This window comes from Xanthomonas sp. WHRI 7945 (assembly GCF_035026585.1).
Genome location: NZ_JAYIQP010000015.1, coordinates 1 through 57239 on the forward strand (window position 1 = coordinate 1; position 57239 = coordinate 57239).

Annotated in this window: 50 protein-coding genes (1 of these 50 running past the window's edge); 24 read left to right on the plus strand and 26 right to left on the minus strand. The window is 65.4% G+C overall.

Translation table 11 applies throughout. The annotated features are described in order from the left end of the window. Window positions 1-196: hypothetical protein (locus tag VDQ83_RS13290; protein WP_455435300.1), on the plus strand; the 196-nt coding region annotated here is incomplete at its 5' end. 42 nt (window positions 197-238) lie between these two features. Here the strand turns inward: VDQ83_RS13290 and VDQ83_RS13295 are convergent. From VDQ83_RS13295 to lptF, 3 genes are read right to left on the minus strand one after another with little or no spacing between them, the layout of a single operon-like run. After that, complete coding sequence (locus VDQ83_RS13295) at window positions 239-817, minus strand: GNAT family N-acetyltransferase (RefSeq protein ID WP_455435301.1); 579 nt, start codon at window positions 815-817, stop codon at window positions 239-241. Beyond that, the gene (lptG, locus tag VDQ83_RS13300) at window positions 787-1893 is read right to left on the minus strand and encodes an LPS export ABC transporter permease LptG (RefSeq protein WP_263397193.1); all 1107 of its coding nucleotides are present in this window, start codon (window positions 1891-1893) and stop codon (window positions 787-789) included. The genes VDQ83_RS13295 and lptG overlap by 31 nt, the downstream gene beginning before the upstream one ends. After that, on the minus strand, window positions 1890-2975 hold the full coding sequence (gene lptF, locus VDQ83_RS13305; protein ID WP_309916653.1) for an LPS export ABC transporter permease LptF: 1086 nt from the start codon (window positions 2973-2975) through the stop codon (window positions 1890-1892). Before lptF ends, lptG begins: the two co-directional genes overlap by 4 nt. 108 nt (window positions 2976-3083) lie before the next feature. Between lptF and VDQ83_RS13310 the strand changes: the two genes are divergently transcribed. The 3 genes from VDQ83_RS13310 to VDQ83_RS13320 all read left to right on the plus strand — a co-directional run bounded on the left by VDQ83_RS13310 (window position 3084) and on the right by VDQ83_RS13320 (window position 8104). Then, entirely contained in the window at window positions 3084-4589 is a 1506-nt protein-coding gene (locus tag VDQ83_RS13310; RefSeq protein WP_455435302.1) for a leucyl aminopeptidase, read from the plus strand. Between the two features lie 134 nt (window positions 4590-4723). Then, window positions 4724-5149: a DNA polymerase III subunit chi gene (locus tag VDQ83_RS13315; protein WP_455435366.1), complete on the plus strand. Its 426-nt coding sequence runs from the start codon at window positions 4724-4726 to the stop codon at window positions 5147-5149. A 108-nt stretch (window positions 5150-5257) separates the two neighbouring features. After that, complete coding sequence (locus VDQ83_RS13320) at window positions 5258-8104, plus strand: valine--tRNA ligase (RefSeq protein WP_455435303.1); 2847 nt, start codon at window positions 5258-5260, stop codon at window positions 8102-8104. A 228-nt stretch (window positions 8105-8332) separates the two neighbouring features. On the opposite strand, the gene VDQ83_RS13325 is transcribed toward VDQ83_RS13320, so the two are convergent. From VDQ83_RS13325 to pssA, 4 genes are all read right to left on the minus strand, one after another. Further along, the gene (locus tag VDQ83_RS13325) at window positions 8333-9487 is read right to left on the minus strand and encodes a pectate lyase family protein (protein WP_455435304.1); all 1155 of its coding nucleotides are present in this window, start codon (window positions 9485-9487) and stop codon (window positions 8333-8335) included. Window positions 9488-10061: 574 nt separating this feature from the next. Further along, window positions 10062-10556, minus strand: coding sequence for a ribosomal protein S18-alanine N-acetyltransferase (gene rimI, locus VDQ83_RS13330; RefSeq protein WP_263397187.1), 495 nt, complete (start codon window positions 10554-10556; stop codon window positions 10062-10064). Continuing rightward, on the minus strand, window positions 10553-11050 hold the full coding sequence (locus tag VDQ83_RS13335; RefSeq protein WP_455435367.1) for a hypothetical protein: 498 nt from the start codon (window positions 11048-11050) through the stop codon (window positions 10553-10555). Before VDQ83_RS13335 ends, rimI begins: the two co-directional genes overlap by 4 nt. An 8-nt stretch (window positions 11051-11058) precedes the next feature. Further along, entirely contained in the window at window positions 11059-11835 is a 777-nt protein-coding gene (gene pssA / locus VDQ83_RS13340; RefSeq protein ID WP_263397186.1) for a CDP-diacylglycerol--serine O-phosphatidyltransferase, read from the minus strand. Between the two features lie 75 nt (window positions 11836-11910). On the opposite strand from pssA, the gene VDQ83_RS13345 reads away from it, so the two are divergent. From VDQ83_RS13345 to VDQ83_RS13355, 3 genes are all read left to right on the plus strand, one after another. Continuing rightward, window positions 11911-12306 (plus strand): DUF4124 domain-containing protein, encoded by a 396-nt coding sequence (locus tag VDQ83_RS13345; protein ID WP_263397185.1) that lies wholly within the window; start codon window positions 11911-11913, stop codon window positions 12304-12306. Between the two features lie 100 nt (window positions 12307-12406). Then, entirely contained in the window at window positions 12407-14101 is a 1695-nt protein-coding gene (locus VDQ83_RS13350) for a proline--tRNA ligase (RefSeq protein ID WP_455435305.1), read from the plus strand. Between the two features lie 281 nt (window positions 14102-14382). Beyond that, the gene (locus tag VDQ83_RS13355; protein ID WP_455435306.1) at window positions 14383-14847 is read left to right on the plus strand and encodes an H-NS histone family protein; all 465 of its coding nucleotides are present in this window, start codon (window positions 14383-14385) and stop codon (window positions 14845-14847) included. A 74-nt stretch (window positions 14848-14921) separates the two neighbouring features. On the opposite strand, the gene VDQ83_RS13360 is transcribed toward VDQ83_RS13355, so the two are convergent. After that, window positions 14922-16181, minus strand: coding sequence for a threonine/serine exporter family protein (locus tag VDQ83_RS13360; protein WP_263397182.1), 1260 nt, complete (start codon window positions 16179-16181; stop codon window positions 14922-14924). Window positions 16182-16287: 106 nt separating this feature from the next. On the opposite strand from VDQ83_RS13360, the gene VDQ83_RS13365 reads away from it, so the two are divergent. The 5 genes from VDQ83_RS13365 (at window position 16288) to VDQ83_RS13385 (ending at window position 20658) form a co-directional block, all read left to right on the plus strand. Then, window positions 16288-17400: an MlaE family lipid ABC transporter permease subunit gene (locus VDQ83_RS13365; RefSeq protein ID WP_455435307.1), complete on the plus strand. Its 1113-nt coding sequence runs from the start codon at window positions 16288-16290 to the stop codon at window positions 17398-17400. An 81-nt stretch (window positions 17401-17481) separates the two neighbouring features. Then, window positions 17482-18303, plus strand: coding sequence for an ABC transporter ATP-binding protein (locus tag VDQ83_RS13370; protein ID WP_455435308.1), 822 nt, complete (start codon window positions 17482-17484; stop codon window positions 18301-18303). A 3-nt stretch (window positions 18304-18306) separates the two neighbouring features. Beyond that, window positions 18307-19233: an MlaD family protein gene (locus VDQ83_RS13375; protein ID WP_263397179.1), complete on the plus strand. Its 927-nt coding sequence runs from the start codon at window positions 18307-18309 to the stop codon at window positions 19231-19233. Beyond that, entirely contained in the window at window positions 19230-19901 is a 672-nt protein-coding gene (locus VDQ83_RS13380; RefSeq protein ID WP_455435309.1) for an ABC-type transport auxiliary lipoprotein family protein, read from the plus strand. The genes VDQ83_RS13375 and VDQ83_RS13380 overlap by 4 nt, the downstream gene beginning before the upstream one ends. A gap of 193 nt (window positions 19902-20094) precedes the next feature. After that, window positions 20095-20658, plus strand: a complete 564-nt coding sequence (locus VDQ83_RS13385; RefSeq protein ID WP_455435310.1) for a hypothetical protein — start codon at window positions 20095-20097, stop codon at window positions 20656-20658. Between the two features lie 85 nt (window positions 20659-20743). On the opposite strand, the gene VDQ83_RS13390 is transcribed toward VDQ83_RS13385, so the two are convergent. Beyond that, window positions 20744-21325 carry an alpha-ketoglutarate-dependent dioxygenase AlkB family protein gene (locus VDQ83_RS13390; RefSeq protein ID WP_455435311.1) on the minus strand — a complete coding sequence of 194 codons (582 nt, stop codon included), beginning with the start codon at window positions 21323-21325 and terminating at the stop codon, window positions 20744-20746. A 113-nt stretch (window positions 21326-21438) separates the two neighbouring features. Here VDQ83_RS13390 and VDQ83_RS13395 point away from each other — a divergent pair, with 113 nt between their 5' ends. Together VDQ83_RS13395 and VDQ83_RS13400 are read left to right on the plus strand one after the other, a co-directional pair. Then, the gene (locus VDQ83_RS13395) at window positions 21439-23082 is read left to right on the plus strand and encodes a 4Fe-4S dicluster domain-containing protein (RefSeq protein WP_455435312.1); all 1644 of its coding nucleotides are present in this window, start codon (window positions 21439-21441) and stop codon (window positions 23080-23082) included. A gap of 66 nt (window positions 23083-23148) precedes the next feature. Beyond that, window positions 23149-25980 (plus strand): rhamnan synthesis F family protein, encoded by a 2832-nt coding sequence (locus VDQ83_RS13400; RefSeq protein WP_455435313.1) that lies wholly within the window; start codon window positions 23149-23151, stop codon window positions 25978-25980. Between the two features lie 24 nt (window positions 25981-26004). Here VDQ83_RS13400 and VDQ83_RS13405 read toward each other — a convergent pair whose 3' ends face one another. Both VDQ83_RS13405 and VDQ83_RS13410 read right to left on the minus strand, forming a co-directional pair. Beyond that, entirely contained in the window at window positions 26005-26637 is a 633-nt protein-coding gene (locus VDQ83_RS13405) for a CoA transferase subunit B (RefSeq protein ID WP_455435314.1), read from the minus strand. Between the two features lies 1 nt (window position 26638). After that, window positions 26639-27376, minus strand: coding sequence for a CoA transferase subunit A (locus tag VDQ83_RS13410; RefSeq protein ID WP_263397172.1), 738 nt, complete (start codon window positions 27374-27376; stop codon window positions 26639-26641). 135 nt (window positions 27377-27511) lie between these two features. On the opposite strand from VDQ83_RS13410, the gene VDQ83_RS13415 reads away from it, so the two are divergent. Together VDQ83_RS13415 and VDQ83_RS13420 are read left to right on the plus strand one after the other, a co-directional pair. Next, complete coding sequence (locus tag VDQ83_RS13415; RefSeq protein WP_455435315.1) at window positions 27512-28858, plus strand: phosphomannomutase; 1347 nt, start codon at window positions 27512-27514, stop codon at window positions 28856-28858. A gap of 55 nt (window positions 28859-28913) precedes the next feature. Beyond that, window positions 28914-30317: a mannose-1-phosphate guanylyltransferase/mannose-6-phosphate isomerase gene (locus tag VDQ83_RS13420; protein ID WP_263397170.1), complete on the plus strand. Its 1404-nt coding sequence runs from the start codon at window positions 28914-28916 to the stop codon at window positions 30315-30317. Window positions 30318-30394: 77 nt separating this feature from the next. Here the strand turns inward: VDQ83_RS13420 and rfbD are convergent, their stop codons facing one another. From rfbD to rfbB, 4 genes are read right to left on the minus strand one after another with little or no spacing between them, the layout of a single operon-like run. Continuing rightward, window positions 30395-31306 (minus strand): dTDP-4-dehydrorhamnose reductase, encoded by a 912-nt coding sequence (gene rfbD / locus VDQ83_RS13425; protein WP_455435316.1) that lies wholly within the window; start codon window positions 31304-31306, stop codon window positions 30395-30397. Beyond that, window positions 31303-31860, minus strand: coding sequence for a dTDP-4-dehydrorhamnose 3,5-epimerase (gene rfbC / locus VDQ83_RS13430; protein ID WP_455435317.1), 558 nt, complete (start codon window positions 31858-31860; stop codon window positions 31303-31305). The genes rfbD and rfbC overlap by 4 nt, the downstream gene beginning before the upstream one ends. Then, complete coding sequence (rfbA, locus tag VDQ83_RS13435) at window positions 31857-32744, minus strand: glucose-1-phosphate thymidylyltransferase RfbA (protein WP_455435318.1); 888 nt, start codon at window positions 32742-32744, stop codon at window positions 31857-31859. The genes rfbC and rfbA overlap by 4 nt, the downstream gene beginning before the upstream one ends. Before the next feature lie 58 nt (window positions 32745-32802). Beyond that, entirely contained in the window at window positions 32803-33858 is a 1056-nt protein-coding gene (gene rfbB / locus VDQ83_RS13440) for a dTDP-glucose 4,6-dehydratase (RefSeq protein ID WP_263397166.1), read from the minus strand. A gap of 238 nt (window positions 33859-34096) precedes the next feature. Here rfbB and VDQ83_RS13445 point away from each other — a divergent pair, with 238 nt between their 5' ends. The 8 genes from VDQ83_RS13445 (at window position 34097) to VDQ83_RS13480 (ending at window position 42567) form a co-directional block, all read left to right on the plus strand. Continuing rightward, window positions 34097-34843, plus strand: a complete 747-nt coding sequence (locus VDQ83_RS13445) for an electron transfer flavoprotein subunit beta/FixA family protein (RefSeq protein WP_455435319.1) — start codon at window positions 34097-34099, stop codon at window positions 34841-34843. Continuing rightward, window positions 34843-35784, plus strand: a complete 942-nt coding sequence (locus tag VDQ83_RS13450) for an electron transfer flavoprotein subunit alpha/FixB family protein (protein ID WP_455435320.1) — start codon at window positions 34843-34845, stop codon at window positions 35782-35784. Before VDQ83_RS13445 ends, VDQ83_RS13450 begins: the two co-directional genes overlap by 1 nt. A 195-nt stretch (window positions 35785-35979) precedes the next feature. Beyond that, on the plus strand, window positions 35980-36678 hold the full coding sequence (locus tag VDQ83_RS13455; RefSeq protein WP_455435321.1) for an NAD-dependent epimerase/dehydratase family protein: 699 nt from the start codon (window positions 35980-35982) through the stop codon (window positions 36676-36678). Then, window positions 36656-37633 carry a glycosyltransferase family 2 protein gene (locus tag VDQ83_RS13460; protein ID WP_263397162.1) on the plus strand — a complete coding sequence of 326 codons (978 nt, stop codon included), beginning with the start codon at window positions 36656-36658 and terminating at the stop codon, window positions 37631-37633. Before VDQ83_RS13455 ends, VDQ83_RS13460 begins: the two co-directional genes overlap by 23 nt. Beyond that, a complete protein-coding gene (locus VDQ83_RS13465) occupies window positions 37630-38052 on the plus strand; it encodes a GtrA family protein (RefSeq protein ID WP_455435322.1) in 423 nt (140 codons plus the stop codon). The genes VDQ83_RS13460 and VDQ83_RS13465 overlap by 4 nt, the downstream gene beginning before the upstream one ends. Further along, a complete protein-coding gene (locus tag VDQ83_RS13470; protein ID WP_455435323.1) occupies window positions 38049-39374 on the plus strand; it encodes an NAD(P)/FAD-dependent oxidoreductase in 1326 nt (441 codons plus the stop codon). The genes VDQ83_RS13465 and VDQ83_RS13470 overlap by 4 nt, the downstream gene beginning before the upstream one ends. Then, window positions 39371-41395: a hypothetical protein gene (locus VDQ83_RS13475; protein WP_455435324.1), complete on the plus strand. Its 2025-nt coding sequence runs from the start codon at window positions 39371-39373 to the stop codon at window positions 41393-41395. Before VDQ83_RS13470 ends, VDQ83_RS13475 begins: the two co-directional genes overlap by 4 nt. Before the next feature lie 86 nt (window positions 41396-41481). Then, a complete protein-coding gene (locus tag VDQ83_RS13480) occupies window positions 41482-42567 on the plus strand; it encodes an FkbM family methyltransferase (protein WP_455435325.1) in 1086 nt (361 codons plus the stop codon). 80 nt (window positions 42568-42647) lie between these two features. Here the strand turns inward: VDQ83_RS13480 and VDQ83_RS13485 are convergent, their stop codons facing one another. The 11 genes from VDQ83_RS13485 to VDQ83_RS13535 all read right to left on the minus strand — a co-directional run. Beyond that, entirely contained in the window at window positions 42648-43589 is a 942-nt protein-coding gene (locus VDQ83_RS13485) for a GDP-mannose 4,6-dehydratase (protein WP_263397157.1), read from the minus strand. Continuing rightward, window positions 43573-44613 carry a GDP-mannose 4,6-dehydratase gene (gene gmd, locus VDQ83_RS13490; RefSeq protein ID WP_263397156.1) on the minus strand — a complete coding sequence of 347 codons (1041 nt, stop codon included), beginning with the start codon at window positions 44611-44613 and terminating at the stop codon, window positions 43573-43575. The genes VDQ83_RS13485 and gmd overlap by 17 nt, the downstream gene beginning before the upstream one ends. Before the next feature lie 80 nt (window positions 44614-44693). Further along, a complete protein-coding gene (locus VDQ83_RS13495) occupies window positions 44694-47240 on the minus strand; it encodes a glycosyltransferase family 4 protein (protein WP_455435326.1) in 2547 nt (848 codons plus the stop codon). Further along, a complete protein-coding gene (locus VDQ83_RS13500) occupies window positions 47240-49516 on the minus strand; it encodes a methyltransferase domain-containing protein (RefSeq protein WP_455435327.1) in 2277 nt (758 codons plus the stop codon). Before VDQ83_RS13500 ends, VDQ83_RS13495 begins: the two co-directional genes overlap by 1 nt. Before the next feature lie 40 nt (window positions 49517-49556). Further along, window positions 49557-50849 (minus strand): ABC transporter ATP-binding protein, encoded by a 1293-nt coding sequence (locus VDQ83_RS13505; RefSeq protein WP_455435328.1) that lies wholly within the window; start codon window positions 50847-50849, stop codon window positions 49557-49559. After that, window positions 50846-51631: an ABC transporter permease gene (locus tag VDQ83_RS13510; RefSeq protein WP_455435329.1), complete on the minus strand. Its 786-nt coding sequence runs from the start codon at window positions 51629-51631 to the stop codon at window positions 50846-50848. The genes VDQ83_RS13505 and VDQ83_RS13510 overlap by 4 nt, the downstream gene beginning before the upstream one ends. 107 nt (window positions 51632-51738) lie before the next feature. After that, window positions 51739-53112, minus strand: a complete 1374-nt coding sequence (locus VDQ83_RS13515) for a glycosyltransferase family 4 protein (RefSeq protein WP_455435330.1) — start codon at window positions 53110-53112, stop codon at window positions 51739-51741. 2 nt (window positions 53113-53114) lie between these two features. Continuing rightward, window positions 53115-54308, minus strand: coding sequence for a cystathionine gamma-synthase (locus VDQ83_RS13520; RefSeq protein WP_455435331.1), 1194 nt, complete (start codon window positions 54306-54308; stop codon window positions 53115-53117). Between the two features lie 82 nt (window positions 54309-54390). Next, window positions 54391-55761 carry a pyridoxal-phosphate dependent enzyme gene (locus VDQ83_RS13525; protein WP_455435332.1) on the minus strand — a complete coding sequence of 457 codons (1371 nt, stop codon included), beginning with the start codon at window positions 55759-55761 and terminating at the stop codon, window positions 54391-54393. A 201-nt stretch (window positions 55762-55962) separates the two neighbouring features. Beyond that, window positions 55963-56187, minus strand: coding sequence for a YdcH family protein (locus VDQ83_RS13530; protein WP_263110973.1), 225 nt, complete (start codon window positions 56185-56187; stop codon window positions 55963-55965). Window positions 56188-56526: 339 nt separating this feature from the next. Then, window positions 56527-57239, minus strand: the 3' portion of a protein-coding gene (locus VDQ83_RS13535; protein ID WP_455435333.1) for an OmpA family protein. It continues 184 nt past the right edge of the window; the window shows 713 of its 897 coding nt (coding positions 185-897); its start codon lies beyond the right edge, outside the window — the gene reads right to left on this strand; it ends in the stop codon at window positions 56527-56529.

The window sequence follows — 57239 nt, forward strand, 5'->3', positions numbered from 1 at the left end:
TGACCGCAACGCGTGGGCGCGCGGCGGCGCGGCGAACGCCACTGACGCTTCAAGGCCACTGCGGCGCGGCACGACCGTGCCAGCAGCACGCGGCTGGATCGGCTTCCGAAGCAAAAAAGCCCTGAGCGCAACGCATGGGCGCGCGGCGGCGCGGCGAGCTACATTGCTGAGCCATTGCTGCTGCGATGACGCCTAAGCCGGCTCGGCTGGCGCGCCGCAGCAGTTGGAACTTCCGGCGCTAAAGCCACTTCGTCAAAAGCACTGCCTGCTCCGCTGTGCGCTCCACCCCGACGTAGCCCAATGCGGCGAACAAGGCCAGCGATGCCGCATTGTCGGCATCGATGTCGGCTTCGAGCCGGACCATGCCAAGCCGCTCCTTCGCGAACGCCTGCACCGCGCCAACCGCTTCGCGCATGACACCCTGCCGCCAGTGCGCCGCTGCCAGCAGGCAGCCCACTTCCGCCACGGTGTCGCGGAAGTTGTGCAGTCCCACGGTACCGATCAACGCATCGTCGGAGCTGCGGGCGATGCCCCACTCGATCGCCTGGTCCGCGCTGAATCCCCGGGCCATGCCATCGATCGTCTGCACGTAGTGCGCGTCACGCGTGAACACGGGGTCGGAGGCATGGCGCATCACCTGCGGATCGCCATAGATCGTGCGAAGCCTGTCCAGATCGGCGATGCGCACCTGCCGCAGCGACAGCCGGCCGGTCTGCAGCGAAGGAAACCCGACCGGCAGCCGACGCGACAGGCGTGAGTACGGCTCGGGTTCGCAGGCGCCGCGACTCAATTGCTGCGTTTGCGGAACAGCAGCCACGATACGGTCAGCATCACCAGCGGCGGCAACGCGTAGGCGATGCGGTAGTCGAACTTCAATGCGCCGGCCATGCGCCCGAAGAACAGCTGCAGCAGCCAGAACACCAACGCGAACAGGATGCCCAGGAACAGGCGCTTGCCCATGCCGCCGCTGCGCAATGCGCCGAACGCGAACGGGATCGCGGCGAAGCACAACGCCAGCACGTTGAGCGGATAGAACCAGCGGCTCCAGTACTGGTCCTCGTAGTCGCGCGCGTCCAGGCCGTTGCGGCGCCGGTACTCGATGCTGGTGTGCAGCTCGTGCGCCGACAGGTTGCGCGGCTTGGCCAGGCCCGAGGCCAGCGCGGCGGCGTCCAGCTGCGACGCCCACGGCAGGCTGTCGAACTTCTCGCGCTGCACCGAACGCTCGGCGAAGGTGTCGCGGTAGACCTGCTTCAGGGTCCAGCCGCTGTCGCGATGCTCGGCGGTGGTGGCATGGGTCAGCGAGGCCAGCCGCCCGGCCTGGTCCAGCGTGTACAGGCGCACGTCGCGCAGCTCCAGCCAGGTGCCGCCGGTGCCTTCCAGATGCTCTTCGCCGCTCTGCGCATTGAGGAAGGTGTCGCCTTCGCGCGCCCACAGCCCGGAGTAGCGGGCCATGCTCATGTTGCCGTTGTACTTGGCGTTGGCCTTGATCGCATCGGCCTGGTTCTGCGCCCACGGCGCCAGGGTCTCGCCGCTGAACACCATCGCCACGGTCAGCACCGCCATGGTCGCCGCGGCGGCCACGCTCAGCCGCCGCCGCGACAGGCCCAGCGCGCGCAGCGCGGTCAGTTCGGAGGTCGCCGCCAACTGCCCCAGGCCCATCAGCACGCCGATCACCGCACCGGTCGGGAACAGCGTGTAGGCGCGCCGCGGCACGGTGTAGGCGACATACGCCACGGCGTGGCCGAGGCTGTAGCTGCCCTTGCCGATGTCCTTGAATTCGTTGGACAAGGCCATGATCACGTCGAGGCCGAGCAGCACCGCCCAGGTCAGCAGGACGGTGCCGAGCACGGCGCGGCCGACGTAGAGGTCGTGCAGGTGCGGGCGCAGCTTCATGCGGCCTGCCTCCGCGGCCGCGACAGGCGGCCGTCGCGCAGGTAGGTCCACACCGCCAGCGCCAGCAGCGGCAGGGTCAGCCACCACAGGCCCAGCGCGCGCGGCAGCTTGTCGGTGTTCAGCCACTGGGTGCCGATGAACATCAGGTTGGTGCCGACCAGGTAGGCAAGGAACGCCAGCATGATCCGGCCGTAGCGCTGCTGCCGCGGCGAGCTGCGCGACAGCGGCAGGGTCAGCAGCGCGAACGCCAGCGCCAGCAGCGGCGGGGCGATGCGCGCGTGCAGCTGCGCGTTGGCCTGCGGCCGCGGGTCGCCGATCAGCTGCGCGGTGGTCAGCAGTTCCGGATCGTCGTCCTTGCGCGCTTCGTCGCGGTCCGGCAGGGCCACGTCGTTGCTGGCGTAGCGCATCAGCCGGTAGTCCATGTCGTCGCCGGCCAGCGGGCCCTCGATGCGGTAGCCGTCCTCCAGGCGCAGGTAGCGGTCTGCCCGGCCCTCGAAGAACATCGCGCCGCGCTGCGCGGTGACCACGTCCAGGCGGCCGTCCTTCTGCCGCTGCATGAACACCTTGCCCAGCTTGGTGCCGTCGCCGGACAGGGTGCTGATGTAGACGATGCCGCCGTCGGACAGCGTGGTGAAGCGCCCGGCCTCCAGCCCCGCCATCAGCAGGCTGCGGTTGGCCTCGTCGATCAGCCGGTCGGAGGTGCGGTCGGCCCAGGGGCCCAGCCACAGCGAGCACAGCCCGACCAGGGTCACCACCGGCACCACCAGCATCAGGATCGGCCGCAGCAGGCGCCGCGGGCCGACGCCGATGGCGGTGATCACCGCCATCTCCGAGTCGCGGTACAGCCGCGCCAGCGCCAGCAGCAGGCCCAGCATCAGCGCCAGCGGCAGGATCAGCGGCAGGTACACCACGAACTGCAGGCCGAGCTGGGAGAACAGCAGCTTGGCCGGGATGCGGCCGTCGGCGATGTTGCCCAGGACGTCGACCAGCACGCCGCCGACGCTGACCACCAGCAACACGATGAGGGTCGCCAAGAAGCTCTGGATGAAATCGCGCAGCAGGTATCGATCGAGCTTCGGCATGAGGGTGGGTTGATTTAAACTCTCGGATTCGTTCGCGGCGGATCCAGCCTAACCCGGCTGGACGTAAACAGCCCGCGATTGTACGGATTTGCCAACGGAATCTGATCAATGGCCCTGGAATTCACCCTGAACCACGACGCCCCGGCTACCGCGGCGTTCGATTGCATCGTCGTCGGCGTGTTCGCCGACAAGCGCCTGTCGCCCGCCGCCCAGGCCCTGGATGCGGCCAGCGGCGGACGCCTGACAGCCCTGGCCGGCCGCGGCGACGTCAGCGGCAAGACCGGCGCTACCGCGCTGCTGCACGACCTGCCGGGGGTGAGCGCGCCGCGCGTGCTGGTGGTCGGCCTGGGCGAGGCCGCCAAGTTCGGCGTGCCGCAGTACCTGAAGGCGGTCGGCGACGCGGCGCGCGCGCTGAAGAGCGGGCCGGCGGCCAAGGCGCTGTTCACCCTGTCCGAACTGGAGGTCAAGGGCCGCGACCAGGCCTGGGCGATCCGCCAGGCGGTGATCGCCAGCGACCACGCCTGCTACCGCTATACCGCCACGCTGGGCAAGAAGAAGCCCGACGACAGCGGCCTGGCCAGCCTGGCCGTGCTCGGCGAGGACGCCACCGCGCTGGCCCAGGGCCAGGCCATCGCCGCCGGCGTGAAATTCGCCCGCGAGCTCGGCAACCTGCCGCCGAACCTGTGCACCCCGGCCTACCTGGCCGAGACCGCCGCGGCCTTCGCCCACGGCATCGACGGCGCCGAGGCCGAGATCCTGGAAGAAACGCAGATGCAGGAGCTGGGCATGGGCTCGCTGCTGGCGGTGGCGCGCGGCTCGGCCAACCGCCCGCGGCTGCTGGTGCTGAAGTGGAACGGCGGCGGCGACGCCAAGCCCTATGTGCTGGTCGGCAAGGGCATCACCTTCGATACCGGCGGCGTCAACCTGAAGACCCAGGGCGGCATCGAGGAGATGAAGTACGACATGTGCGGCGGCGCCAACGTCATCGGCACCTTCGTCGCCGCGGCGACCGCGCGCCTGCCGCTGAACCTGGTGGTGGTGGTGCCGGCGGTGGAGAACGCGATCGACGGCGACGCCTACCGCCCCTCCGACGTGATCACCAGCATGTCCGGCAAGACCATCGAGGTCGGCAACACCGACGCCGAAGGCCGCCTGATCCTGTGCGACGCGCTGACCTACGCCGAACGCTTCAACCCCGAGGCGCTGATCGACGTGGCCACTCTGACCGGCGCCTGCATGGTCGCCCTCGGCCACCAGACCGCCGGCCTGATGAGCAAGCACGACGACCTGGCCGAGGAACTGCTGGCCGCCGGCGAGCACGTGTTCGACCGCGCCTGGCGCCTGCCGCTGTGGGACGAATACCAGGGCCTGCTCGATTCCAGCTTCGCCGACGTCTACAACATCGGCGGCCGCTGGGCCGGCGCGATCACCGCCGGCTGCTTCCTGTCGCGCTTCACCGAAGGCCAGCGCTGGGCGCACCTGGACATCGCCGGCGTCGCCAGCGACGAAGGCAAGCGCGGCATGGCCACGGGCCGGCCGGTGGGGTTGTTGAGTCAGTGGTTGCTGGATCGGGCCAGTGTCGGGACCGGGGACCAGGGACCGGGGACCCGGTAAGACGCCGGCATGTCCATGCACCCAGCCCACATGCTCGCCTTAGCCCGCTGCCCGTGCATCGGCCGCGCCCGTAGGCGCCCCGGTTCCCGGCCGCTTTTCCCGGGTCCCCGGTCCCCGGTCCCCGGTCCCCACACCTGATGCGCGCCGACTTCTACCTGATCGCCAAGCCGCGGTTCCTGACCGAGCCGCTGCGCCTGGTCTGCGAACTGGCGCGCAAGGCCAACGACGCCAACCTGTGGACGCTGGTGCTGGCGCGCGACCAGGCGCAGGCCGAGGAACTGGACGAGCTGTTGTGGGCGTTCGACCCCGATGCCTATATCCCGCACCAGATCGCCGGCGCCGATGTCGACGAGGAAGAGGCGCAGGTGCTGATCGTCCCGCCCGGGGTGGAAGCGCCGTCGCGCGCGCTGGTGATCAACCTGCGCGACGACGCCTACCTCGGCGCCTGCGAGCGCGTGCTGGAAGTGGTGCCGGCCGACCCGGCCGCGCGCGAGCCGCTGCGCGAGCGCTGGAAACAGTACAAGGCGCTGGGCTTCGAGGTCAGCAAGTACGACATGTGATGGAGCCGGGAGTGGGGATTGAGGATTCGGGATGGGTTCCCCCTCTTCCTCCACCGGCACCATCCCCGCGCCCCATCCCCAATCCCGAATAACGAATCCCGGCTTCCCATGACCACCCTCGCCTCCAGCTACGACCCCAAATCCTTCGAATCGCGCCTGTATGCGGCGTGGGAGCAGGCCGGTTACTTCAAACCGTCCGGCCAGGGCGAGCCGTACACGGTGCTGCTGCCGCCGCCGAACGTGACCGGCACGCTGCACATGGGCCACGCCTTCCAGCAGACGCTGATGGACGCGCTGGTGCGCTACCACCGCATGCGCGGCTTCGACACGCTGTGGCAGGTCGGCAGCGACCACGCCGGCATCGCCACCGAGATGGTGGTGTCGCGCAACCTGGCGCTGGAAGGCAAGGGCGAGACCCGCGACTCGCTGGGCCGCGAGGGCTTCATCGCCAAGGTGTGGGAGTGGAAGGCGCAGTCGGGCGACACCATCGAGCGGCAGATGCGCCGCCTGGGCACCTCCAGCGACTGGTCGCGCAGCACCTTCACCATGGATCCGCAGCCGTCGGCGGCGGTGGTCGAGGCCTTCGTGCGCTGGCACGAGCAGGGCCTGATCTACCGCGGCCAGCGCCTGGTCAACTGGGACCCGGTGCTGAAGACCGCGATCTCCGACCTGGAAGTGGAGAACGTCGAGGAAGACGGCTTCCTGTGGTCGATCGCCTACCAGCTCGAGGACGGCGCCAGCTACGAACACGTCGAGCACGACGCCGAAGGCAACGAAACCTTGCGCGAGACCCGCGACTATCTGGTCGTGGCCACCACGCGCCCGGAAACCATGCTCGGCGACACCGCGGTGATGGTGCATCCGGACGATGCGCGCTACGCGCACCTGATCGGCAAGACGGTGACGCTGCCGCTGACCGGCCGCCGGATCCCGGTGATCGGCGACGACTACGTGGACCGCGCGTTCGGCACCGGCGTGGTCAAGGTCACCCCGGCGCACGATTTCAACGATTATCAGGTCGGCGTGCGTCACGACCTGCCGATGATCAACCTGTTCACCCCGACCGCGGCGGTCAACGACAACGCGCCGGAGAAGTACCGCGGCCTGGACCGCTACGACGCGCGCAAGGCGGTGCTGGAAGAACTCGAGGACCTCGGCATCCTGATCGAGACCAAGCCGCACAAGCTGCAGGTGCCGCGCGGCGACCGTACCGGCCAAGTGATCGAGCCCTACCTCACCGACCAGTGGTTCGTGAAGATGGACGCGCTGGCCAAGCGCGGCCTGGATCTGGTCGAATCGGGCCAGGTGAAGTTCGTGCCGCCGAACTGGATCAACACCTATCGCCACTGGATGGAGAACATCCAGGACTGGTGCATCAGCCGCCAGCTGTGGTGGGGCCACCGCATTCCGGCGTGGTTCGACGACGCCGGCACCTGCTATGTCGGCCGCGACGAGGCCGAGGCGCGCGCGAAGAATGGCCTCGGCGCCGATGTCGCCCTGCACCAGGACAGCGACGTGCTGGAGACCTGGTTCTCCGCGCAGCTGTGGCCGTTCTCGACGATGGGCTGGCCGGATGCGCAGGCGATGGCAGAGCGCGGCTTCGACCGCTACCTGCCGTCGAGCGTGCTGGTCACCGGCTTCGACATCATCTTCTTCTGGGTGGCGCGGATGATCATGGCCACCGACAGCTTCGTCGGCCAGGTGCCGTTCCGCGACGTGTACATCACCGGCCTGATCCGCGACAAGGACGGGCAGAAGATGTCCAAGTCCAAGGGCAACGTGCTCGACCCGCTGGACATCATCGACGGCATCAGCATCGAGGACCTGGTCGCCAAGCGCACCACCGGGCTGATGCAGCCGCGCATGGCCGAGAAGATCGAGAAGGCCACGCGCAAGGAATTCCCGGAGGGCATCATCGCCCATGGCGCCGACGCGCTGCGCTTCACCATCGCCGCGCTGGCCAGCCACGGCCGCGACATCAAGTTCGACCTGGGCCGCGCCGAGGGCTACAAGAACTTCTGCAACAAGCTGTGGAATGCCAGCCGGTTCGTGCTGATGAACACGCAAGCGCGGGACTCGGGACTCGGGACTCGGGACTCGGCACGGCTCGTGCCGGCAACCGATGCGGAGAAGTGGATCCTGGTGCGGCTGGACAAGGTCGCTGCCGAGGCGCAGGCGCACTACGCCGCCTACCGCTTCGACCTGCTCGCGCAGTCGCTGTACGAGTTCGCCTGGAACGAGTTCTGCGACTGGTTCCTGGAGCTGACCAAGCCGGCCTTGAACGGCGACGACGCCGTCGCCGCCGACAGCACCCGCCATACCCTGCTGCAGGTGCTGGAGACGCTGCTGCGCCTGCTGCATCCGCTGACGCCGTTCGTCACCGAGGAACTGTGGCAGCAGGTGGCGCCGCGCCTGGGCATCGCCGCGTCGACGATCTCGCTGCAGCCGTATCCGCGCGCCGGCGACCTGGACGTGAGCGCCTACGCCAGTGCCGAAGCCGACGTCGAATGGCTCAAGGCCATGGTCTCGGCGCTGCGCCGGGTGCGCAGCGAACTCAACGTGCCGCCATCCAAGCTGGTGCCGCTGCTGCTGCAGGGCGGCCTGGCCGACGACCGCGCGCGCGTCGCGGGTTTCGCCTCGCAGCTGTCGTTCCTGCTGCGGCTGGAGTCGATCCAGTGGCTGGAGCCGGCGCAGGACACGCCGCCGGCGGCCGCGGCGATCGTCGGCGAGCTGCGGCTGCTGGTGCCGCTGCAGGGGCTGGTCGACCTGGATGCCGAGCGCACGCGCCTGGACAAGGAGATCGCGCGGGTCGGCGCCGAACAGGACAAGAGCGCGGCCAAGCTGGAGAAGTTCACCGACAAGGTGCCGGCGGCGGTGGTCGAGCAGGAGCGGCAGCGCCTGGCCGACTGGACGGCGCAGCTCACCGGCCTGCGCGAGCAGCGCGCCAAGCTGTAGGTGTGCGGCTGTCGCTGCCGGCGAGCGCGCCGGCAGCGCGACATGCGGTGACCCGCGCGTGCTTCCCAGCGACCCGCTTGCACCCTGTAGGAGCGGCTTCAGCCGCGACAGGCATTACCGGGAAGCCCGGGTCGCGGCTGAAGCCGCTCCTACAGTGGCAAAGGCTGTCTGCAATCGAAGCCGCACGCGCACCGCTGCCCGGCATCCCGGGCAGCGGCACCGCCTCCCTCAGAGCTTGCCGGCGCCGGCCTTGGCCTTGACGTCGTTCGCCACCTGGTTCGCCGGCAGCAGCGAATAGGTGTACGGCGGCGTCCAGCCGATGCTGTTGTTCCACGAGCAGGTCAGCGCCTGGCCGTTGAGCAGCGAGCCGAAATCGCGATACACGCTGCCGCCATAGTTGGCGGCGATCTTGTCGCAGCCGCTGACGCCGGCGATGTCGAAGGCGTTGTTCTCGGAGAAGATCTTCGACTCCTTGCCCACGCCGTGCGCGTGCGAGAATTTGTACACCGGATGGCTGGTGCTGCCGACGTGGTAGTTGTTGTACAGGTGCACCTGGCCGAAGCGCACCCGCGGCGCGCGCGCGGAGATGTTCTCGAACAGGGTGTTGTGGATGGTCACCTTCAGCTTGCCGCTGTCGGTGCTGGAGGCGCTGTCGCTGGAGCCGATCAGGTTGTTCTTCTCGTGCGACTTGAACGCCGAATACGAGATGGTCACGTAGTTGGCGCCCTTCTTCACGTCCAGCGCGCCGTCGTGGTGCTGCTTGGGGCGGCCGTTGGCGGTGCCGTTCTGGTCGTCGGTGCGGCGCCCGTCGGTGAAGGTGACGTGGTCCACCCACACGTTGCTGGCGCCCTCGATGGTCAGGCCGTCGTACTCGGCATTCCAGTTGCCGGCGCTGCCGTCGTCCGGGTCCCACACCGGCTGCGGATCCCACGGGTTCTCGATGGTGAGGTTGCGGATGATCACGTCGTTGGCCTTGACGTACAGATAGCCCTCGCGGATCTGCGCATTGCTGCCGATGCCGATCAGCGTGGTCTTGGTGGGCACGTCCAGGCGCGCGCGGCTCTTCATGTCCGCGGTGGTGGCGTACGGCGTGCCTTCGCTGATGTCGATGATGCCGCTGATCTTGATGATGCGGCCGTTGCTGCCGACGCTGGCCTTCAGCGCGGCCTTCAGCTGCGCGGCGGTGCTGACGCTGTAGACGTTGGCCGCCGCGGCCTTGGAGCCGCCCTTGGTGCCGCCGTTCTGCGTCGCCCAGCCGGTACTGGCGACCTCCAGGCTGGCATCGGCATAGGCGCTGCCGGTCGCGCCCGCCAGACAGACGGCGAGCGCGAGTGCCTGGGTGAGCGTGCGCGGAGACGCTGCGTTGAGAGACTGTGTCTTCATCCTGGGACCTCGTGAGCATGGGTGGAGTCGGCGCAGGCGCGGCGCGTTCCGCAGCGCGGAAAACGCAAACGACGCGTGCGCATTCGCTGTCCCTTCGGACAACTGCGCCTCATGCCATCGAACCAGGCAGCGCCGAAGAGGCGCGCACTGTAGGGAGCGCATTCGGCTTGGGAAGAGACAAATGCGGTACGCGCAGATCCAGCGCTGCGATATGGGGATGGCATCTAACAAACCACGCTCGCGAAGCGGTGCGCCTGCCCGCTACCGCTGCGGGACAACAACGCTGTCCCGACGACAAGTCGCGACATTGCGCAGACGCGCAGCGCGGCCGGGAAAACCCTGGAAAATGCAGTGCCCGCGCCACCAGCGTTGCGACGCATGCAACGCCTGCGTCGCGAGGCGGCGGCGACGGGATGCCCGAGCGACGCCGTCCGCCAGCGCGTGCGCAGCGCGCGGCGGGCGCACGCAACGCTGCACCTGCAAGCACTTCATCGGGAGGGAAACAACGCGCCACGAAAACCGCCGGCACGCAAAAACAGCATGCCGGCGCGGCGCCGGCGGCCGGCGTCGCGCGCTACGACATGCCTTCGAAGAACAGCTCGATCGCCATCACCAGCGCGTCCTCGCGGCCGTTGGCCGCCGGGTAGTAGCGCGGGCGGCGGCCGATCTCGTTGAAGCCTTCGCTGTGGTACAGCGCGATCGCGCTGGGATTGGACGGGCGCACTTCCAAGAACACGCGGCGCGCGCCCAGGTCGGCGCCGTACTTGATCAGCGCGCGCAGCAGCAAACGGCCGTAGCCGCGCGACTGCCGTTCCGGCGCGACGCAGACGTTGAGGATGTGCGCCTCGTCGGCGGCGACGCTGATCACGCCGTAGCCGACGATCTGGCCCTGCTCCAGCAGCACCCAACCCGGGTAGCCGGCCTGCAGGCAGTCGCGGAAGATGCCGCGCGTCCACGGGAACGGATAGGCGCGGCGCTCGATCTCCATCACCGTGTCGAGGTCGGTCTCGCGCAGGCTGCGCAGCGTCGCCGCCGCCGGCGAGGAGGCGGACGAGCCCAGCGCGCTCATCGCGGCGCCTGCTTGCGCAGCGCGCGCAACTGCGGCCACAGCGCGCGCTTGGCGGCGGCGTTGCCGCGCAGTTCGGCCAGCGGCCAGGTCGCCATCAGAGTCTGCGTGGCCGGATCGTTCGGATTGCGCCCGGAGGCGCGCAACAAGGCGATCTGCAGCCGGTCGGGCAAGCGCAGGCCGGCGCGGCGCGCAACCGGTGCGGGCGCCGCGCGTTGCGGCTCGGGATAGGCCGCCGGTGCGGCCGGCGCCCTCGCGCGCGGCGACGGCTCCGCGGGCGTTGGCGTTGCGCCGCGCACTGCATACGCCGGCGCTGCATGCTCGGGCAGCGGCGCGGGCGCGGCCGCATCGGCGGCAGGCGCATCGTGCACCTGCGCCTGCGCTGGCTGCGCGACCACGGCGGCGATATCGGCGTCGGCACCGACATACAGCGTATGCCCCAGCGCCTGCAGCCAGCCATGCTGCTCCGCCGACCACAACGGCGCGTCGTGGGTCATTGCCTCGCTCACGTCGCGTCCGGCAGCTTGCGCCAGCGCCGCCACAGCCAATGGCAGGGGCCGGACAGTGCGTACAGCACGCCGATCGCCAGCAGCGCGCGCGACAGGTCGATGACCAGCACCGCGATCACCACCGACGCCAGCACCAGCATCAGGAACGGCACGCGGTCGGCGCGCGGGCCTTTCTCGCCGCCGCCCTTGAAGCTCCAGAAGCGGATGCGGCTGACCATCAACAGCGCCGCGACCACGGTCAGGCCCAGCGCCACGTAGCGCAACTGTTCGCCGTCCCAGCCGAGGTTGCCGTCGGCGAACGCCCATACGAAAGCCATCATCAGCCCCGCCGCGGCCGGGCTGGCCAGGCCGACGAACCAGCGCTTGTCGACCGTGCCGACCTGGGTGTTGAAGCGCGCCAGGCGCAGCGCGGCGCAGGCCGCGTAGAGGAATGCCACCGACCAGCCGACCCGGCCCATCACGCTGCCGTCGAACTTCAGCGCCGACAGCGACCAGTGGTACATCACCAGCGCCGGGGCCATGCCGAAGCTGACCAGGTCGGCCAGCGAGTCGTACTGCACGCCGAATTCGCTGCTGGTGCCGGTCAGCCGCGCCACCCGCCCGTCCAGCCCGTCCATCACTGCGGCAACGAACACCGCCACGCTGGCGTGCACGAACTGGCCGTTGGCGGCGGCGATGATGGCGTAGAAACCGGAGAACAGGCCGGCGGTGGTGAACAGGTTCGGCAGCAGATAGATGGTGCGCGAACGGGGTGGCGGTCGGGATGGGTCCATCCCGGCAGTTTAATCGACTTGCCAGGCCCGTCGGCGGGTGCTGCAATCGGCGCTGGCCCCGCCCTGGAGAACGTGATGCGCGCCCTGACCCGGCTTTGCTGCCTGTCCCTGCTCGCCGCCGCCAGCGGCGTGGCCGGCGCCGCCACCCTGTACCAATGGAAGGACGCGCAGGGCGTCACCCACTATTCGGAGAGCCCGCCGCCGGGCGGCAAGTACCAGGCACGGCGGGTCGACGGCCATGGCGGCGCCCCGGCCGAAGCCACCGAGGCCGCCGCCCCGGCCGAGAACGCCAACTGCCTGAGCGCGCGCAAGAACCTGGACATCCTCGGCAAGCCGGGCAAGGTGATGACCGACCGCGACGGCGACGGCAAGCCCGACGCGGAACTGGACGAGGCGCAGCGCGAGGCGCAGAAGGGCCTGGCCGAGGCCGCGATCAAGGCCTATTGCGCGCCGCCGCCCGCCGCGGAATGAACGCGCGCGGCCGGCGCGGACCCGGCGCGGGCCGCCGCGCATCCCCGCAGCGCCGGCAATGACTGGCAAAATGGGCGCCCGCCGTTAGCGAAGCCCCTCGATGCGCCTTTCCCAGTTCCACCTGCACACCACCAAGGAAACCCCGGCCGACGCCGAACTGGTCAGCCACCGGCTGATGCTGCGCGCCGGCATGATCCGCAAGCTCGCCTCCGGCCTGTACACCTGGTCGCCGCTGGGTCTGCGCGTGCTGCGCAAGGTGGAAGCGGTGGTGCGCGAGGAAATGAACCGCGCCGGCGCCGTGGAAGTGCTGTTTCCGACCATCCAGCCGCGCGAGCTGTGGGAAGCCACCGGGCGCTGGAAGAAGTTCGGCGGGCTGATGCTGCGGATGAAGGACCGCAAGGACCAGGAATACTGCTACAGCCCCACCGCCGAGGAGGCCGCCGCCGATTTCGCGCGCCAGGAGCTGAGCAGCTACAAGCAGCTGCCGGTCAATTTCTACCAGATCCAGACCAAGTTCCGCGACGAGATCCGCCCGCGCTTCGGGGTGATGCGCGCGCGCGAGTTCCTGATGAAGGACGCCTATTCGTTCCACGTCAGCGACGAGGACCTGGCCCGCGAATACGAAAACATGAAGGCCGCCTACAGCCGGATCTTCACCCGCCTGGGCCTGCAGTTCCGCGCGGTGCAGGCCGATTCCGGCGACATCGGCGGCGACGCCTCGCAGGAATTCCACGTGCTGGCCGAGTCCGGCGAGGATTCGCTGGCCTTCTCCACCGGCTCGGACTACGCGGCCAACGTCGAGACCGCGGTCGCCGCCGACCCGGCGCCGCGCGCGGCGGCGCAGGAGGAGCTGCGCAAGGTCGCCACGCCCACCCAGAAGACCTGCGAAGCGGTGGCCGACCTGCTCGGCATCGCGCTGCAGCGCACGGTCAAGTCGGTCGCGGTGATGGCCGGCGGCGCCTTCGTGCTGGCGCTGGTGCGCGGCGATCACGCGGTCAACGAGATCAAGTTGGGCAAGGTCGCCGGCCTGGCCGGCTACCGCATGGCCAACGAGGCCGAGATCCTCGCCCACCTCGGCAGCGAGCCGGGCTTCCTCGGCCCGCTCGCTCCGCGCCAGCCGATCCGCGTGGTCGCCGACCGCGACGTGGCGGCGATGGCCGATTTCGTGGTCGGCGCCAACGAGGCCGGCTTCCATCTGGCCGGGGTCAACTGGGGCCGCGACCTGCCCGAGCCGGACGCGGTCGCCGACCTGCGCAACGTGGTCGAGGGCGAGCGCGCCCACGACGGCGGCGAGATCCGCCTGGCGCGCGGCATCGAGGTCGGCCACGTGTTCCAGCTCGGGCGCCAGTACGCGCAGGCGCTGGACGCCACCGTGCTGGACGAGAACGGCAAGACCGTGGCGATGGCGATGGGCTGCTACGGCATCGGCATTTCGCGCATCGTCGCCGCGGCGATCGAGCAGAACCACGACGAGGCCGGCATCCGCTGGCCGCAGCCGATGGCGCCATGGTCGGTGGCGGTGTGCGTGATCAATCCCAAGCGCGACCCGGCGATCGACGCGGCCGGCGAGGCGCTGCTGGCCGAGCTGCAGCAGGCCGGCCTGGACGCGGCGCTCGACGACCGCGGCCTGCGCGCCGGCGCGATGTTCGCCGATATCGAACTGATCGGCATTCCGCACCGCGTGGTGGTCTCCGAGCGTGGGCTGGCCGCCGGCACCTTCGAATACCGCGCGCGCAGCGGCGGCGAAGCCGAAAACCTGGACCGCGCCGCATTGCTGGCGCGCCTGCAGGGTTAATCGGAAGGGCCGGGAATATATCCCGGCCTTTTTTTTGCCCCACTGCCGCTACGACACGGCTTGCACATTTGCTGCGGCAATATGCCCTGCCCGATCGCGGCGGCATGCCGGCTTTATTTGACAAGCCGAATCCGGCGCGTATAAGTGTCCCCGCACGCCGGATCCAGCGACGGCCGCGCATATCGAATAAGCGGAATATTTGTCAATCCGATAAAGCGATATTATGATTCCGCTCGAGCCAGGGAATGGCTGTATGCCCTCATCCATTTTCCGGAGTACAGATGACCATCGATCTCAGCGGCCTGTCGGCCAAGCAGTTGGGCGCTCTTATCAAGACTGCCAAGAAACAACAGACCATCGTCGCCAAGCGCACGCCCATCGCAAAGGTCCGCACCCAGCTGGCACGCCTGGCCAAGACCCACGGTTACAGCCTCGACGAGGTCCTCGGTGGCGCCGCTCCGGCCAAGCGCGGTCGCAAGGCCGCCGGCAAGCCGGGCCCGAAGCCGGGCCGCAAGCTGGGCAAGGTGCCGCCGAAATACCGTAATCCGGCCAATACCGCGGAAACCTGGACCGGCCGCGGCAAGCAGCCGCGCTGGTTGGCCGAGCAGGTGGGCAAGGGCAAGAAGGTCGAAGATTTCCTGATCGCGGCGCCGGCCAAGTCTGCCTTGCCGGCCAAGAAGACCGCCAAGAAGGCGGTCAAGAAAGTCGCCAAGAAAGCCAGCAAGTCCGCCGCATCGAAAAACTGATCCCGCAGATTGGCGGATATTCGGAAAACGCCGGCGCGAGCCGGCGTTTTTTATGCGCGCCGCGCAGACCGCGACTATAGATTCTTGCGCGCCGGCACCAGCAGGTTGCCGAACAGCAGGCCGGCGACCAGCGCCATCACGATATTGGTCACCGCCAGCAACGCCGACTGCCCGCCGGGCACATCGTGCTGCTGCACCAGCGTCAGCAACCCGCGCAGGCTGGCGCTGCCCGGCACCAGCATGATGATGCCGGGCAGTCGGATCAGCGCGCCCGGGCGCTGCACCAGCCGGCCGAACAGGTTGCCGGCCGCGGTCAGCGACATCGCCGACAGGAAGATCCCGACCGGGCTGCCCCAGGCCTCGCCGGCGACCCGCGCGATCACGTAGCCGGCCACCGAGGCCGCCATCACCCACGGGTAATCGCGGCCGCTGGCCTTGAACAGCAGCGCGAACGCGTACGCGGCGATCGGCAGCGAGGCCCATTCCACCCACCCCGCCTGCGGCCGCGACGCGTGCACCATCGGCTCCAGGCCCAGCAGCTGCGCCAGGGTCACCGCGATCACCGCGCCCACGGTCAGCTTGAGGATGGTGGTCACCGCGCCGGCGAAGCGTGCCGTGCCGGACACCCAGTGCTGGCTGGTGAGTTCGTTGACCGCGTTGGTCAGCGCCATACCCGGCAGCAGCACCACCAGCGAGGCGATGATCACCGAATTGAGGTTCAGCGGCGCCACGCTGGTCGCCACCAACGCGGCGACCACACCGGCCAGCAGCGCCGCCAGCGCCTCGTTGGCCTCCTTGGCGGCCGGGCGCTTGTCGGTGAACTGGGTCAACGCGCCGATCAGCAGGCCGATCGCGGTGGCGGTGGCGATGTCCAGCCACGGCAACCGCCACAGCCCGGCCACGCCGGTCGCGGCCAGGCCGAAGCCGAGGATCTGCATCGCCTTCCAGCGCCGCCCGGGCGGGCGGTCCAGCTGGCGCAGCGCGGTATGCCCCTGGGCCACGCTCATGCGCCCGCTGGCGACGTCGTCGGCGATGCGGTCGGCGACGCTGAGCTTGTGCAGGTCGTTGTCGCCCGGCGCCAGTCGCACCACGCGGGTGATGTCGCTGGAGCCGATCGCCTTGGTCGGATCGCTGAAACTGAGGATCAGCCCGGTCGGGTTGGACCAGGGCTCGCAGTCCAGGTCCAGCTGCTGCGACAGCGCCACCACCGCCGCCTCCAGGCGCTGCGCGGTGGTGCCGTAGGTGTGCAGGCGGCCGGCGATCTCGGAGACGAACGCGATCCGTTGCGCATAGGTGGCGGCGGTGGACGGGCTGGCGGTGGGCGCGGCGGGCATGTCGGCTAGTATGGCGCGAACGCCGCGCGCAGCCACCTGTGCAACATGCCGACGTTGCGCGGCAGGCGAAACAGGTATGCTCGCGCCCGCACGCCCCGGACGCCTCATGATCGAACCGCAACCGCCCACCCTCAGCCAGGACGACCGAGACCCTTCGCGGGTGCGGCTGTCCGGCAGTTGGACGCTGGCCACGGCGCTGGCGTCGTCGGACGTGCTGCGCACGATGCCCTCGGGCACCACCGGCATCGACGCCAGCGGCATCGGCCAGCTGGATTCGGCCGGCGTGCTGCAGCTGATGCGCTACGCCACCCGTAACGGCATCGCCCACGAGTCGCTGACCTTCCGCCACGACCACCAGGCGCTGGTCTGCACCATCGAGGACGTCGCCGACGACCGCCCCAAGCGCAAGCGCGATTACGGTTTCGCCGCGGCGCTGGAACGCCTGGGCTACGCGGTGCACCGCAACGGCAAGGAAATCGTCGCGCTGGTCGGCTTCCTCGGCGAGACCCTGGTCAAGGTACTGCGCCTGGTGCACGAGCCGCGGCGCTTCCGCCTGACCTCCACCGTGCACCACATGGAACAGGTCGGGCTGGACGCGGTGCCGCTGGTGGCGCTGCTGTCCTACCTGGTCGGCGCAGTGATCGCGTTCCTGGGCTCGACCATCCTGCGCGACTTCGGCGCCGAGATCTACGTGGTGGAGCTGGTCAGCATCGCCTTCCTGCGCGAGTTCGCGGTGCTGCTGACCGCGATCGTGCTGGCCGGGCGCACCGCCAGCGCCTTCACTGCGCAGATCGGCGCGATGAAGGCGCGCGAGGAAGTCGACGCGATCCAGACCCTGGGCCTGGACCCGATGGACCTGCTGGTGATCCCGCGGCTGGTGGCGCTGCTGGTGATGCTGCCGCTGCTGACCTTCGTGGCGATGATCGCCGGACTCGCCGGCGGCGTCACCGTCGGCGCCTTCGACCTGGGCATCCCGCCGCAGATGTACCTGGCGCGCATGCACGACACCATCCAGCTGCGGCACATGCTGGTGGGGCTGTCGAAGGCGCCGATCTTCGCGATCGTGATCGGCCTGATCGGCTGCCTGGAGGGCCTGCGCGTGGAGGGCACGGCGCAGTCGGTCGGCGAGCGCACCACCTCCAGCGTGGTGCAGACGATCTCGCTGGTGATCATCATCGACGCGATCGCTGCGCTGTGGTTCATGAACGTGGGATGGTGAGATGAAGCCGGGATCGGAAATCGGAAATCGGGGATTCGTCGAAGAAGCGCGCCGTGCGCTGCCTGGCCGGGAGCCATTGCCGTGAGCAATCCCGAATCCCCAATCCCCAATCCCGAGCAAGAACTGGCGATCTCGGTCCGCGGCCTGCTCAACCGGTTCGGCAGCCAGACCGTGCACGAGGACCTGGACCTGGACGTGCGCCGCGGCGAGATCCTCGGCGTGGTCGGCGGCTCGGGAACCGGCAAGTCGGTACTGATGCGCAGCATCCTCGGCCTGCGCGACCCCGACGCCGGCCACATCCGCGTACTCGGCGTGGACACCGATTCCAAGCGCCGCGAAGACCGACTGCACGTGGAGCGCAATACGGGCGTGCTGTTCCAGGACGGCGCGCTGTTCTCCTCGCTGAGCGTGGGCGAGAACGTGCAGGTGCCGTTGAAGGAACACTTCGGCGAGCTGCCCGACAGCTGGCACTACGAACTGGCGCTGCTGAAGGTGAAGCTGGCCGGGTTGCCGGCCGACGCGATCAACAAGCTGCCCTCGCAGCTGTCCGGCGGCATGCGCAAGCGCGCCGGGCTGGCGCGCGCGCTGGCGCTGGACCCGCCGCTGCTGTTCCTGGACGAACCCACCGCCGGGCTGGACCCGATCGGCGCGGCCGCCTTCGATCGCCTGATCCGCACCCTGCAGGAAGCGCTGGGGCTGACCGTGTTCCTCATCACCCACGACCTGGACACCTTGTACGCTATCTGCGACCGCGTGGCGGTGCTGGCCGACCGCAAGGTCATCGCCACCGCGCCGCTGGCCGAGATCGAGCAGGTCGACCACCCCTGGATCCAGGACTATTTCCACGGCCCGCGCGCGCGCGCGGCCCGCGACGCCAAAACCGCCTGGACCGAGAACGCCTGAGCCATGGAAACCAAAGCCAACTACGTCCTGATCGGCGCCTTCACCATCGTGGCCGGGCTCGCCTTGCTGCTGTTCGGCCTGTGGGCCGCCAAGTATTCGTCCGACCGCACCTGGCAGGAGTACCGGGTGGTGTTCCGCGAGGCGGTCACCGGCCTGTCGGTGGGCAGCCCGGTGCAGTACAACGGCATCGCGGTCGGCTCGATCACCGAACTGACCCTGGCGCCGAACGATCCGCGCCAGGTGGTGGCGCGGGTGCGGCTGAACTCAACCACGCCGATCAAGAGCGACACCCGCGCCAAGCTGGGCATCACCAGCCTGACCGGGCCGTCGATCATCCAGCTCTCCGGCGGCACGCCGGAAGCGCCGTCGCTGACCTCGATCGACACCAGCGATGCGCCGATCATCCAGACCACGCCGTCGGCGCTGCAGAACATCACCGACACCGCCAACCGCATCGTCGAGCGCCTGGACGAGGTGCTCAGCGACCGCAACGTGGCCAGCATCACCGCCACCCTGCACAACCTGGAAACGATCAGCGGCTCGCTGGCCGACCGCGACGAAGGCATGCAGTCGCTGATCCTCAGCGCGCGCGACGCCGCGCGCAATCTCGACGTGACCCTGAAGACCACCAACGGCACCATCCAGCGCCTGGACCAGAACCTGGTGCAGCAGCTGCCGCCGATCCTGGACAAGCTGGAGAGCACGCTGAGCAAGCTGGATTCGGCCAGCGGCAATGCCGACAAGATCCTTGGCGAGAACCGCTCGGCGATCAACAGCTTCGCCAACGACGGCCTGGGCCAGCTCGGCCCGACCCTGACCGAACTGCGCGGGCTGATCCGCGACCTGCGCCGGGTCAGCGACCGCCTGGACAACAACCCCGCGCGCTACCTGCTCGGCCGCGACGCCCCGAAGGAGTTCGAACCCAAATGAAGCCGACGCGCGCCCTCCTGCTGCTCGCCGTCCCGGCCCTGCTGCTGCTCGCCGGTTGCTCCGCGCTGACCGGCGGCAGCAAGGAGCCGGTCACGATCTACGCGCCCGACGTGCGCGTGACCCCGGACCCGTCCTGGCCGCAGGTGACCTGGCAGCTGGCGATCGCCAAACCCAGCGCCGCGCGCGTGGTCGACAGTTCGCGCATCGCGGTGCGTCCCACCCCGGGCGAACTGCAGGTCTACAGCGGCGTCGGCTGGGCGCAGCCGGCCACCGACATGCTCGAAGACACGCTGGTGCGCGCGTTCGAGGATTCCGGGCGCATCCCCGGCGTGGCCCGGCTCGGCACCGGCATCCGCGCCGACTACAAGTTGCTGCTGGACCTGCGCCGCTTCGAATCCGACTACGCCGGCCGCGACCTGCCCTCGGCCACGATCGAGCTCAACGCCAAGCTGCTGTACACGCCCGACCAGCGCGTGGTCGCCTCGCGCACCTTCCTCGCCGCGCAGCCGGCCGCCAGCACCGACAAGGCGCAGGTCGCCAACGCGTTCGGCCAGGCACTGTCGCAGCTGAGCGGCGAGGTGGTCGGCTGGACCCTGCAGCAGGGCCAGGCCGACGCAGCGACCGCCCTGGCGCCGATGCCGCAGCTCGCTCCAGCATCGCGGCGCTAACTCCAAAGGCGATCTCCAGCACGCCCTCAGGGTGATGCCATTCCCTTTTCAGTTGGCGGCAAGAGCGGCACACCAATTACGTGCGCCTTATCAGACACATACAGCGAACTAGTCGACTTATCGAGCCCAAACGGAGTTGGTAAAATTCGGCCGCGGACATGAGTTCGCATAAATAAAAAAAAGGATTTACTCGATGAAGATGAAGATATTGATGGGCGGACTGATCCTGAGCGCAGCGAGTGTGCTTGCCTCGTCCGCCGCAGCACAAAGTTTGGTACAGATGCCAGATCTTCCAGAAACGGCCAGGTTGGGAACGGATACGGGCACGATGGCCGTTCCTGACGGGGTCCAACTCGTTGAGTTGTATCGCTATTACAACCCCAAGGAGCGCAATCATTGGTCTGGTCGCAGCATGCCCCAGAATTGGGAGCAGTTGGGCTGGCGATACGAAGGCAGCTTGGGCTTCATCTCCTACACGCCGTTTTCCGGCGGGCACGCGCTTTACAACTGCTTCATCGCTGGCGCCAACGATTTTTTCACTTCACCTGACCCGAACTGTGAAGGCAAGAATTTATCGACCTTCATGCCAATCTTGGGATATGTCGCCGACACGCAGATCCCTGGCACGGTGCCTCTTTATCGCTGTATGCGCGGCTACACTCCAACTCGTGCCGACCATTTCGACACGCTAAGTTCGGTATGCGAGAATGTGCCCAATAAGGCAATGGATGGTGTAATCGGATACGTTTTCCTATAAGTAGTCTTTGCGATTGGCCGCCCTTACTGGCGGTCAATCGTATGCGGAGCCGCTTCGGAATGTTCTGGATGGAACAATCTCATGATTATCCAGCAGCGATCCTGCGAAACGTCAGATTGATCCGCTCGCTCACCGGCTTCGCAGTCCGCGGCAACGCATGCCGATAAAGGCGCTGGGTCTCGCCACCCATCAACATCAATCCACCGGCGCTCAGCTCCAGCGCCTGGCGCAGCGTCGGCTGCAGGCGATGGCGCAGCACGAAGCGGCGCGTGGCGCCCAGGCTCAACGAGGCGATCAACGGGTGCGGGCCGAGTTCCTTCTCGTCGTCGCTGTGCCAGCCCATCGCGTCGCGGCCGTCGCGGTATCGGTTGGCGAGCACGCTGTTGAACGGCACGCCGGTTTCCGCGGCCAGCCGTTCGCGCAACGCCCGTAGCGCCGGCGGCCACGGATGCGGCGCGAAGCGGGTGCCGGAGTAGCGGTAGCTCGCCTCCGGGTCGCCGATCCAGCAACTCAGCCGCGGCGAATCCACCAGCCGCCCGAACAGGCGGATGCGATGAACCTCCCACTCCACCTCGGCCAGCAACTGCGCGAACAGCGCCGCGGCTTCGGCCGGCGCCAGCCAGCCAGGCAGCCAGCGGATGTCGGCGCCGGGCAGGTCCAGTTGCATCGCGCCACGCTAGCATGCCCTGGCCCACCATACGCCAGCGTCCGGAATTTGCCCCGCCACGCACAAAGCCTGAAAATGCAGACAGCCAGATCGAGCCAACGGGAGCGGACCAGATGACAGGATTGGAGGGCGGCGCCAGCGCGCCGGAGCCAGTGGAACGCGACGTCATGGAATACGACGTGGTCACCGTCGGCGCAGGCCCGGCCGGGCTGGCGTTCGCGATCCGGCTCAAGCAACTCAACCCCGACATCTCGGTCTGCGTGATCGAGAAGGCCAGCGCGGTCGGCGCGCAGATCCTGTCCGGCGCGGTGATCGAACCGGCCCCGCTGGACGCGCTGCTGCCCGGCTGGCGCGACAACCCGCCGCCGATCTGCGTGCCGGCCGGCGAGGACGAATTCTGGCACCTGAGCAAGAACGGCGGACGCAAGTTCCCGATCGTGCCGCCGGGCATGCGCAACCACGGCAACTTCATCGTCAGCCTCGGCGCGCTGTGCGCATGGCTGGCGCCGCAGGCCGAGGCGCTGGGCGTGGAGATCTACCCCGGCTTCGCCGCGGCCGAGACCCTGCATGCCGACGACGGCACCGTGCTCGGCGTGCGCATCGGCGACATGGGCGTGGCCAAGGACGGAGCGCACAAGCCCGGCTACACCCCCGGCATCGACATCCGCGCCAAGGTCACGGTGCTGGCCGAGGGCGCGCGTGGCCACCTGACCAAGCGCCTGATCAAGCGTTTCGCGCTCGACGCCGGGCACGATCCGCAGGCCTTCTCGATCGGCATCAAGGAACTGTGGCAGCTGCCGGAAGGCCGCGTGGTGCCCGGCAAGATCGTGCACACCCTGGGCTGGCCGGCCGACAACGCCACCTATGCCGGCAGCTTCCTGTACCACCTGGACAACAACCAGGTGGCACTGGGCTACGTCAGCGGCCTGGATTACCACGACCCCGAGTACCGCCCGTGGGAAGCGTTCCAGCAATGGAAGAACCACCCGCTGATGAAGCCGCTGCTGGAAGGCGGCACTATCCTGTCGGCCGGCGCCCGCGCCATCGCCAGCGGCGGCTGGCAGTCGCTGCCGAAGGTGGAGATGCCCGGCGCGCTGCTGATCGGCGACACCGCCGGCCTGCTCAACGTACCCAAGATCAAGGGCACCCACCAGGCGATCCGCAGCGGCATGCTCGCCGCCGAACACCTGGCCGCCGGCGCCGCGCTGGATCCGGCCGGCTTCGACGCCAAACTGCGTGGCTCGGAGGTGATGGCCGAACTGCGCCAGGTGCGCAACATCAAGCCCGGATTCAAGAAGGGCATGTGGTTCGGCCTGCTCAACGGCGCCTGGGAGACCCTGGTCAAGGGCGCTTCGCCGTGGACGCTGAAGGTGACGGCGGACTGGTCGTCGCTGGACCGGCTCGGCGAGCACGAACAGCCCAAGCGCGACTACGTGCAGCGCGAACTGGCGCCGCGCGACCGCCTGCAGGGCGTGTACTTCGCCGCCACCGAACACGACGAGGACCAGCCCGTGCACCTGCACGTGCTGGACCCGCAGATCTGCGTGACCCGCTGCACCGAGGAATACGGCAACCCCTGCACCCGCTTCTGCCCCGCCGCGGTCTACGAGATCGTCGACGACGCGGCCGGCAAGCGCCTGCAGATCAACGCCGCCAACTGCGTGCACTGCAAGACCTGCGACATCAAGGATCCCTACGAGATCATCAACTGGGTCACGCCGGAAGGCGGCTCCGGCCCGAATTACCAGAACCTGTGAGCCGCCCGCTTCCGACGCGATGCTCTTGCTGCGCCGCAGCCGCGTTCTTCGCCACGTGACCTCGCGATGAGAGCCACCTGGCACAAGGCTGAGCGCGCCGCGCGTACGGCTGTCGAGCGGCACGGCGGCGGCTGGCGCGGCCTGCTTGCCGTTGCCGAGCGCAGCTGGAAGGTGCTGCGGGCGCTGGGCCTTGCCGGTTTCGTGCGGCGCTTGCGCAATGCCGCGCACGCGCAGGTGTCGGTAGCGCCGCCATCCGATGTCATGTTCCCCGCGCCAACGCCGATCGAGCGCGTGCAACTGCGCGTGGGCGTGATGGCCCATGTTTTTTACCCCGACCTTCTGGGCGAATTGGCCCAGGCGCTGACGGCCATGCCGGTGCCGTACGTGCTGATGGTTTCGGTCATCGACGACGACGCGCGTGCCGCTGCCCAACAGCACCTGTCGTCGTTGCCGAACCTGCAGACGCTGCAAGTACGCAAGGTCGCCAATCGTGGCCGCGACCTGGCGCCGTTGATCGTGACGTTCCGCGAGGACATTCTCGCGCTCGACGTCGTGGCGCACTGGCATACCAAGAAATCCCTATACACCGGCAGCGAACGCCGCGATTGGCGTGATTATTTGACCGCTGCCCTGTTCGGCTCAACACAGCGCATCGCCTGGACCCTCGGCATGTTCGATGCCGAGCCGAGACTGGGAATCGTCTACCCGGAAAGCTTTACCGGCATACCTCTGTGGGGCCACACCTGGCTCAGCAATCTGCAGGTTTGCCGCGAACTGGGACAGCAGCTGGGAATCGCCATTGATGCCTCTGCCTATATCGATTACCCGGCAGGCTCAATGTTCTGGGCACGAGTAACGGCATTGCAACCCATTTACGCACTTGGGTTGAGCTTGCAGGATTTCCCCGAAGAGCGCGGCCAGACCGATGGAACCCTACAGCATGCGCTGGAGCGGATGTTCGTGGCCGTGGTACGCCAACAAGGACTGCTGGCCGGCATCCTACCGCCGGATGGGCGGCTTGCACTGAGCACGGAAGGCAGCCGTAATTGGATGCAGGCCTTCCAGATGCCTCTGGCCACGCGCATGACCATGTCGGCGATCGAGGCAAAGCTGGTGTCGCTGGATGTTTTCGACACACTGGTGACGCGTCCGTTCCTGACCCCGGCCGGAGCACGCGCTTATCTTGCTCATCTGGCAGCCGAGACCCTTGGCGTCCCGGGGTTCGCCACGTTACGCGATCGTGCCGAAGCGCTAGCGCGTGCGGCTGCAGGACGTGACGTCGACCTAGACGCCATCTACGCCGCAATGGCACGGCTCGCAGAAGCGAAAGACCTGCCCTTGCAAGCGCTGCAGGCACTGGAACTGGATACCGAAGCACGTCTGCTGCAGCCGCGCCAGGCGCTGGTTGCCGCGGCCAATGCGCTTGCCGCCAGCGGCCGGCGCCTGGTCGCGGTGTCGGACATGTACCTGGGCAGCGCCGACCTGCAAAAGGTGTTGCCAGCAGCAGTCGGCGGACTGCCGCAAGCCTGGTATGTCTCTTGCGAAACCGGCTGGCGCAAGGATGACGGCCAGGCCTGGGAACAGCTGCCGGCGCGCGAAGGCGTGGCGGCACGGCACTGGATGCACATCGGCGACAACGAACAAGCGGATATCCAGCGCCCACAGATGCACGGCTATCTCACGCCCGTGCATGTTCTGCGACCATCGGCTTTGCTCGACGTGGTCCCGGCGTTGCGCCCGCTGCGACCTGCCGCGGGCGCATCCAGCCCCTGGCAGGATCAGTTGTGGCTGGGCCTACTCAGTCGCCACCTGGCGGATCTGGCCGATACCCGGCCGGAGCAGTTCGGCCACCATCTGCGCCTGGAGTCGCCGACCTCGCTCGGCTATCTGGTGTTTGGCCCGTTGCTCGCCGATTACCTGCTGTGGCTGTCGCGCGTGGCGCTGTCGCGCGGCATTGGCCAGATCCTATTCCTGAGCAGGGAAGGCTATCTGCTGCAAAAAGCGTTTGCGCAGCTGCAGGCGGCATGTCCGCCGCTGGCAGCGCTGCGCGACCGCTATCTGCTGGCCTCGCGCCGCGGCACCGGCGTACCGACGCTACGCGAGGCCAACGACCTGGAGGCATTGTTCGGCAGTACCTATACCGGCAGCCTGCAGGATCTGCTGCAGGCACGGCTCGGCACCGCTGCGACACGCGCGATCGCAGCGCAACTTGGCGCCGCAGACATGCGCGGCATGGTGATGTTGCCAGAGATGCGCACCGCTTTGCTGCAAAAATTGGCGCCTGCGATACCGGAACTGCTCGACGTCGCCGCCGTTGAACGCGAAGGCTATCTGCGTTACTGGCGCGCTACGGTCGATGACGCACCAGCCATGGTTGCCGACCTGGGCTACGCAGGCACAATTCAGGCGCAACTGGGCAGGTTGACTGGAACCACGCTGGGGGGCGGCTATTTCGCGGTGAACGACGGCATCGCTCAAATCCAGGCCAGCGGCTGGGCCGAAGCCCGTTACTTCGATGGCCGCAACGCGGATGCGGAAACCTCGGTGATCCTGCAACACGACTTGCTGCTGGAAACCTTCCTGACCGCACCGGATGGCCAGTTCTCACATTTCGCGTTGCGCGACGATGGCGAGGTCGAACCCGTCTTCGCCGACAACGACCTGGATCCCATGCACTTCGCCACGGTCGCCGCAGTCCAGCGAGGCGCGCTCGATTTCGTCGCCGACCTTTGCGCCATCGGCGGCAGCGAGACTTGGCAATTCGCGTTCGACCGCGCACTGATCCAGGCGCCATTGCGCTGCCTGGGCGAAGGCCGCTGGCAGGCCGGCGACTGGACGCGCGGCCTCGCAGTCAGCGATGCGTTCACTGGCCGCGGCCTGGTCGCCGTGGCCATCTGAGCGGCGTCCGCGCTCGCTGCAGCGTCACGCTCTGCGGAAAGGAACCCCGGTCTTGGCAACGAGTTCCGCCTCGTCCACGCCATCGGCCGCCTCCACCAGCACCAGTCCCTCCGCGGTCACGTCGAACACCGCCAGGTCGGTGATGATGCGGTCGACCACCGCCACGCCGGTCAGCGGCAGGTCGCAGTCGGGCAGGATCTTGTGGCTGCCGTCCTTGGCCACGTGCTCCATCAGCACCACCACGCGCTTGACCCCGGCGACCAGGTCCATCGCCCCGCCCATGCCCTTGACCATCTTGCCCGGCACCATCCAGTTGGCCAGGTCGCCGCGCGCGCTGACCTGCATCGCGCCCAGGATCGCCAGGTCGATGTGGCCGCCGCGGATCATCGCGAAGGAATCGTGGCTGCCGAAATAGCTGGCGCCGGCGCGGGCGGTGACGGTCTGCTTGCCGGCGTTGATCAGGTCGGCGTCGACCTCGTCCTCGCTCGGGAACGGGCCGATGCCGAGCAGGCCGTTCTCCGACTGCAGCCACACGTCCACGCCCTCGGGGATGTGGTTGGCGACCAGGGTCGGCAGGCCGATGCCCAGGTTCACGTAGGCGCCGTCGGTGAGTTCGCGGGCGGCGCGCTGCGCCATTTCGTCGCGGGTCCAGGCCATGTCAGGCGTCCTTCTGGCGCAGGGTGCGCTGTTCGATGCGTTTTTCCGGATGCGGGTTGTGCACGATGCGGTCGACGTAGATGCCGGGCAGGTGCACCTGGTCCGGATCGATGCTGCCGGTGTCGACGAGCTGCTCGACCTCGGCGATGCAGACCTTGCCGGCCATCGCGCAGGCCGGGTTGAAGTTGCGCGCGGTCTTGCGGAACACCAGGTTGCCGGCGGCGTCGGCCTTCCATGCCTTGATCAGGGCCACGTCGGCGTGCAGCGCGGTCTCCAGCACGTAGTGCTTGCCGTCGAACTCGCGCGTCTCCTTGCCCTCGGCGACGACGGTGCCGTAGCCGGTGGCGGTGAAGAACGCCGGGATGCCGGCGCCGCCGGCGCGCAGCCGTTCGGCCAGGGTGCCCTGCGGATTGAACTCCAGCTCCAGCTCGCCGGCCAGGTACTGGCGCTCGAATTCCTTGTTCTCGCCGACATAGGACGAGATCATCTTGCGGATCTGCCGGGTCGCCAGCAGTTGGCCGAGGCCGAAGCCGTCGACGCCGGCATTGTTGGAGATGACCGTAAGCCCGGTCACGGCGCTGTCGCGCAATGCCGCGATCAGCGCCTCGGGGATGCCGCACAGGCCGAAACCGCCGACCGCCAGGGTCTGGCCGTTCGCCACCACGTCGGCCAGCGCCGTGGCCGCATCGGGGAAAAGCTTGCCGCGTCGCCCGGTCGCCCGGGGGGAGGTGTCGCCCATTGGCCCGCATCCGCATTGGAAGTAGACAGCTAGTTTAGCCGCTCGCCGACCGTGGCCTACGTCGCACTGCCGCAACGACCGATTAAGGGCTGGAACGTTACACTCCGGTTTCCCCCAAGCCAGGACCCTTCACCTATGCCGCTTCCCGCATTCAAGGCCTACGACATCCGCGGCCGCGTTCCCGACGAACTGAACGAGGACCTGGCCCGCCGTATCGGCGTGGCGCTGGCGGGGCAATTGGAGAGCGGGCCGGTAGTGGTCGGCCACGACGTGCGCCTGGCCAGCCAGGGGCTGCAGGACGCGCTGTCGGCCGGCCTGCGCGCCAGCGGCCGCGAGGTCATCGACATCGGTCTGTGCGGCACCGAGGAAGTGTATTTCCAGACCGATCACCTGAAGGCCGCCGGCGGAGTGATGGTCACCGCCAGCCACAACCCGATGGACTACAACGGCATGAAGCTGGTGCGCGAGAACGCGCGCCCGATCAGCTCCGATACCGGCCTGTTCGCGATCCGCGACACCGTGGCCGCCGACACCGCGCCCGCCGGCACCCCGACCGCGGCCGAGCACAGCCGTCCGGACAAGAGCGCCTACATCGAGCACCTGCTGAGCTACGTGGACGTGTCCACGCTCAAGCCGCTGAAGCTGGTGGTCAACGCCGGCAACGGCGGCGCCGGCGCCATCGTCGACCTGCTGGCGCCGCACCTGCCGTTCGAGTTCGTGCGCGTGTTCCACGAACCGGACGGCCACTTCCCCAACGGCATCCCGAACCCGCTGCTGCCGGAGAACCGCGAGGCCACGGCCACGGCGGTCAAGCAACACGGCGCAGACTTCGGCATCGCCTGGGACGGCGATTTCGACCGCTGCTTCTTCTTCGACGAGAACGGCCGCTTCATCGAAGGCTATTACCTGGTCGGCCTGCTGGCGCAGGCGATCCTGGCCAAGCAGCCGGGCGGGAAGGTGGTGCACGACCCGCGCCTGACCTGGAACACGATCGAGATGGTGGAGGATTCCGGCGGCGTGCCGGTGCTGTGCAAGAGCGGCCATGCCTTCATCAAGGAGAAGATGCGCAGCGAAAACGCCGTGTACGGCGGCGAGATGAGCGCACACCACTATTTCCGCGAGTTCGCCTACGCCGACTCGGGCATGATCCCGTGGCTGCTGATCGCCGAACTGGTGTCGCAGTCGGGCCGCTCGCTGGCCGACCTGGTCGAGGCGCGCATGCAGAAATTCCCATGCAGCGGCGAGATCAACTTCAAGGTCGCCGATGCCAAGGCCGCGGTGGCCCGCGTGATGGAGCACTACGCCGCGCAGTCGCCGACGCTGGACTACACCGACGGCGCCAGCGCCGAATTCGCGCAGTGGCGCTTCAACCTGCGCAGTTCCAATACCGAACCGCTGCTGCGCCTGAACGTGGAAACGCGTGGTGATGCGGCGCTGCTGGAACAGCGCACCATTGAAATCTCCAACCTGCTGAAAGCATGATCGGCTTCATGTCTTCCACCATTTCCTTCAACGCATCTATGGAGTTCCCCCGCCCATGAGCGACGTCCTGCCCATCATCCTGTCCGGCGGTTCCGGCACGCGGTTGTGGCCGCTGTCCCGCGAGTCCTATCCGAAGCAGTTCCTGCCGCTGGTCGGCGAACACAGCATGCTGCAGGCCACCTGGCTACGTGCAGCACCGGTCGCCGGGCACGCACCGATCGTGGTCGCCAACGAAGAGCACCGCTTCGTCGCCGCCGAACAACTGCAGCAGATCGGCGTGCAGCCGCAGTCGATCCTGCTCGAGCCCAAGGGTCGCAATACCGCGCCGGCCATCGCCGTGGCGGCGCTGGAGGCGACCCGCGACGGCGCCGATCCGCTGCTGCTTGTCCTTCCCTCCGACCACGTGATCCGCGACGAAGCGGCCTTCCATGCCGCGGTACGCATCGCCGCGACCGCCGCCGAGCAAGGCAAGCTGGTCACCTTCGGGATCAAGCCGACCGCGCCGGAAACCGGCTACGGCTACATCAAGGCCGGCGCCGGCAACGGGGTCAGCGCGGTCGAGCGCTTCGTCGAGAAACCCGACCTGGCGACCGCGCAGGGCTACCTGGCCTCGGGCGAGTACTACTGGAACAGCGGCATGTTCCTGTTCCGCGCCTCGCGTTACCTGGAGGAACTGCGCCGCTTCCAGCCGGCGATCGCCGATGCCTGCACCAAGGCCTGGAACGCGGCCACGCGCGATGCCGATTTCACCCGTCTGGACAAGGACGCCTTTGCCGCCAGCCCATCCGACTCGATCGACTATGCCGTGATGGAAAAGACCGCCGATGCGGTCGTGGTGCCGCTGGACGCCAACTGGAACGATGTGGGCTCTTGGTCGGCGTTGCTGGACGTGTCGCCGCAGGACGCGCAGGGCAATGCGCACCACGGCGACGTGATCGAGATCGACTGCCGCAACACCTATGCCTACGGTTCGCGGCTGATCGCGATGGTCGGGCTGCAGGACGTGGTGGTGGTCGAGACCGACGACGCGGTGCTGGTCGGCCATCGCGAGCGCATCCAGGAGGTCAAGGAGATCGTGGCCAGGATCAAGGCCAGCGGCCGCTCCGAGGCTACTTGGCACCGCAAGGTGTACCGCCCGTGGGGCGCCTACGATTCGATCGACAACGGCCAGCGTTTCCAGGTCAAGCGGATCACAGTCAAGCCCGGCGCCACGCTGAGCCTGCAGATGCACCACCACCGCGCCGAACACTGGATCGTGGTCAGCGGCACCGCCGAGGTCACCCGCGGCGAGGACGTGCTGCTGCTCACCGAGAACCAGAGCACCTACATCCCGTTGGGCGTGACCCATCGCCTGAAGAACCCGGGCAAGCTGCCGCTGGAGCTGATCGAAGTGCAGTCCGGCAGCTATCTGGGCGAGGACGACATCGTGCGCTTCGAGGATACCTACGGGCGCACCTGAGTCCTGCCGCAGCGGCAAGAAAAGAGCCGGGGATTCCCCGGCTCTTTATTCTATCTGCTTCAAGCGCGCGCGGCGCCTTATGCGGGTTTCGGTTGTGCAGCCAGCTCACCGATCACCTGGCGCAGGCCATCGCGCCATTGCGGCAGCGCAAGCGAAAAATCGCGCTGCAGCCTGGACACATCCAGCCGCGAATACGCCGGGCGCTTGGCCGGGGTCGGATACTCGGCCGTGGCAATCGGCAGCACGCGCGGCGCACGCGTCAGCAAGCCCACCGCGAGCGCGTCCTCAAAGATCGCTTCGGCGAAACCGTGCCAGGTGGTCTCGCCGGCGGCGGTCAGGTGCCAGGTGCCCGATTGCGCGACATCGCGCTGCCCGAGCACCTGCGCGGTGACGTCGGCGATCAGCGCCGCCGGCGTCGGCGTACCGACCTGGTCGGCGACCACGCGCAGCTCATCGCGCTCGGCGCCGACACGCAGCATGGTGCGCAGGAAATTGTTTCCATGCGCGGCGTACACCCAGGCGGTGCGGAAGATCAGGTGCTGCGCACCCGAGGCGCGGATCGCCTCTTCGCCGGCGAGCTTGGTGGCGCCATACACGCCCAGCGGCGCGGTTGGCGCGTCCTCGGGATACGGATGGGTGCCCTGGCCATCGAAGACGTAGTCGGTGGAGTAATGCACCAGCGGCACGCCGTGCGCGGCGCACCAGTTGGCGATGGCCGCAGGCGCCTCGGCGTTAACGCGCATGGCAGCATCGCGCTCGTGCTCGGCCCGATCCACCGCGGTGTAGGCGGCCGCGTTGACGACGGCAGCCGGGCGCTCTGCATCGAGCAATGCATGCAAGTTGCCAGGACGATCTAAATCGGCCCGCACGCATGGACCACCATCAGGCAGGTTGCCGCTGCGCGTGGCCGCCACTACTTCGAATCCCGCCAAGGCACGCAACAGTTCATGGCCGACTTGCCCGTTACCACCGAACAGCAGCACCTTCATGGCGCATAGACCGGCAACCTTTCCTCAGCGATCTGATTCAGGAAAGGTGCCTCCTGATCCTTCTTCGACAGCACCGGCGTACCGATCGGCCAATCGACGGCCAGGTCTGCGTCATTCCAGCGAATCCCTCGATCTGCTTCATGGACATAGACGTCGGTGCATAGATAATTGAACAGCGCCGTCTCGGACAGAACCGCGAATCCATGGGCAAAACCCGGCGGAATCCAGAACTGTCGCCGGTTGCTCGCGCCGAGGATCACAGCCTCCCATTGACCGAAAGTTGGTGAACCCCGACGGATGTCCACCGCCACGTCGTAGACCTCGCCCTCCAGCACGGTCACCAGCTTTCCTTGCGGACGTGGCCATTGATAATGCAAGCCGCGCAAAACCCCTTTTTCTGATGAAGAAACGTTGCTTTGCACGAAATTGGCAGGCAATCCCTGATCAGCGAAGCGGCCCGCATTCCATGTTTCAAAGAAGAAGCCACGAGAGTCGCCGAAAACCATAGGTTCTAGAATCTTGCAACCTGGAAGCGATGTCTCGATCACATTCATCGCACTACACCCCGTTTCAGCAACTTGTGCAGGTATTGGCCATAGCCGCTCTTTGACAGCGGCGCAGCGAGTGCCTCTAGTTGCTCGGCATTGATCCAGCCCTTCCAGAACGCAATCTCTTCAGGACAACAGACCTGCAGGCCCTGGCGGGTCTGGATGGTCTCAATGAAGTTCGATGCTTCCAGCAAGGATTGGTGCGTCCCTGTATCGAGCCACGCATAACCGCGACCGAGCGTCTCCAGATGCAGCTGTCCCGCCTCTAAATAACAACGGTTCAGATCAGTGATCTCCAGTTCCCCGCGCGGCGACGGCTCTAGCGCAGCTGCATACGCAGAAGCGTTGCCGTCGTAGAAGTACAGCCCGGTGACCGCGTAGCTCGAGCGCGGCTGCGTCGGCTTTTCCTCAATCGCGATGACGCGCCCCTCGGCATCGAACTCGGCGACGCCATAGCGCTCAGGGTCGTTGACCCAATAGCCGAATACGGTGGCGCCGTCCTGACGTGCATCTGCGCGCCCGAGCAGGTCGATAAGCCCATGACCATGGAAGATGTTATCCCCCAGCACCAGACAACTCGGCTTGCCGGCGACGAATTCGCGTCCGATCAGGTAAGCCTGCGCCAACCCATCCGGGCTCGGTTGAATCGCATACTCGATGCTCATGCCCCACTGTGATCCGTCGCCTAGCAAAGCGCGGAACAGCGCCTGCTCGTGCGGCGTATTGATGATCAGCACCTCGCGGATGCCGGCCAGCATCAGCACGCTGAGCGGGTAGTAGATCATCGGCTTGTCGTACACCGGCAGCAGCTGCTTGCTGACGCCCTTGGTGATCGGATACAGCCGGGTGCCGGAGCCGCCGGCCAGGATGATGCCTTTGCGTTGGGTCATGAGGTGCTTCCTAGAGAAGTCCGCGCATGGATGTGCGGGCTCTGGCGAGAGACTCGCGTTATGCCGCCGTACCGATGCGTTCCAGCCGGTAGCTGCCGTCGAGCACGCCCTGCACCCAGGCCTGGTTGGCCAGGTACCAATCCACCGTGATGGCGATGCCCTGCTCGAAGCTGTACTTCGGCTCCCAACCCAGCTCGTCCTTCAGCTTGGACGCATCGATGGCGTAACGGCGGTCGTGGCCGGGCCGGTCCGCGACATGGGTGATCTGGCTGACGCGGGGCTTGCCGTCGGCGCGCGGACGGCGCGCATCGAGCAGCGCGCAGATCGCCTGCACCACTTCGATGTTCTGCTTTTCGGAGTTGCCGCCGACGTTGTAGGTCTCGCCGACCCGGCCCTTTGCCAGTACGGTGCGGATCGCCTCGCAATGGTCGCCGACGAACAGCCAGTCGCGCACCTGCTTGCCGTCGCCGTACACCGGCAGCGGCTCGCCGGCCAGCGCCTTGGCGATCACCAGCGGGATGAGCTTTTCGGGGAAGTGGTAGGGGCCGTAGTTGTTCGAGCAGTTGGTGGTCAGCACCGGCAGCCCGTAGGTGTGGTGGAACGCGCGCACCAGGTGATCGGAGGCGGCCTTGGAGGCCGAGTATGGCGAATTGGGCGCGTACGGCGTGGTCTCGCTGAACTTGCCGGTCTCGCCGAGCGTGCCGTAGACCTCGTCGGTGGACACGTGCAGGAAGCGGAACGCGTCGCGGCGCGCCTCGGGCAACGCCTTCCAGTGGTCGCGCACCGCTTCGAGCAGGCCCAGCGTCCCCACCACGTTGGTCTGGATGAAGGCGCCGGGGCCGTCGATGGAGCGGTCGACATGGCTTTCCGCGGCGAAGTTCAGCACCGCATCGGGCTGATGCGCATCGAGCAAGCGCGCGACCAGTTCGCGGTCGCCGATATCGCCCTGCACAAAGACGTGGTCGGGGTTGCCCTCCAGCGATGCCAACGTGTTCAGATTGCCGGCGTAGGTCAACGCGTCCAGGTTGATCACGCGGACGCCACGCGACACCGCCTCCAGCACGAAATTGCCGCCGATGAACCCGGCGCCGCCGGTTACAAGCCAAGTAGCCACTGTCACGTCTCCTGATCGGGCGCTGCAGGGCGCTCCGCTGTCCCAAACCCGACAGGATATACGCTTTGCCCGGGACGGTCGCCTCTGCCCAGCGCCGCAGGTTCAGGCTCGGGCAGCAATGCCAAGCCGCCACCATACGCCCTCGCATGGTCCATCGCCGGCGGTTAGAATCCACCGACTGCCCCGTGCCAGCCGCCGCGGCCGGGCCTTCCCGCACTGCTGAAGGATCTCGTACAAGATGAAAATCCTCGTCGCCTACAAGCGCGTGGTGGACTACAACGTCCGCATCCAGGTCAAGCCGGACGGCTCCGGCGTCGTGACCGAGGGCGTCAAGCTTTCCCCCAACCCGTTCGACGAAATCGCCCTGGAAGAAGCGCTGCGCCTGCGCGACGCCGGCATCGCCACGGAGGTCGTGGTCGTCACCCTGGCCCCGGCCGATGCCGCCGCACACCTGCGCAATGGCCTGGCGATGGGCGCCAACCGCGCCATCCACGTCGTCACCGACGCCGCGATCCAGCCGCTGACCGCCGCCCGCACGCTGCTCAAGCTGGTCGAGCAGGAGCAGCCGGACCTGGTCATCCTCGGCAAGCAGGCGATCGACGACGACGCCAACCAGACCGGGCAGATGCTGGCCACGCTGTGGGGCCGCCCGCAGGCGACCTTCGCCGGCAAGCTGGTCGTCGCCGACGGCAAGGCCACGGTGACCCGCGAAGTCGACGCCGGCCTGGAAACGCTGGAAGTGGACCTGCCGGCGGTGGTGACCACCGACCTGCGCCTGAACGAGCCGCGCTTCATCAAGCTGCCGGACATCATGAAGGCCAAGAGCAAGCCGCTGCAGACCCTGGCCTTCGCCGACCTGAGCGTGGAATCCAACGACAGCCTCGCCACCACCCACTACGCCCCGCCGCCCAAGCGCAGCCGCGGCGTGATGGTCAAGGACGCCGCCGAACTGGTGGCCGCACTCAAGCAGAAGGGGTTGTTGTAATGGCCAAGATCCTCGTCGTCGCCGAACACCTGAACGGCCAGCTCAACGCGGCCACCGCCAAGACCGTCAGCGCCGCGCAGGCGCTGTCGCCGGAGTCCATCGACATCGTGGTGCTGGCCGCCGACCCGGCCACCGTCGCCGTCCAAGCCGCGCAGATCGCCGGCGTCGGCCGCGTGCTTACCGTCGCCGACCCGGCCAACGAACACGCCATCGCGCAGGTGCTGGGGCCACAGATCGCGCAGCTGGCGCAGGGCTACAGCCACGTGTTCGGCCCCTCCACCACCTTCGGCAAGGACCTGATGCCGGTGGTCGCCGCACTGCTCGGCGTCAACCAGATCTCCGACCTGATGGCGGTCGATGGCAACTACGCCTTCAAGCGCCCGATCTACGCCGGCAACGCGATCATCAGCGTGCAGGCGCCGGCCGACCAGACCGTGGTCGCCACCGTGCGCAGCGCCTCCTGGCCGGAAGCGGCGCAGGGCGGCAGCGCGGCGATCGAAGCGGCCAGCGTCACCGCCACGCTGCCCACCCATACCCGCTTCGTCGGCCTGGCCGCAGGCACGTCCGACCGCCCCGACCTGCAGAGCGCCAAGCGCGTGGTCTCCGGCGGCCGCGGCGTGGGCTCGGCGGACAACTTCAAGCACATCTACAGCCTGGCCGACAAGCTCGGCGCGGCGGTGGGCGCCTCGCGCGCGGCAGTGGATGCCGGCTACGTGCCCAACGAACTGCAGGTCGGCCAGACCGGCAAGATCATCGCCCCGGACCTGTACGTGGCCATCGGCATCTCCGGCGCGATCCAGCACCTGACCGGGATCAAGGACGCCGGCACTATCGTGGCGATCAACAAGGATGCGGAATCGCCGATCTTCGAGATCGCGGATATCGGCTTGGTAGGTGACTTGTTCACGTTGTTGCCGGAGTTGGAAATGGCGCTGGGCTGAACACAGCGCTCCGCGTGGCCGCAACCAGCGGGGGCGGCCACCAACGCGGCCGAGCGCGTACAGCAGGGAATGGCCGCGGGCAGGACAATTGCGGCAAAAATCCCTACACTCCCTACATTCATGTTGGTCAACAACCCTCCGAGACCTAGGGTCAGGGTGACCGCGGCCATCAATGGAACCCGAGTAGCGGCAATTATGATCGTAGGCAACGGATTGCTCGCATCCGCGTTCGAGCAAAAGGCAATAGAGACGCTTGGCGCGACCATCTTTGCGTCCGGAGTATCCAACTCCAATGAAGTCGATCCGGCAGCCTATGCGCGGGAGAAAAAGCTGCTCTCCGAGCATTTGAAATTGGCGCGTGGCACTTTCGTCTACTTCAGTACCTGCAGCATCGCTGACCCCGATCGCGGCGTAGGTGCCTATGCTCGGCACAAGAAGTTGATGGAGGAGGAGGTCGCCACTCGCGACGACTACCTCATTCTGCGACTACCGCAGGTGGTCGGCCATACGGCAAATCCGAATACATTGACGAACTTTCTGGCCAGCCGCATCGCCGAAGGCGTGAAGATCCCGCTGTGGTCCGGGGCGATCCGCTGCCTCGTCGATGTGGAACATGTCGCAGCAATCACCCTGGAGCTGTTGCGCCAGCCACGTCCCATGCGCGTGCTGGGCGACATTGCGCCACCCGAAGTGGTGACCATGCCGGAGCTAATCGATATGCTCGAATCCGTGATGGGGGTTCGTACGCAGCGCGAACTGATCGATCGAGGCGGCGGCAGTCGACCGGATCCCGAGCTGATGCTGTCGCTATCGCATAGGTTGGGGCTGGACATCAGCACCGGCTACACTGCGCGCCTTCTTCGTAAATACTATGGCCGCCCCGATGCGCCGTGAGATGTATGAGCTTTCGGTCGTCATTCCCGTCTACCGAAGCGAATCGATCCTGCCTGCACTGGCGCAAAAGCTTGAGGAGACGCTCCCTCCCCTCTTCGGCGATTCGTTCGAAGTGATCCTGGTCAACGACTGCAGCCCAGACCGGTCTCGAGAAGTCCTGCTTGAGCTAGCGCGGGACAGGATCTGGTGGAAGGTTGTTAGTCTGCGTAAGAACGCCGGCCAGCACAATGCGATCATGAGCGGGCTGCGCATGGCTCGTGGCAAGCGCATCGTCACAATGGACGATGACCTGCAGCATTCGCCAACAGACATCCCTAAGTTGCTGAGCGCCCTTGACGCGAGCTATGACGTATGCTACGCAAGCTTTCACGCCAAGCGACACGCCCTGTGGAAGCGCCTGGGAAGCAGCTTCAACGACCGGATGGCCACTCGCCTGCTCGACAAGCCAAGAGGACTGTACCTCTCTCCGTTCAGGGCCATGGTCTCGGGCGTACGTGACGAATTGGTCAAATTCACCGGCCCTAACGTCTATCTGGATGGACTCATTCTCACCACGACGAGCCGGATCACCAGCATCACCATCGATCACCACGCGCGGGCCGACGGCCAGTCGGGCTATAGCCTGCGGAAGTCGATTTCGCTGTGGCTCAAGATGGCGACCAGTTTCTCCGTGTTGCCGTTGCGGCTTGCGTCACTGATGGGTATTGCACTCTCCGCGCTTGGGTTCCTGCTAGCCGTGGCCTTCGTCATCCAGCGATTCACCATCAACGCGATGCCGGTTGGCTGGTCCTCACTGATCGTATCGGCACTGATTATCGGTGGCGCGCAGTTGCTCGCACTCGGAGTGATTGGCGAATACGTAGGCCGCGTCCTCCGGCACGTGAACGCAAGCCCGCAGGCGGTAGTCGAAACAACGGCGAACTTCGACGACAACTCGAACGAGTCGGAAGCATGAAGATGCTACGCACCGCCATTTCCGATCCGCGCCTGCGTCAGTTCGTCCTGTATGCCGTTTGCGGGGGAACTGGCGTCCTGGTCGACTTGTCACTGTATACGCTGCTGGTTTGGCTGGATTTCAACTACCAGGCGGCCAATGCAGCGGGCTACGCCGCCGGCACGCTCGTCAGCTTCACCCTGAACCGGCATTTCACATTCCAGGCCTACGACAAGACCTTGCAGCGCCTCGGGCTCTTCTTCGCGGCCGCCTTGGTCGGGTATCTAGCCTCCAGCGCCCTGTTATGGCTCCTGGTAGGCGTGCTCGGCTGGGCACCGCTGCCTGCGAAAGTCGCTACGCTATTTTTCGTGCTGATTCTGCAATTTTCGCTGAATCGGGCAATCACTTTCAAAGCATCAATGGGCAAATCAAGCAAATGAGCAACCAATTCCATACTGCTGTCGTCGGCGGCGGCTTCGCCGGCCTGTCTGTGGCATATGAGATCGCCAAGGCCGGGAAGCGCGTGGTCGTCATCGAGCGCGATGGCGAGTTGGGCGGCCTCGCCGGCGGCTTCAAGGTGGGCAATGAAGTGCTTGAGAAGTTCTACCATCATTGGTTCAACAATGATGCGGAGATCTTCAAGCTGATCGAAGAACTCGGCGAGCAGGAAAATATCCTGCTCAGGCCCACCCGCACCGGCATGTACTACGCCGATCAGTTCTTCCGGCTGAGCACGCCGATGGACCTGCTTCGCTTCAAGGCGCTGCCATTCCATGACCGAATCCGGCTCGGCATCGCCGTGCTCCGTGCACGCTCGGTAAAGGACTGGAAGCAACTGGAGAAGCTGAGTGCCAAGGAATGGTTGATCGACCTGTGCGGGCAGAAGGCATACGACGTCGTCTGGGATCCGCTCTTGGTCGGAAAGTTCGGCGATGTCGCCGATGATGTTTCGGCAGTCTGGTTCTGGAAGAAGCTGGTCCTTCGCGGCGGAAGCCGCAGCAGTTCTGGCGACGAGGTCTTGGCCTATTACAAGGGCGGCTTCGCGGAACTGGCGAACCGCCTAGGCAAAGAGATCGTCAATCTTGGTGGCCAGATTCGACTATCGACTGAAGCGCTCCGAGTGATGACCGACGCCGGGCGTGCGACTGGCGTCGAGACGAGCGACGGTCCCGTGGCCGCGGAGAATGTAGTGATTTCGACTGCATTTCCGATCACTGCAGATCTGCTCGAAGGGGGCGTGCCCGAGGACTATCTCCAGAGACTGCGCCGCGTCCGCTATCTGTCCAATGTCTGCATGGTCCTCAGCCTGGATCGCAGCTTGTCCGATACATACTGGCTCAACGTCAACGACCCCGGCTTCCCTTACGTAGGCGTCATCGAACACACCAATTTCGAGCCGCCAAGCTCTTACGGCGGCCGCCACATCGTGTATCTGTCCAAGTATCTGCCGCCGAGCCACGAGATGTATACGATGAGCGACGAGGAACTGCTCGATTTCTCGGTGCCACACCTGAAGAAGATGTTTCCCGAGTTCGACCGCAGCTGGATCCAAGACGTTCATGTGTGGCGAGCCGACTACGCGCAGCCGATCGCCGAGAAGCACTATTCGCAGCTGGTGCCAGGACGAGCCACGCCGCTGGCGAATACCTTCGTTACCAGTATGGCCCAGGTTTATCCGGAGGATCGCGGCACCAACTACGCAGTACGCGAAGGCCGCGACCTGGCGCGCAGCATCCTCTCCACGGAGCGGCCCGCCGGGTGAGCACGGAATATGTCGTGCAGGGCGCGGACGACGTCCTGCGCCGACTTTCTCCGGCGCAACGCAGGCTCCGGGTAGCGCTCACCTACCTGATCGCAATGCTCATCCTCACCTCCCTCATATACGTTGTGTTGGCACGATTGCCGGCTGTGCGAATCGGAGACGGGGCCGAGTACTACGCTATGGAACTGGCCGTCAGTCAGGAGCACAGGCCATTCGTTGCGGCTCCCACCTGGGCGGCATATGAGCAAATCTGGAAGCAGGGGAGCGTGGCTTCCCTGCAGACAGCCGATCAACTCAAATCTGTTTACGTGCCGCTCACGCGCGAGGGCGAGACCGACTTCAACCATTTCTGGTTCTATCCCCTGATGGCGAGCGTGGCCAGCGCACCGGGGAAGTATCTAGGGCTGGCCGACGCCTCTCATGCGCGCTTCATGCTGCTGCACGCCCTACTGATCGCGGGGCTGCTGCTGCTGTGTTTTCGTACGCACGGTTTCAAAGGCATGCTTGCCGCAACAGCGCTGATCGTCACGTCGCCAGCGCTGTGGTACGTCAACAAGGTTCACACCGAGTTGTTCACCGTTGTACTGACGACGGCTGCAGTTTGCCTGGCATTGAAGCGGCAGTGGGCCTTTTCCGGGTTATTACTGGCGATGGTGACCACTCAGAACATCAGCTTCGTTCTTCCCGCCATTGCGGCATGCCTGTTTGCCCTTGCAGCCTATCGCACTGAGGATGACCCCGCGCCGGGTCTGATGGATACATTGGCGCTCGTCATGGCGGCGATCATCGCGCTACTCCATCCGCTCTATTATTTCTCGCGCTATGGGGGCCTCACTCCGCAATTGATCAACAAGGGCGCCGAGGTATCGCATCTGGACGTCTTTTCGTCTATTCAATACCTGCTCGACCCCGACGTCGGACTGCTCCCGAATTGGCCGCTTGGCGTGCTCCTCCTTGTCCTTGCAGCGCACGGGCTGTACCGCCGCCGGCTTCCGCTGCCAAGGCCGAGCATGGCAGCGTTCACGGCCATCTTCGTGCTGGCAGCAATGGCCGCTCAGGCGGCCACGACCAACATCAATTCGGGTGGCACCGCAGGTCCAGCGCGATACGGCCTTTGGTATCTCTGTCTGTTCTACCCCATCGTTGCATTGTTGAAGCCTCTGTCGGCGAGCCGCCTGAACCGCTGGATCGCCCGCGCCTGCTGGTTTGTTGCAATGGTTGCCGCCACCATCGGGGTTCGCGACTACCTGCCAAACAAGCCCGAGTCCTACACCAGTCCGAGCCGTGCCGCTTCGCTGATCTACGGGCACGCACCTTGGCTATGGAATCCGAGCCCGGAAGTCTTCGCCGAACGCAACGCACAGCTGGGAGAGCGCACGCCCCCGGGCCCCGCTCTCGTGCTCGGCCAGGGTTGTCGCAAAGCCCTGTTTCTTCCAGGAACCGAAAGCCATGTCGCGCTGTACCCTGCCGGCGCCTGTGGCCTCACCGCCGCCGCCGGGGCCAAGCTCATTGGCAGCCAGTTTCCGTTGCTACCGCAAGAACCGACGTATTTTTCTGTCAATCTGGAAGATGTCGCATCGATGAAAGGGGTGCTGTCGGCGACACAGCCAGCAGGCCCCACCGAATTGCGCGCGTACCTTGGCGATGGGTGGTCGTCCGACGAGCCATGGGGCGTTTGGTCGCTTGGAATGCACTCAAGCCTTCATCTCCGATTGGAGCGGCCTGCGGCCCAGGGGGCGGCGCTGATACTGCGCGCCAACGGACTTTGGCACGGCGAGCGGCATGCGATGACGGTCTCCGCACGGGTGAACGGTGGCCCATGGCAGACACGCACCATGACCGCCTCTGAACCCCAACCTGCAGTCGTGCCTATCAGGTTGCCGGCGCTACCGGCGGGCGCAGACGTCCTTGTGGAGTTGCGATACGACAAACCCGCTTCTCCTGCGAGCCTGGGCCTTTCCCAGGACACTCGGGAGCTTGGCATCGGCCTGGTGTCCCTGGAATTTTCGCCACATTCGTAGCTAAGACGCCTCCGCCCGCCGAGAGAAGCAGCGCCAACGTGATGTTTTGGCTATACTGCCGGAAGTCTTTCTTTTGGTTTTAGATAATGGCGCAGAATTCCACAGAGGCAGTGAAATGGGCGTATCGGCTCCTGCTCGATCGTGAGCCAGAGAACGAACAGGCGATCGAAGCCAAGCTCAATCTGGCGACCATTCGCGACTTGCGCCTGACCATCCTGGGGTCGGAGGAATATACCGGCAAGCGCGAAAATCCGCAGAAGACGGCGCAAAGCCCGTTTTTTCATTACACAAGCGCGTTCGACGCAGTAGCAGTGATGCGCAGCCATGCGGCAAAGAATCCGGAGCCCAAGCCTGGTTATCTGGTTAATTTCCTTGGCGTGGCGATCGATCCGAAGTTCTTCCCGACAATCCTATCCGCGCGCGCGGGCGAAGTAGAGCCATTGCCGATTCCGGCGAACTGGCATGCAGACATCGCCGAATGGGGTGCAGCATTGCGCGCCGTCGACTTGGCGGGCGAAAGCTTCACCATGGCGGAATTGGGATGCGGCTGGGGATGCTGGATGAACAACACCGGCGTCGCTGCGCGGAAGAGCGGGCGCAAGGTCAAGGTGATCGGCATCGAAGGCGATGGTGATCATGTCCAGTTCGCGCGCGAAGCTCTGGGTACCAACGGTTTTGCGGACGACGAGATCGACCTCCGCCGTGGCGTGGCGGCAGCGACAAGCGGAATCGCATTGTTCCCACGCCAGGATGTGCCTGGTACGACATGGGGCAGCGAGCCAATCTTCGGCGCGTCCGAGGAGCAGCGCAGCCAAGCGGTAGAAGCCGGGTCGCACGATGAAATTCAGATGCTGTCGCTAGCCGAACTGCTGGAACGGTATCCACGGATCGACCTGTTGCATGTCGACATCCAAGGAGGAGAAGCAGACCTCGTGGAACAGACATTGTCCTTACTGAGCGAGAAGGTCGCCTACATCCTGATCGGCACCCACACGAAGCAGATCGAAGGCCGCTTGTTCGAAGCATTCACCGCGGCTGCATGGCAGCTGGAAATGGAGCGCGCGGCCATCTTCGACATTGCTGACGGTGCGCCACGAATTCGAGTGGATGGGGTGCAAGCCTGGCGCAACCCCAGGCTTTTCGTACAACAGCAGGAACGCAGCGCATCATGATCAAAGTTCGGCGCGCGAGCTGTTTGCTACAGCTCGCGCGCAGCACTTTTGATATAGACAGCTGACGCATCCCTCTAGCGTCACGCGGCTCGGAGCATCCAATCGAGGGTGTCACGGAGAGGCGGGCACGACCAATCTCCAATGATGCTTTTCAAGAGCCGATTGTCGCCTCTCAGCACCTTCACTTCATTCGGCCGCACGAATGCTGGATTTACCACGACCTCCAGCGAGTGGCCGGTGGATTCTTTACAAAGTGCAATGACATCTTGCAACGAATGCGTGTTGCCGGAGCAGATATTGACAGTGCGACCGATCGCGGCTGGTGCCTGCAGCAGCCGTCTATAGGAGTTCGCGACCGAGCGCACGTCTCCAAAATCGCGCTCCACATCCAGGTTGCCCAACTCGATCCTTTGATCACGCCGGACAAAGTGAGACACCACCTTTGGAATGAGGAAATTGTCGGCCTGCCCGAGTCCCGTGTAGTTGAAGGGCCTGACGGTCACAATCGGCAACCGCGGCCGCCAAAGGCGTGCTACATATTCCATCGCCAGCTTGCTTACGGCGTAATCGTTCGCCGGCGAAGCAGGCACATGCTCATCAAGCAGATGGGTTGATGAGTTGCCATAGACGTTGGCACTGCTGGCGAGCAAAACGCACTCCGGCGCGAGGCCTGAATCATCGATTGCCTGCAGCAGGTTACGGGTACCGAGAAGATTTACATTATAGAAATCTTCAACCCGACCGTGCGCAACAAATGCTAACGCCGCGAGATGGACGATCATGTCCGGCCGGCATTTCGTCAATACCTCACGCAGCGCCCCCACCTCACGGAGATCCGCTTGGTGGTACTCGTCCGCAGGAATCAGCGCGCCCGCCCAGTCGTCAACGATGTCTTTGTGAGTTCCCAGTCCAATGAGGTGACAACCCTGCGCCTTCAACTCCGACGTGACGTAACGCCCGGTGAAACCCGACGCCCCCGTCACCAGGATCCTCTTGCCAGCCAGGTCAGAAGGAGAAACCACGCTCGTTCCTCTTTAGATCAGCTTCCACCATCATCTGGCACAACTGCTCCAGCGTCGTTTTCGGCTTCCAGCCAAGCAGCTGCTCAGCCTTCGCCGGGTCGCCGATCAGGAGATCCACTTCCGCAGGACGATGGAATTTCGGGTTGATGCGAACGAGGGTTTCGCCGGTAGCGACGTCCACCGCTATTTCCTGCAGATCCTGCCCACGAAAATCAACCTCGATGCCAGCACCCTTGAACGCCATGCGTACAAAGTCGCGCACTGTCTCCGTTCGATTCGTTGCAAGGACAAAAGTATCAGCGTGGTCTGCCTGCAGCATTCGCCACATGCCTTCAACATATTCCTTGGCGAAACCCCAATCACGTTTGGCATCGAGGTTGCCCAGTTCAAGCACATCTAATTGCCCCAGCTTGATTTTGGCAACTGAATCGGTGATCTTACGGGTCACGAACTCGCGTCCGCGCAGCGGGCTCTCGTGATTAAAGAGGATGCCGCTCGAACCGAAGATGTTATAGCTCTCGCGGTAGTTCACCGTGATCCAGTGCGCATAGAGCTTCGCAACACCATAAGGGCTACGCGGGTAGAAAGGCGTACTCTCTACCTGTGGAATAGCCTGCACCTTGCCAAACATTTCAGACGTAGACGCTTGATAGAAGCGAATCCTCGGATCGATCAGACGGATCGCCTCAAGTAAATGCAGCGCGCCCACGCCAGTGATTTGCGCAGTAGTGGTCGGCTGCTCGAAACTGACGCCGACAAAGCTCTGCGCTGCCAAATTATATATCTCGTCCGGCTGGATCTTCTGCACCATTGAAATGGTTGCACCGAGGTCGGTCAGATCGTACTCGACGAGCTTCAAATTAGGATGACCTGACGCACCAACCTCATCCAACCGCCAGAAATTCACCGAACTGGTTCGGCGATAGGTCCCGAAGACCTCGTAGCCCTTCGAGAGCAAAAGCTCTGCCAGGTACGCACCGTCCTGACCTGTAACCCCGGTGATGATCGCCTTCTTATTGCTCATTGTCTCTCTCTGCTCTGCATTTGTAATCCATGACACCGCACTTGCGCCTTCCACCGCGGGACCAGCAGCCATACGTCGTGCTACGTCCCAGAAGTATAGTTCATCTCGCGTGGCCACCTTGGCTGACCCGGCGTTGCCTTGGAAGTAGTCTCCACGAGCACGGCCGCAAGGTGATCAGCGCTCTGGCTCCACGTCAGCCAAGGCATTGCGTCAGAGCGCGGATGGCTGCCCTCTCGATACATGGCCACCCAGCGCAACAGGGCATTGGCAATGTTCAAGGCGCTGCGTCCATCGAAGTAAAACGCATGCGAACCGGCGACCTCGCGAAACACCGGAATGTCGCGCGCGATCATAGGCTTTCCGCGCTGCGCCGCCTCGATCAAGGGCAGCCCGAAGCCCTCACCCTCCGATGCCGCGATGAGACAGGTGCTACTGGCGTAGATCTGATCCAGATACTCATCACTGGCGCCTTGCAACCAGAACAGATTGTGATTGGCTTGCGGGTGCTGGGAAAGGCGCTCGCTCAACTCGTCAACCAACCAGCCTTTCTTGCCGACGATCACGAGTACGTATTCGCATCCTTGCCCCCAGAGTTCTTCGAAGGCATCCAGTACCTGCGAGTGTCCCTTCCGCGGCTCGAGCGTGCCCACCATTAGGAAGCTGGTGCTGCGCTCGATACGAGCCAGCACCTGCACCGCGTTGGGCGGCAGGCCTTTGGTCGGTTGGCTTTCGTCGATGTCTGCACCCAGGTGGAACCAATCGATCCTTGCAGCGGTTTTGATCTCGGCTTCCTCTACCCAAGCGGCAACATCGTCGGCCACCGCGCGCGAGATGCAGATCAGTTGGTCCGACACTCCCAGGATGTCGCGCAGCCAACGCTCATGCATCTGTCCGCCGGGCTGTGGCCACCAATCGGGATTTCGGATAGGCAGGATGTCGTAGACGACAAAGCAGATTTTCGCGCCGCTGGCACGAAAGTAGTCGAACCACTCCGGCAACAAAGACACGCAGTCGCCCACCAGATCGAGGCCGAAATAGATATCTCCCGCATGGCAGACTAGCGGTTCATCTTCTCCCAGGTCCTCACCAAACAACGTCCTTGCGTACTGGTTTGCGCAAACGTAGCGTCCGCTTGCACGATCTACCCTCACCAGCCGCACCTGATAGCCAACCGGCGGGATCTTCGTCCACTTCGAAACGATTGCGCGCGTGACGCGCTGGATGCCCGTCCTATGGTCGTGCTCAGCCAACTCGGAGACATCGATCATGATCTTCGGGCGCGCGGGGCCGATCGAGCGGTCGATTGCATCGGCCAACGCCATCATGTCCGCGTCGTCGATTGGCCCAAGCTTGACGAGCTGTCGCGGCAGGTCCCTCAGCGCATCATCGCGGTAGGCATGTATGCTCCGCCCTTCGTGCAGTTGCTCGCATGCGGCAATGAAGCTGGCGCCCACTCGGTCCCATGAGTAATCCTGGGACCGCAGCGCCGAGTACCGGCGCAGCACAGCCATCGCTGATTCCGACCGCAAGGTGGCCGCCATGCGCTCCCGGATGGAATCCACGTCCATCGGGTCGAACAGCGCCGTCGGTTCCAGCACGATCTCCTTCACGCTCGATGCATTGGAAGCGATCACCGGGGCGCCGCACGCCATCGCTTCGACGACCGGGAGGCCGAAGCCCTCATGCCACGATGGGAACACGAACAGGCTGCACTCGTTGTAGAGACCCACAAGCTCTTCGTCCGTGACATAGCCGGTAAACTGCACGTCGCCATCGGCCAGACCCAACTGGACCATTGCCCGGCTAAGTTCGTCCACATGCGGCGCATGCATGCGTCCCGCGAGCACCAGCCGATTTTCCCTCCTCAACTCCGGCGCGAGCCCGGCGTAGGCCTGCAACAAACGCATAAGGTTCTTACGGTAGTCCGACCCGCCGGCGTACAGGATGAAGCCGCCGGTCAGTCCGAACCTACGCCGGACCTCATGCCGGATTCTGTCGTCGCACTCGAGCAGACGGAACACCGGATCGCACGCTGCCGAGATGTTGAACAACCGCTCCGGATCGCAGCCGACGACCTCGATTGCCTCCCGCGAAGAACTCTCGGAGATCGAAAACAATGCATGTGCCGTCTTGAGCTCCTTGATCTTCTGCTCGTAGAACTCGCGATAGCTCGGATCCGGATCCAGATAGACCTCCGGATTCAGGTAAGGAATGAGGTCGTAAAGAGCGACGACCGTAGGCACCCCGCTGAGGCGCCCGACGCTGACTACGGAGTTATCCAGAAATCCTTCGAACAGGCTGGAGACGAAAATTATGTCCGGCTCCAGCGCGGCGAGCGCCGCCTCGCGGATCACACATGCGCGCTCGAGTCGCGCGCGGTTCTCCGACTCCTTTGCGATGACCGGCATTGGCACATGCCAGACATGAATGTTCGCCGCGGGAAGAACGCCTGCGAACGTGCCGCGAATCTCCTTGATGGAGTCTGCGAACCCGCCATTGAGCGCCAGATGTACGTCATGGTTTGCAGCTTGCCGAGCAACCGACAGCGCCAGCGAAAGGCTGTAGCGCCCGATGCCACGGTAGCGGCTCTCCGACTGAGCCCCCTGCAGGTCGATCACAATGCGCATCAATTCATCCCCGAATGCTCAGCCTTGAGCTTCTCAAACCATTGTCTTCCATGCACTGTAAGCCTCGACAGTGCGACGTTGCGATCCGCATCGGTGAACGATCCCACCTGCCCCAACGAGGGAGGCGGCGCAGACGCGCCAGCGTCAAAGATGTGTTCCTGTACCGCGACGCGGCGCAGACGCGAGTGCAAAGCAGGCACGCGCTTGAGCACCGCGTTCATCGATCGAGCCAGCAACGGCCGCCGCATGACTCGACGGATGCCCGCGACAGCAAGACGTCGGCTAGCTGTCGCCGGTGCCCTCACCAGGCGGGTAGCGAAGCGGATTGGCTTGGTGAGCCGCCACGAACGGCTGGCAAGAACCACAGCGAGCCGCCTTTCCGCATCGACAGCGCGCAGGTACCAGTGATGCGCATTGGACAGAGACGCTTCAAGCGCAGCCTTAGCCTGGTCCGCTTCGTGCCGATAATCAGCGTTACATGCGTGCAACAACTCCATGCGACGCCGGATTGCGGAAATGCGCGCCCCTTCCGACTCGTGCTGCCAATTCCATTCCGAGACCGTCTTCTGCTTTTCTTCGAGCAATTCCGCGATCGCCGACTCGTGCTGCTGACGCAGCGCTTCCGCAGCACGTTGCCCTTGCAGAACCGCCTCTGCTACCGCTTGGTCTTTCTCCTGGACCAAGCGCGCAATCAAATGCTCTTTTTCGTCGTCCTGCAGCACGACCGCCTGTGCTCGCCCGTCACCGAACCGAGCAAGTGCTTCTTCGCGCTCGTTGGCAAGCATGAACCAACGGTGCGCATTTTCGAGTGACTCCGTCAGCTCTTGCTGCAGTCCTGCACGCTCGCGGCCAATCGTCGCGTAGGCGCGCTCGTACGTCAGCAGTCCGCGCTCATAGGCGGACACCAGCGTTGTCCATGGCGGAAGTGGTTCTTCGTCGCCAGCCTGCGAGACGAACCCCTGCAACAGCCGATAGCGCCACTGCGGGCGAGGCAACGCGAACAACTTAAGGAACGCGTTCCGGTAGCGACCGGGCAGCACCGCCAGGTCCAGCAGCGGCCGACGCAACGGATCAGGCTTCTGGACGTGGCCTTGGATCACCTCGCGAAATGTGATCAACAAGGAGAGGAACAGATCGTCTGGCCATGCGCAGTCGACTGCATCCGCAGAGATCGCACCGTAGTCGATCAGCGAAACGATGTTCTCTGGCGAAACGATGATATTCCAGCAACGCACATCGTTGTGGTACAGGCCCGCATCTTCCAGAACCACGAGTTGCGCCAGCAGCGCGTCGAGTACCTGCTCGTAAGCGTAGGGTTCATGGGCCGAGATCATCTCCGAGAGCAGCGTGCCAGAGAGCATCTCGCGGGCGATCCAGGCGGTGCGATCGTCGCGAAGGGTGCGCAACAGGCGGGGACCGTTGAAGCCGAGCGGGACATTGGACAAGAACGCCACCTCCCGCTCGTACTCGAGCAGGTTCAGCGCCCCCCGGGCCTCGTCGTCCAGCGCCAGCTGCTTGAGGATCGTGCCTTCGCCGAAGAAGTACCGACGCGTTCCGCGATGGCTGCCCATGGCGTCGGAATGAGACTCGAAGCGCATGGCGATGATTTTTGAGAGTTCATCGCCGAGATACCAGTATCGAGCGCTGGCGAAATAGATCGGTCGCTCAATTCCGGATAGATGGGTGGACTGGAAACCAAGCACCCGCCGGAATGCGTAGGGCTGCAGCAGTTCCTCGGGCCGCTCGGGCTGGGAAGGCCCCCAGTAAAGGGGCTCTTCGCGCAGCGCCAACTCGTAGATCGCGGCCGAGGTGCTGGCCGCGAGCTTCCCGAGCAATCCACGCACCTGGTCCATCCCATGCGCATGAACCAGGTGATGGAACACGCTCAGCCCGAACACTATGTCGTACAGGCCCGGCTGCAGCCTGGCCACAAAGTCCTCGATGCTCGCGCACTCGAATGCCGCGCTGGCCAATCCGCTGTCGCTCGCCAACGCCTGGCACACGGCCACGTTACGATCAAGAAAATCCACGCCATGGACACTGTGACCATCTGCGGCCATGTTCAGAGAGAAATAGCCTTGAGCACAGCCCAAATCGAGCACGCGTAGCCGCCGCCCCAGTGCCTGCTCAAGGCGTTTCGCACAATCGCGGATCAATACGAGACGATCCTCGCAACCGCGCGACACGTCGCCGGATAGCTCAGGATGACCATAGATGGGCTGGTACTTCTCCGGCAGCGCTGCCACCAGACTAGCCAGGGTGAGATTGTCGCTCATCGGCCAGACCCCAGCGAAAATGAGATGGCTGCCCGTCGATTCATGCCGACGCCTCGATGACACCGAAGCCGGCCTTCATATCGACGATCCCCCAGAACTGCATGGCGCGCCCGACATCCAGCAGCAGTGCGTCATAGCGGCGATCTAGCGGCACGAGCTCAGCCAGTGGATCGCCGCTGGAAACTCCAAGCGAAACCATATAGTGACCCTGGTTGAGATCGAGCGGCAGGGTGAACTTGCACACCACCACGTCGCCTGCCTTGGCTGTTATCCGGTCGCGACCTTCACTGGAAAGGAACGAATTGGTGCCGTAGAGAAAAAGGCCTTCGAGCGTTTTCAGCAGGAAACCCGGGACCACGCTCTCGACATTATCGTCGAAGGCGATTTTCATGTAGAACTCGGTCTTGGCACCGCTATCCAGGCGCGAAGGGAAGTGCTGCCCGCCACTGACCACCATGTAATCGACGATACGTGCTCCGCCCTGGCCCCACCGGTGTTCGCCGCGATTGTAGTAGGGGCGGGTGTGGAAGATGTCCTCGTTGCTGGCCCCCATTTCCGCTGCTGCCGCGACGGCTTCGAGCGGATGGGCGGCGACGACGGACTTCCTGCCGAACAACTCGTCCAGGTACAGGTTAGACACCTCGCGTGCAGGTCCGTCGGCGTGCACTCCACCGTCCTTGATGAAGATCACTCGGTCGCAATGTTTGACGATGTCGCCCACCGCATGACTAACCAGGATCAGGGTGGTTCCCTGCTCCTTGAATTCCTGGATTCGGCGGAAGCACTTGGCCTGGAAGTAGGCATCGCCGACAGACAGCGCCTCGTCGACGATTAGAATATCCGGGCGGAAGGCAGTCGCGACAGCGAACGCGACGCGCACCTGCATGCCGCTGGAGTAAGTCCGCACCGGCTCGTCGAAATACTCGCCGATCTCCGCGAATTCCTGAATTACCGGAATCACCTCGTCGATCTGTTGCAGGGTGTAGCCCATCAGGCCCGCCGAATGCCTGGCATTCTCGCGGCCGCTCAGATCGGGGTTGAAGCCCATGCCTAGTTCCAGGATCGCGGCAATGCGCCCGCCACGCGTGATGCGCCCCTCGGTCGGCTGAACGGTACCAGTGATCAGCTTGAGCAGTGTGCTCTTGCCCGCTCCATTGCGCCCCACCACGCCCACGGATTCCCCAGGCGTGATCGCGAACGACACATTGCGCAGTACCCAGTGCTCTTCCTTCGGATGAACGGGTAATCCAAACCAGTTCGCAGCGCGAAGCCATTCACTGCCCCACACCCGGTAGGACTTGCCCACACCCTCAACGCGCATCACGCCACTCATAGGGCATCCACCATTTCCTGACTCGCGCGACGGAACACCACCAGCGAAGCGAACGCAAGCACGACGGTACTCAGTGCCATAGGCAGCAGGTCTCGCCAGACTGGGGCCTGGTCGTACAGCAGGACACGCTGATAGCTGGTCACCAATGGATACAGTGGATTGAGTCGGAACAACTCCTGTACCGCAGCGGGGAGGATGTTGATGCTATAGACAATCGGAGTCAGCCAGAACAGGGCTTGCAGTACGACAGGAACGACCTGCCCGATGTCGCGAACGAATACATTGAACACGCCGAGCAACAAGCCGATTGCCATGGCAAACCACAATGTAAGCAGTATCAGCGGAAGCAGCCAAACTGTCTGAGCGCCAGGGAAGTGACCCAGCACCGCGAACACCACAAAGATAGCGACCAACAACAGCAGGTTGTTTACAAGCATTGCGCCGCCAGCGATGAGGGGTAGGCAGATCCGGGGGAACGCCAACTTCTTCATCAGGTTGCCATTCTCGACGAACAGCGACACACACCGACTGATGGTTTCCGTAAACATGCTCCAGCACAGGGTGCCGGACATGAGATAAAGTGCATATGCGTATTTGTTGTTAACGCCGGGCAACTTGGCGGCCAAAACCTCGGATAGGATCGTGGCGAAGATAAGAACCTGCATGAGCGGATGGATGATCATCCACAACGCACCCAACTTGCTTCTGACAAAGCGCATCCTGAGGTCGTTCCTAATCGACGACAGGATAAAGTAGCGGTAGGCCCATACGGACCGCATCATGTCCAAAATCTGTACCTCTCCAATTACTTGTTAGCGAGTCGGACGAACATCCACCCACGAAATTCCTGCTACCCCATCGACAGGGCTCGATCCTAGCGCGCCGGGACTTAGCTCGACTCCGGCACCACTTCCACGATTCTTGCCAACAAGCGCTGCGCCGCCCGCTCCGGCGAAAGATGACGGCAAACCTGGCGCTTCGCCACCTCGCCAAGCGCGCGGGCACGCACCGGGTCGTCGGCGAGCCGCCGCATTGCCTCGGCCGCGCACGCCACATCGGCCTCGGCCCAGCGCGCACCATCCGAATCCGGATAGTCTCCTTCTGCCACAGGGACCAGCTCGTAATCCACAAGGCAGGAGTTCGTCGAATCCATGAACTCCATGTTGCCCGACCAGCCGGTCGCGATTACTGGCTTGCCTAGTGCCATGCATTCCGCCAAGCCCAAGCCAAAGCCCTCGGCGCGGTGCAGAGAGACATAGGCATCGCAGCAGCGCTGAAGCGCGTGCACATGGCCTCGGTCTATGACCTCGTCACGCACCATGATACGAGGATCGCCGGCCACGACGTTGAGCAAATCGCGCATGCTGTCGGGATGCAGATGGCCGTTGCTCGACTTCACAAGAAGGCGCACGTCGTCGCGTCCGGGCGGGAATGCGGCAAGGAACGCCCGCACGACAGCATGCGGATTCTTGCGAGCAATAAAGGAGTGGAAGTCGAAGCTGCAGAGAAAAAGGAATTTATCCGAATCAAGGCCGAAGTCAGGCCGCTGAAGGCCACTGTCATGCACGGCCGACAGCGGCAGAGGCAGCCGCATGATGGGCTTCTCGGTGATGCGGCGGAACGCATCTTCGATGAACTTCGACGCGACCATGATCTCATCCACATGACGAATCGCCTCCTGCCAGGCATCCGGAATCTTCTCCAGCTCCCAGAACCAGCAGACGATCACGTATCGGTTTTCCATCCGCGTCTTTCCTACATGCTCAAGCGCCGCCTCCAGATAATCGGGATTCACGAACACGATGCTCACCGGATGCGGTAGCCTTTCGTCGATGAATCCATCCATGCTGTGGTCTCCCCACGAATGCGGCATTCCCAGGTCGATGTCGTACAACGCCACAGGCACGCCCGCGTCGATCAGCGCACGCGCATACATCCTCGCACTCTCTGCCAGACCGAATTCACCGCGGATATAGCCCAGGATATTGACTCCTGGAGACCGCAAAGAGGGGCTGTTCATCTTCGCCTGCCAAGGCCTAGCGGCACCTTGCGCAGCATCCCAGGCACTCGTCCGCTGGAAACGAGTTTGTGCGACCGATCGCGCAGAGAGAAGCGCGATAAGCTGATCACGGAACCCTCGCGGAAACAGGCGATAAATACGTTGCAGATATGGCTGGCGACGTATCCATGCCTGAAGATTCAAGCCTAGCAACCCGGTCCTCAAACTAGACAAGATGCTCGGGCGTCTCTGCTGCTGCAACATACCTACTGCTGCGCCTCCAACGCCCGCTGCAAATCCACCCGCAAATCCCCCACATCCTCGACCCCCACGCTCAACCGCACCAAGCCGTCGCTGATGCCGAGCTGTTCGCGGCGGGCGACCGGGATGGAGGCATGGGTCATGACCGCAGGATGGTTGACCAGGCTTTCCACGCCGCCCAGCGATTCGGCCAGGGTGAACAGCTCGGTCTTCTCGCAGAAGCGCTTGGCCGCGTCGAAGCCGCCCTTGAGCACGATCGAGACGATGCCGCCGAAGCCGGACATCTGCCGCTGCGCCAGGGCGTGCTGCGGATGCGAGGCCAGGCCCGGGTAGATCACCTTCTCCACGGCCGAGTGGGTATCCAGCCACTGCGCCAGCACCAGCGCGTTGTCGCAATGCGCGCGCATCCGCAGCGGCAGGGTCTTGAGTCCGCGCAGCGCCAGGAAGCTGTCGAACGGGCCCTGTACGCCGCCCACCGAGTTCTGCAGGAACGCCAGCTGCTCGGCCAGTTCGGCATTGGCGCCGACCACGGCGATGCCGCCGACCATGTCCGAGTGGCCGTTGAGGTACTTGGTCGCCGAGTGCACGACGATGTCCGCGCCCAGTTCCAGCGGGCGCTGCAGCATCGGCGAGGCGAAGGTGTTGTCCACCACCACCAGCAGGCCGTGCTGGCGCGCGATCGCGGCGATCGCGGCGATGTCGACGATCTTCAGCATCGGGTTGGTGGGGGTTTCGATCCACACCATCCGGGTCTTGGGCGTGATCGCGGCTGCGAACGCAGCCGGATCGGTCAGGTCGACGAAGCTGAAGTCCAGCGCGGCGGTGCGCCTGCGCACGCGTTCGAACAGGCGGTAGCTGCCGCCGTACAGGTCGTCCATCGCCACCACGTGGCTGCCGCTGTCCAGCAGCTCCATCACCGTGGAGGTGGCGGCCATGCCGGAGGCGAACGCGAAGCCGCGCGAGCCGCCTTCCAGCGCGGCGACGCAGCGCTCGTAGGCGAAGCGGGTCGGGTTGTGGGTACGCGAGTACTCGAAGCCCTGGTGTTCGCCGGGGCTGGACTGGGCGTAGGTGGAGGTCGCATAGATCGGCGGCATCACCGCGCCCGTGGACGGGTCCGGATGCTGGCCGCCATGGATCGCCAGGGTCGCCAGCGACAGCGCAGGGCCGTCGCCATTGGGTTTGGACGTGTGGTCCGTCATGAGGGGTTCCCGGAGAAGGGGCGTGATTCTAGCAGCGAGGTCTGAACGGCCCCCTGTACCGGGAGCCGTCCACGAGGCACCGTCACTGGACGCGGCGGCGCAGGTAGTTGAGCAGGTCGATGCGGGTGATCAGGCCGAGGAAGGCGCCGTCGTTCATCACGATGGCGACCTGGCCGCGGTCGAACACCGGCAGCAGGGCCTCGATCGGCGATTTCACGTCGAGCCGGTCGAGCTTGCTGACCATGGCCGTGGAGACCGGGTCGCGGAAGCGGGCCTCGTCGCCATAGACGTGCAACAAGACGTCGCTTTCGTCGACGATGCCCACCAGTTGGTCGCCATCCATCACCGGCAGCTGCGACACGTCGTACAGCTTCATGCGCTGGTAGGCGGTGGTCAGCAGGTCGTTGGGGCCGACCACCACGGTGTCGCGCTGGCTGTACGGGCGCAGGATCAGGTCGCGCAGGTCACCGTGCTGCGGGCGCTCCAGGAAGCCGTTGTCCAGCATCCAGTAGTCGTTGTACATCTTCGACAGGTACTTGTTGCCGGTGTCGCAGACGAACACCAGCACCCGCTTGGGTTCGGTCTGCGCGCGGCAGTACTTCAGCGCCGCGGCCAGCAGGGTGCCGGTCGAGGAGCCGCCGAGGATGCCCTCCTTGGCCAGCAGCTCGCGCGCGGTGTGGAAGCTCTCGGCGTCGCTGATCGAATAGGCCTTCTTGACCCGCGAGAAATCGGAGATGGCCGGCAGGAAGTCCTCGCCGATGCCCTCCACCAGCCAGCTGCCGGACTTCTCGCTGACCGTGCCCTGCTCGATGTACTCGGTCAGGATCGAGCCGACCGGGTCGGCCAGCACCAGTTCGGTGTGCGGCGAGGCGGCGGCGAAGGCGCGCGACAGGCCGGTCATGGTGCCGGAGCTGCCGCAGCCGAATACGATCGCGTCCAGCTTGCCGTCCATCTGCCGCAGGATCTCCGGCCCGGTGCCGAACTCGTGCGCGGCCGGGTTGTCGGGGTTGCCGAACTGGTTGACGAAGTAGGCGCCGGGGGTCTCGGCGGCGAGGCGCGCGGCTAGGTCCTGGTAGTACTCGGGATGGCCCTTGGCCACGTCCGAGCGGGTCAGTACCACTTCGGCGCCCATCGCCTTGAGGTTGAAGATCTTCTCCCGGCTCATCTTGTCCGGCACCACCAGGATCAGCTTGTAGCCTTTCTGCTGGGCGACCAGGGCCAGGCCGATGCCGGTGTTGCCGGCGGTGCCTTCGACCAGCACCGCGCCGGGCTTGAGTTCGCCGCGGCGCTCGGCCGCCTCGATCATCGACAGGCCGATGCGGTCCTTGATCGAGCCGCCGGGGTTGGCGCTTTCCAGCTTCAGGTACAGCTCGCACACGCCGGTGTCGAGCTTGCTGGCCTTGACGATGGGGGTGTCGCCGATCAGGTCGAGTACGGAAGAGTGAATGGCCATCGCGTCCGGATGCATCGCGCCGACATAGCGGCTGGACCGGTGATTATCCGCGGTATGCGCCGGAATGTCAGACCGGGACGCGGAATCGGCACGAAAAAAGCCGCGATCGCGGCTTCGGGAAGAGATGGCGCGGACGGTGGCGAGCCGACGAGGAGGCCGGCCACCGCCCGCGACAAGTGAACGCGTCGTGGGAGGGGTGGATCAGTGCGGCTTCTGCTGCTCGTCGTAGAGCCGCAGCAGCTTTTCCTTGGCCGCGAGCTTTTCCCGCTTCATCTGGGACAGGGTGAGATCGTCGATCGGCAGCACGCCGAGTTCGGCATCCATGCATTTCTTGTCCAGGGTCTTGTGACGCTGGTACAGCTGCTTGAACTCGGGATCGGATTTGATCAGCGCGTCGATTTCGGTCTGCGATTGCCCTTCGAACATAGGAATAGCCTCCTTCAGCTGGAAACAAGAACGCCCCGGCCGGAACGGCACGGGGCGTTGCCTGGGAGCGGAGTCGCGCGGGCCGCCAGCCGCTCCACCGCAACGCCCGGGCCTGCGGCCCTTGGAACGTCGTGCTGCGGTGCGTGCCACTGCTTCATCGGCCCGGTGCCTCCGTTGGGACCAGGCGACGAGATGCCGCCTGGGAGTTCGACCCTACGCCTCCCCACCGCATCCGACAAGGGACGCCAGCCCGCTTTTCCGCATTCAGTTGCTCGCCGCTCAGGCCCAGGGAAAAACCGCGTTAAAAACGGTTCCAGGGCACGGCGCGGCCACCCCGGCTCAGGGCGCGATCACCACCTCGGCGGCGCGGGCCTTGCTCGCCGGCGCCTTCTTGCCCACCGCCTGCAGCCGGCTCGCCGCCACGCCGCCGCCGACCAGCGCATCGCGCAGCGCGTCGGCGCGCTTCTGCGCCACGCTGGCGTCGGCATCGTAGGCCTCGATCCGCACCCGGCCCTTGGCGCCGATCTGCAGGTACTGCGCCAGCGCCTTGGCCTGGCCGGCGGCATCGGCGGTCAGCGCCGCCTTGCCCGCGGCGAATGCGCCGCCGGTGACGGTGAAGACCTCCCCGCGCGGCTCGAAGCGCGACGCCGGCAGCTTGGCCCCGGCGACCAGTTCGGCCTCCTCGCGGGCCAGCTTGGCCGATTTCTGCTGCGCGGCGCTGAGCTTGGCGGTCTGCTGCCCGGCCACGCTGGTCAGCGCCTGCTCGGCATCCTGCCGCGCCAGCTGTTCGGCCTCGGCCGCCTGGCGCAGGCTTTCGGCCTCCTCGGCCTGGATCTGCGCCTGCACCCGCAGCCGCTCGGCTTCCTGGCGCGCGCGCGCGGCCTCGCGGCGGCTGGCTTCGACCAGCAGCTCGCTGCGGGTCCTCTCCAGCTGGTCGACCTGGCGCCGCGCCAGCGCCGCACGCGCGGCGGTCTCGGCGATCTCGACGCGGCGCTCGGCGAGGTAGCGCGCATCGTCCTGCTCCTTGCGCTTGGCCGCGGCGAACGCGGCGA

What these genes read in the sequence shown, in the direction of transcription:
- VDQ83_RS13400 (WP_455435313.1), top strand. Translation starts at nt 23,149, where the DNA reads ATGAGAGCCACCTGGCACAAGGCTGAGCGCGCCGCGCGTACGGCTGTC.
- VDQ83_RS13325 (WP_455435304.1), bottom strand. Translation starts at nt 9,487, where the DNA reads ATGAAGACACAGTCTCTCAACGCAGCGTCTCCGCGCACGCTCACCCAG.
- VDQ83_RS13415 (WP_455435315.1), top strand. Translation starts at nt 27,512, where the DNA reads ATGCCGCTTCCCGCATTCAAGGCCTACGACATCCGCGGCCGCGTTCCC.
- VDQ83_RS13505 (WP_455435328.1), bottom strand. Translation starts at nt 50,849, where the DNA reads ATGAGTGGCGTGATGCGCGTTGAGGGTGTGGGCAAGTCCTACCGGGTG.
- VDQ83_RS13500 (WP_455435327.1), bottom strand. Translation starts at nt 49,516, where the DNA reads ATGAGCGACAATCTCACCCTGGCTAGTCTGGTGGCAGCGCTGCCGGAG.
- lptF (WP_309916653.1), bottom strand. Translation starts at nt 2,975, where the DNA reads ATGCCGAAGCTCGATCGATACCTGCTGCGCGATTTCATCCAGAGCTTC.
- VDQ83_RS13445 (WP_455435319.1), top strand. Translation starts at nt 34,097, where the DNA reads ATGAAAATCCTCGTCGCCTACAAGCGCGTGGTGGACTACAACGTCCGC.
- VDQ83_RS13380 (WP_455435309.1), top strand. Translation starts at nt 19,230, where the DNA reads ATGAAGCCGACGCGCGCCCTCCTGCTGCTCGCCGTCCCGGCCCTGCTG.
- VDQ83_RS13455 (WP_455435321.1), top strand. Translation starts at nt 35,980, where the DNA reads ATGATCGTAGGCAACGGATTGCTCGCATCCGCGTTCGAGCAAAAGGCA.
- lptG (WP_263397193.1), bottom strand. Translation starts at nt 1,893, where the DNA reads ATGAAGCTGCGCCCGCACCTGCACGACCTCTACGTCGGCCGCGCCGTG.
- gmd (WP_263397156.1), bottom strand. Translation starts at nt 44,613, where the DNA reads ATGAGCAATAAGAAGGCGATCATCACCGGGGTTACAGGTCAGGACGGT.
- VDQ83_RS13390 (WP_455435311.1), bottom strand. Translation starts at nt 21,325, where the DNA reads ATGCAACTGGACCTGCCCGGCGCCGACATCCGCTGGCTGCCTGGCTGG.
- VDQ83_RS13335 (WP_455435367.1), bottom strand. Translation starts at nt 11,050, where the DNA reads ATGACCCACGACGCGCCGTTGTGGTCGGCGGAGCAGCATGGCTGGCTG.
- VDQ83_RS13515 (WP_455435330.1), bottom strand. Translation starts at nt 53,112, where the DNA reads ATGTTGCAGCAGCAGAGACGCCCGAGCATCTTGTCTAGTTTGAGGACC.
- VDQ83_RS13310 (WP_455435302.1), top strand. Translation starts at nt 3,084, where the DNA reads ATGGCCCTGGAATTCACCCTGAACCACGACGCCCCGGCTACCGCGGCG.
- VDQ83_RS13345 (WP_263397185.1), top strand. Translation starts at nt 11,911, where the DNA reads ATGCGCGCCCTGACCCGGCTTTGCTGCCTGTCCCTGCTCGCCGCCGCC.
- VDQ83_RS13410 (WP_263397172.1), bottom strand. Translation starts at nt 27,376, where the DNA reads ATGGGCGACACCTCCCCCCGGGCGACCGGGCGACGCGGCAAGCTTTTC.
- VDQ83_RS13495 (WP_455435326.1), bottom strand. Translation starts at nt 47,240, where the DNA reads ATGCGCATTGTGATCGACCTGCAGGGGGCTCAGTCGGAGAGCCGCTAC.
- VDQ83_RS13405 (WP_455435314.1), bottom strand. Translation starts at nt 26,637, where the DNA reads ATGGCCTGGACCCGCGACGAAATGGCGCAGCGCGCCGCCCGCGAACTC.
- VDQ83_RS13510 (WP_455435329.1), bottom strand. Translation starts at nt 51,631, where the DNA reads ATGATGCGGTCCGTATGGGCCTACCGCTACTTTATCCTGTCGTCGATT.
- rimI (WP_263397187.1), bottom strand. Translation starts at nt 10,556, where the DNA reads ATGAGCGCGCTGGGCTCGTCCGCCTCCTCGCCGGCGGCGGCGACGCTG.
- pssA (WP_263397186.1), bottom strand. Translation starts at nt 11,835, where the DNA reads ATGGACCCATCCCGACCGCCACCCCGTTCGCGCACCATCTATCTGCTG.
- VDQ83_RS13460 (WP_263397162.1), top strand. Translation starts at nt 36,656, where the DNA reads ATGGCCGCCCCGATGCGCCGTGAGATGTATGAGCTTTCGGTCGTCATT.
- VDQ83_RS13525 (WP_455435332.1), bottom strand. Translation starts at nt 55,761, where the DNA reads ATGGCCATTCACTCTTCCGTACTCGACCTGATCGGCGACACCCCCATC.
- VDQ83_RS13470 (WP_455435323.1), top strand. Translation starts at nt 38,049, where the DNA reads ATGAGCAACCAATTCCATACTGCTGTCGTCGGCGGCGGCTTCGCCGGC.
- VDQ83_RS13355 (WP_455435306.1), top strand. Translation starts at nt 14,383, where the DNA reads ATGACCATCGATCTCAGCGGCCTGTCGGCCAAGCAGTTGGGCGCTCTT.
- VDQ83_RS13480 (WP_455435325.1), top strand. Translation starts at nt 41,482, where the DNA reads ATGGCGCAGAATTCCACAGAGGCAGTGAAATGGGCGTATCGGCTCCTG.
- VDQ83_RS13465 (WP_455435322.1), top strand. Translation starts at nt 37,630, where the DNA reads ATGAAGATGCTACGCACCGCCATTTCCGATCCGCGCCTGCGTCAGTTC.
- VDQ83_RS13360 (WP_263397182.1), bottom strand. Translation starts at nt 16,181, where the DNA reads ATGCCCGCCGCGCCCACCGCCAGCCCGTCCACCGCCGCCACCTATGCG.
- VDQ83_RS13530 (WP_263110973.1), bottom strand. Translation starts at nt 56,187, where the DNA reads ATGTTCGAAGGGCAATCGCAGACCGAAATCGACGCGCTGATCAAATCC.
- VDQ83_RS13450 (WP_455435320.1), top strand. Translation starts at nt 34,843, where the DNA reads ATGGCCAAGATCCTCGTCGTCGCCGAACACCTGAACGGCCAGCTCAAC.
- rfbC (WP_455435317.1), bottom strand. Translation starts at nt 31,860, where the DNA reads ATGAATGTGATCGAGACATCGCTTCCAGGTTGCAAGATTCTAGAACCT.
- VDQ83_RS13385 (WP_455435310.1), top strand. Translation starts at nt 20,095, where the DNA reads ATGAAGATGAAGATATTGATGGGCGGACTGATCCTGAGCGCAGCGAGT.
- VDQ83_RS13365 (WP_455435307.1), top strand. Translation starts at nt 16,288, where the DNA reads ATGATCGAACCGCAACCGCCCACCCTCAGCCAGGACGACCGAGACCCT.
- VDQ83_RS13350 (WP_455435305.1), top strand. Translation starts at nt 12,407, where the DNA reads ATGCGCCTTTCCCAGTTCCACCTGCACACCACCAAGGAAACCCCGGCC.
- VDQ83_RS13395 (WP_455435312.1), top strand. Translation starts at nt 21,439, where the DNA reads ATGACAGGATTGGAGGGCGGCGCCAGCGCGCCGGAGCCAGTGGAACGC.
- VDQ83_RS13520 (WP_455435331.1), bottom strand. Translation starts at nt 54,308, where the DNA reads ATGACGGACCACACGTCCAAACCCAATGGCGACGGCCCTGCGCTGTCG.
- VDQ83_RS13375 (WP_263397179.1), top strand. Translation starts at nt 18,307, where the DNA reads ATGGAAACCAAAGCCAACTACGTCCTGATCGGCGCCTTCACCATCGTG.
- rfbD (WP_455435316.1), bottom strand. Translation starts at nt 31,306, where the DNA reads ATGAAGGTGCTGCTGTTCGGTGGTAACGGGCAAGTCGGCCATGAACTG.
- VDQ83_RS13420 (WP_263397170.1), top strand. Translation starts at nt 28,914, where the DNA reads ATGAGCGACGTCCTGCCCATCATCCTGTCCGGCGGTTCCGGCACGCGG.
- rfbA (WP_455435318.1), bottom strand. Translation starts at nt 32,744, where the DNA reads ATGACCCAACGCAAAGGCATCATCCTGGCCGGCGGCTCCGGCACCCGG.
- VDQ83_RS13320 (WP_455435303.1), top strand. Translation starts at nt 5,258, where the DNA reads ATGACCACCCTCGCCTCCAGCTACGACCCCAAATCCTTCGAATCGCGC.